The sequence below is a fragment of the Escherichia sp. WS1118 genome, assembly GCF_046487695.1.
In the GTDB taxonomy this organism is placed as follows: domain Bacteria; phylum Pseudomonadota; class Gammaproteobacteria; order Enterobacterales; family Enterobacteriaceae; genus Escherichia; species Escherichia coli.
Window position 1 is genome coordinate 115,344 of the sequence record NZ_JBJQIZ010000004.1, and the last position, 53,692, is coordinate 169,035.

At 50.2% G+C, this 53,692-nt stretch carries 70 protein-coding genes and 1 pseudogene (2 of these 71 only partly in view); 42 read left to right on the forward strand and 29 right to left on the reverse strand.

The window, feature by feature from the left end; translation table 11 throughout:
• The 4 genes in view from potD to potA are tightly spaced (each overlapping or abutting the next) and all read right to left on the reverse strand, a layout consistent with a single transcriptional unit that may run on beyond the window.
• Window positions 1–224 carry the beginning of a spermidine/putrescine ABC transporter substrate-binding protein PotD gene (gene potD, locus ACJHYO_RS08730; protein ID WP_000759310.1) on the reverse strand. It extends 823 nt beyond the left edge of the window, so 224 of the gene's 1,047 nt are visible here — the first part of the coding sequence; it begins with the start codon at window positions 222–224; the stop codon falls past the left edge of the window.
• Entirely contained in the window at window positions 221–1,015 is a 795-nt protein-coding gene (potC, locus tag ACJHYO_RS08735) for a spermidine/putrescine ABC transporter permease PotC (RefSeq protein ID WP_000580316.1), read from the reverse strand. Before potC ends, potD begins: the two co-directional genes overlap by 4 nt.
• The gene (potB, locus tag ACJHYO_RS08740) at window positions 1,012–1,869 is read right to left on the reverse strand and encodes a spermidine/putrescine ABC transporter permease PotB (protein ID WP_000799401.1); all 858 of its coding nucleotides are present in this window, start codon (window positions 1,867–1,869) and stop codon (window positions 1,012–1,014) included. The genes potC and potB overlap by 4 nt, the downstream gene beginning before the upstream one ends.
• On the reverse strand, window positions 1,853–2,989 hold the full coding sequence (gene potA / locus ACJHYO_RS08745) for a spermidine/putrescine ABC transporter ATP-binding protein PotA (RefSeq protein ID WP_024705339.1): 1,137 nt from the start codon (window positions 2,987–2,989) through the stop codon (window positions 1,853–1,855). The genes potB and potA overlap by 17 nt, the downstream gene beginning before the upstream one ends.
• Before the next feature lie 249 nt (window positions 2,990–3,238).
• On the opposite strand from potA, the gene pepT reads away from it, so the two are divergent.
• Window positions 3,239–4,465 (forward strand): peptidase T, encoded by a 1,227-nt coding sequence (gene pepT / locus ACJHYO_RS08750; protein ID WP_000359446.1) that lies wholly within the window; start codon window positions 3,239–3,241, stop codon window positions 4,463–4,465.
• Window positions 4,466–4,513: 48 nt separating this feature from the next.
• On the opposite strand, the gene roxA is transcribed toward pepT, so the two are convergent.
• The 8 genes from roxA to rluE form a co-directional block, all read right to left on the reverse strand.
• A complete protein-coding gene (gene roxA / locus ACJHYO_RS08755) occupies window positions 4,514–5,635 on the reverse strand; it encodes a [50S ribosomal protein L16]-arginine 3-hydroxylase (RefSeq protein WP_001295435.1) in 1,122 nt (373 codons plus the stop codon).
• A gap of 75 nt (window positions 5,636–5,710) precedes the next feature.
• Complete coding sequence (gene phoQ / locus ACJHYO_RS08760) at window positions 5,711–7,171, reverse strand: two-component system sensor histidine kinase PhoQ (protein WP_000734671.1); 1,461 nt, start codon at window positions 7,169–7,171, stop codon at window positions 5,711–5,713.
• Window positions 7,171–7,842, reverse strand: coding sequence for a two-component system response regulator PhoP (phoP, locus tag ACJHYO_RS08765; protein WP_001265481.1), 672 nt, complete (start codon window positions 7,840–7,842; stop codon window positions 7,171–7,173). The genes phoQ and phoP overlap by 1 nt, the downstream gene beginning before the upstream one ends.
• Before the next feature lie 168 nt (window positions 7,843–8,010).
• Window positions 8,011–9,381: an adenylosuccinate lyase gene (purB, locus tag ACJHYO_RS08770; protein WP_000423742.1), complete on the reverse strand. Its 1,371-nt coding sequence runs from the start codon at window positions 9,379–9,381 to the stop codon at window positions 8,011–8,013.
• Window positions 9,382–9,384: 3 nt separating this feature from the next.
• Entirely contained in the window at window positions 9,385–10,026 is a 642-nt protein-coding gene (hflD, locus tag ACJHYO_RS08775) for a high frequency lysogenization protein HflD (protein ID WP_001295971.1), read from the reverse strand.
• A 35-nt stretch (window positions 10,027–10,061) separates the two neighbouring features.
• On the reverse strand, window positions 10,062–11,168 hold the full coding sequence (gene mnmA, locus ACJHYO_RS08780; RefSeq protein ID WP_410232441.1) for a tRNA 2-thiouridine(34) synthase MnmA: 1,107 nt from the start codon (window positions 11,166–11,168) through the stop codon (window positions 10,062–10,064).
• A 53-nt stretch (window positions 11,169–11,221) separates the two neighbouring features.
• Window positions 11,222–11,683 carry a phosphatase NudJ gene (gene nudJ, locus ACJHYO_RS08785; protein WP_085455314.1) on the reverse strand — a complete coding sequence of 154 codons (462 nt, stop codon included), beginning with the start codon at window positions 11,681–11,683 and terminating at the stop codon, window positions 11,222–11,224.
• 9 nt (window positions 11,684–11,692) lie between these two features.
• Window positions 11,693–12,346 carry a 23S rRNA pseudouridine(2457) synthase RluE gene (rluE, locus tag ACJHYO_RS08790; protein ID WP_001248695.1) on the reverse strand — a complete coding sequence of 218 codons (654 nt, stop codon included), beginning with the start codon at window positions 12,344–12,346 and terminating at the stop codon, window positions 11,693–11,695.
• Window positions 12,347–12,517: 171 nt separating this feature from the next.
• On the opposite strand from rluE, the gene icd reads away from it, so the two are divergent.
• Window positions 12,518–13,768, forward strand: coding sequence for an NADP-dependent isocitrate dehydrogenase (icd, locus tag ACJHYO_RS08795; RefSeq protein ID WP_000444487.1), 1,251 nt, complete (start codon window positions 12,518–12,520; stop codon window positions 13,766–13,768).
• Window positions 13,769–13,881: 113 nt separating this feature from the next.
• Here icd and ACJHYO_RS08800 read toward each other — a convergent pair whose 3' ends face one another.
• From ACJHYO_RS08800 to ACJHYO_RS08865, 14 genes are all read right to left on the reverse strand, one after another.
• Window positions 13,882–15,024, reverse strand: a complete 1,143-nt coding sequence (locus tag ACJHYO_RS08800; RefSeq protein ID WP_000741335.1) for a site-specific integrase — start codon at window positions 15,022–15,024, stop codon at window positions 13,882–13,884.
• The gene (locus ACJHYO_RS08805) at window positions 15,014–15,250 is read right to left on the reverse strand and encodes an excisionase (protein WP_000088653.1); all 237 of its coding nucleotides are present in this window, start codon (window positions 15,248–15,250) and stop codon (window positions 15,014–15,016) included. The genes ACJHYO_RS08800 and ACJHYO_RS08805 overlap by 11 nt, the downstream gene beginning before the upstream one ends.
• A gap of 139 nt (window positions 15,251–15,389) precedes the next feature.
• Entirely contained in the window at window positions 15,390–15,629 is a 240-nt protein-coding gene (locus ACJHYO_RS08810) for a DUF4222 domain-containing protein (RefSeq protein WP_000488406.1), read from the reverse strand.
• A gap of 47 nt (window positions 15,630–15,676) precedes the next feature.
• Window positions 15,677–15,895 carry a TraR/DksA family transcriptional regulator gene (locus ACJHYO_RS08815; protein ID WP_000763364.1) on the reverse strand — a complete coding sequence of 73 codons (219 nt, stop codon included), beginning with the start codon at window positions 15,893–15,895 and terminating at the stop codon, window positions 15,677–15,679.
• 98 nt (window positions 15,896–15,993) lie between these two features.
• Entirely contained in the window at window positions 15,994–16,209 is a 216-nt protein-coding gene (locus ACJHYO_RS08820) for a hypothetical protein (protein WP_000188880.1), read from the reverse strand.
• 76 nt (window positions 16,210–16,285) lie between these two features.
• Entirely contained in the window at window positions 16,286–16,483 is a 198-nt protein-coding gene (locus tag ACJHYO_RS08825; RefSeq protein ID WP_085455316.1) for a DUF1382 family protein, read from the reverse strand.
• Window positions 16,456–16,638 carry a DUF1317 domain-containing protein gene (locus tag ACJHYO_RS08830; protein WP_000149539.1) on the reverse strand — a complete coding sequence of 61 codons (183 nt, stop codon included), beginning with the start codon at window positions 16,636–16,638 and terminating at the stop codon, window positions 16,456–16,458. The genes ACJHYO_RS08825 and ACJHYO_RS08830 overlap by 28 nt, the downstream gene beginning before the upstream one ends.
• The gene (locus ACJHYO_RS08835; protein ID WP_000186848.1) at window positions 16,635–17,315 is read right to left on the reverse strand and encodes a lambda exonuclease family protein; all 681 of its coding nucleotides are present in this window, start codon (window positions 17,313–17,315) and stop codon (window positions 16,635–16,637) included. Before ACJHYO_RS08835 ends, ACJHYO_RS08830 begins: the two co-directional genes overlap by 4 nt.
• On the reverse strand, window positions 17,312–18,097 hold the full coding sequence (gene bet / locus ACJHYO_RS08840) for a phage recombination protein Bet (protein WP_332261243.1): 786 nt from the start codon (window positions 18,095–18,097) through the stop codon (window positions 17,312–17,314). Before bet ends, ACJHYO_RS08835 begins: the two co-directional genes overlap by 4 nt.
• A 5-nt stretch (window positions 18,098–18,102) precedes the next feature.
• Entirely contained in the window at window positions 18,103–18,399 is a 297-nt protein-coding gene (locus ACJHYO_RS08845) for a host-nuclease inhibitor Gam family protein (RefSeq protein ID WP_000995439.1), read from the reverse strand.
• Between the two features lie 76 nt (window positions 18,400–18,475).
• Window positions 18,476–18,682 (reverse strand): phage encoded cell division inhibitor protein, encoded by a 207-nt coding sequence (locus tag ACJHYO_RS08850; RefSeq protein WP_000233576.1) that lies wholly within the window; start codon window positions 18,680–18,682, stop codon window positions 18,476–18,478.
• Window positions 18,683–19,163: 481 nt separating this feature from the next.
• Window positions 19,164–19,676, reverse strand: a complete 513-nt coding sequence (locus ACJHYO_RS08855; protein ID WP_016244337.1) for a DUF4411 family protein — start codon at window positions 19,674–19,676, stop codon at window positions 19,164–19,166.
• Window positions 19,673–20,812: an ImmA/IrrE family metallo-endopeptidase gene (locus ACJHYO_RS08860; protein ID WP_000741702.1), complete on the reverse strand. Its 1,140-nt coding sequence runs from the start codon at window positions 20,810–20,812 to the stop codon at window positions 19,673–19,675. Before ACJHYO_RS08860 ends, ACJHYO_RS08855 begins: the two co-directional genes overlap by 4 nt.
• A 129-nt stretch (window positions 20,813–20,941) precedes the next feature.
• Complete coding sequence (locus ACJHYO_RS08865) at window positions 20,942–21,634, reverse strand: XRE family transcriptional regulator (RefSeq protein ID WP_000712396.1); 693 nt, start codon at window positions 21,632–21,634, stop codon at window positions 20,942–20,944.
• A 110-nt stretch (window positions 21,635–21,744) separates the two neighbouring features.
• On the opposite strand from ACJHYO_RS08865, the gene ACJHYO_RS08870 reads away from it, so the two are divergent.
• From ACJHYO_RS08870 to ACJHYO_RS08905, 8 genes are all read left to right on the forward strand, one after another.
• Window positions 21,745–21,972, forward strand: coding sequence for a helix-turn-helix domain-containing protein (locus ACJHYO_RS08870; RefSeq protein WP_000184665.1), 228 nt, complete (start codon window positions 21,745–21,747; stop codon window positions 21,970–21,972).
• A 30-nt stretch (window positions 21,973–22,002) separates the two neighbouring features.
• A complete protein-coding gene (locus tag ACJHYO_RS08875; RefSeq protein ID WP_001182881.1) occupies window positions 22,003–22,542 on the forward strand; it encodes a toxin YdaT domain-containing protein in 540 nt (179 codons plus the stop codon).
• Window positions 22,543–22,628: 86 nt separating this feature from the next.
• Window positions 22,629–23,558 carry a replication protein gene (locus tag ACJHYO_RS08880; protein WP_139815372.1) on the forward strand — a complete coding sequence of 310 codons (930 nt, stop codon included), beginning with the start codon at window positions 22,629–22,631 and terminating at the stop codon, window positions 23,556–23,558.
• Window positions 23,555–24,256: a replication protein P gene (locus ACJHYO_RS08885; RefSeq protein ID WP_410232443.1), complete on the forward strand. Its 702-nt coding sequence runs from the start codon at window positions 23,555–23,557 to the stop codon at window positions 24,254–24,256. Before ACJHYO_RS08880 ends, ACJHYO_RS08885 begins: the two co-directional genes overlap by 4 nt.
• On the forward strand, window positions 24,253–24,555 hold the full coding sequence (locus tag ACJHYO_RS08890; protein WP_085455319.1) for a protein ren: 303 nt from the start codon (window positions 24,253–24,255) through the stop codon (window positions 24,553–24,555). Before ACJHYO_RS08885 ends, ACJHYO_RS08890 begins: the two co-directional genes overlap by 4 nt.
• A gap of 67 nt (window positions 24,556–24,622) precedes the next feature.
• Entirely contained in the window at window positions 24,623–24,955 is a 333-nt protein-coding gene (gene emrE / locus ACJHYO_RS08895) for a multidrug efflux SMR transporter EmrE (RefSeq protein WP_001070442.1), read from the forward strand.
• Window positions 24,956–25,003: 48 nt separating this feature from the next.
• Window positions 25,004–25,153 (forward strand): hypothetical protein, encoded by a 150-nt coding sequence (locus ACJHYO_RS08900; RefSeq protein ID WP_001348591.1) that lies wholly within the window; start codon window positions 25,004–25,006, stop codon window positions 25,151–25,153.
• 57 nt (window positions 25,154–25,210) lie between these two features.
• The gene (locus ACJHYO_RS08905; protein ID WP_021524011.1) at window positions 25,211–26,737 is read left to right on the forward strand and encodes a recombinase family protein; all 1,527 of its coding nucleotides are present in this window, start codon (window positions 25,211–25,213) and stop codon (window positions 26,735–26,737) included.
• Between the two features lie 349 nt (window positions 26,738–27,086).
• On the opposite strand, the gene ACJHYO_RS08910 is transcribed toward ACJHYO_RS08905, so the two are convergent.
• Window positions 27,087–28,130 carry an alpha/beta hydrolase gene (locus ACJHYO_RS08910; protein ID WP_001535299.1) on the reverse strand — a complete coding sequence of 348 codons (1,044 nt, stop codon included), beginning with the start codon at window positions 28,128–28,130 and terminating at the stop codon, window positions 27,087–27,089.
• Between the two features lie 349 nt (window positions 28,131–28,479).
• Here ACJHYO_RS08910 and ACJHYO_RS08915 point away from each other — a divergent pair, with 349 nt between their 5' ends.
• The 7 genes from ACJHYO_RS08915 to quuD all read left to right on the forward strand — a co-directional run bounded on the left by ACJHYO_RS08915 (window position 28,480) and on the right by quuD (window position 30,451).
• On the forward strand, window positions 28,480–28,581 hold the full coding sequence (locus ACJHYO_RS08915; RefSeq protein ID WP_072190466.1) for a hypothetical protein: 102 nt from the start codon (window positions 28,480–28,482) through the stop codon (window positions 28,579–28,581).
• Window positions 28,578–29,033 (forward strand): DNA base-flipping protein YbcN, encoded by a 456-nt coding sequence (gene ybcN / locus ACJHYO_RS08920; protein WP_001053006.1) that lies wholly within the window; start codon window positions 28,578–28,580, stop codon window positions 29,031–29,033. The genes ACJHYO_RS08915 and ybcN overlap by 4 nt, the downstream gene beginning before the upstream one ends.
• A complete protein-coding gene (locus ACJHYO_RS08925; RefSeq protein WP_000224907.1) occupies window positions 29,033–29,203 on the forward strand; it encodes a NinE family protein in 171 nt (56 codons plus the stop codon). Before ybcN ends, ACJHYO_RS08925 begins: the two co-directional genes overlap by 1 nt.
• Window positions 29,196–29,486, forward strand: a complete 291-nt coding sequence (locus ACJHYO_RS08930; RefSeq protein WP_000774475.1) for a DUF1364 domain-containing protein — start codon at window positions 29,196–29,198, stop codon at window positions 29,484–29,486. Before ACJHYO_RS08925 ends, ACJHYO_RS08930 begins: the two co-directional genes overlap by 8 nt.
• A complete protein-coding gene (rusA, locus tag ACJHYO_RS08935) occupies window positions 29,483–29,845 on the forward strand; it encodes a crossover junction endodeoxyribonuclease RusA (protein WP_001099697.1) in 363 nt (120 codons plus the stop codon). Before ACJHYO_RS08930 ends, rusA begins: the two co-directional genes overlap by 4 nt.
• The gene (locus ACJHYO_RS08940; protein ID WP_000971095.1) at window positions 29,842–29,982 is read left to right on the forward strand and encodes a YlcG family protein; all 141 of its coding nucleotides are present in this window, start codon (window positions 29,842–29,844) and stop codon (window positions 29,980–29,982) included. The genes rusA and ACJHYO_RS08940 overlap by 4 nt, the downstream gene beginning before the upstream one ends.
• 85 nt (window positions 29,983–30,067) lie before the next feature.
• A complete protein-coding gene (quuD, locus tag ACJHYO_RS08945; RefSeq protein WP_001204794.1) occupies window positions 30,068–30,451 on the forward strand; it encodes an antitermination protein QuuD in 384 nt (127 codons plus the stop codon).
• Window positions 30,452–30,639: 188 nt separating this feature from the next.
• On the opposite strand, the gene ompC is transcribed toward quuD, so the two are convergent.
• On the reverse strand, window positions 30,640–31,722 hold the full coding sequence (gene ompC / locus ACJHYO_RS08950) for a porin OmpC (protein ID WP_000737271.1): 1,083 nt from the start codon (window positions 31,720–31,722) through the stop codon (window positions 30,640–30,642).
• Between the two features lie 589 nt (window positions 31,723–32,311).
• Between ompC and essD the strand changes: the two genes are divergently transcribed.
• The 4 genes from essD to ACJHYO_RS08970 are packed head-to-tail and all read left to right on the forward strand — an operon-like array spanning window position 32,312 to window position 33,877.
• Complete coding sequence (gene essD, locus ACJHYO_RS08955) at window positions 32,312–32,527, forward strand: phage lysis protein EssD (protein WP_000839596.1); 216 nt, start codon at window positions 32,312–32,314, stop codon at window positions 32,525–32,527.
• On the forward strand, window positions 32,527–33,024 hold the full coding sequence (gene rrrD / locus ACJHYO_RS08960; protein ID WP_000075094.1) for a lysozyme RrrD: 498 nt from the start codon (window positions 32,527–32,529) through the stop codon (window positions 33,022–33,024). The genes essD and rrrD overlap by 1 nt, the downstream gene beginning before the upstream one ends.
• The gene (locus ACJHYO_RS08965; protein WP_001441931.1) at window positions 33,021–33,464 is read left to right on the forward strand and encodes a lysis protein; all 444 of its coding nucleotides are present in this window, start codon (window positions 33,021–33,023) and stop codon (window positions 33,462–33,464) included. The genes rrrD and ACJHYO_RS08965 overlap by 4 nt, the downstream gene beginning before the upstream one ends.
• Window positions 33,465–33,502: 38 nt before the next feature.
• Window positions 33,503–33,877, forward strand: a complete 375-nt coding sequence (locus tag ACJHYO_RS08970) for a DUF6979 family protein (protein WP_000084844.1) — start codon at window positions 33,503–33,505, stop codon at window positions 33,875–33,877.
• 98 nt (window positions 33,878–33,975) lie between these two features.
• On the opposite strand, the gene ACJHYO_RS08975 is transcribed toward ACJHYO_RS08970, so the two are convergent.
• Window positions 33,976–34,158: a hypothetical protein gene (locus ACJHYO_RS08975; RefSeq protein WP_001205136.1), complete on the reverse strand. Its 183-nt coding sequence runs from the start codon at window positions 34,156–34,158 to the stop codon at window positions 33,976–33,978.
• Window positions 34,159–34,467: 309 nt separating this feature from the next.
• On the opposite strand from ACJHYO_RS08975, the gene ACJHYO_RS08980 reads away from it, so the two are divergent.
• From ACJHYO_RS08980 to ACJHYO_RS09080, 21 genes and pseudogenes are all read left to right on the forward strand, one after another.
• On the forward strand, window positions 34,468–35,016 hold the full coding sequence (locus ACJHYO_RS08980; RefSeq protein ID WP_000867568.1) for a terminase small subunit: 549 nt from the start codon (window positions 34,468–34,470) through the stop codon (window positions 35,014–35,016).
• A complete protein-coding gene (locus ACJHYO_RS08985; RefSeq protein WP_022296416.1) occupies window positions 34,988–36,916 on the forward strand; it encodes a phage terminase large subunit family protein in 1,929 nt (642 codons plus the stop codon). Before ACJHYO_RS08980 ends, ACJHYO_RS08985 begins: the two co-directional genes overlap by 29 nt.
• On the forward strand, window positions 36,900–37,106 hold the full coding sequence (locus tag ACJHYO_RS08990) for a phage head-tail joining protein (protein ID WP_000258997.1): 207 nt from the start codon (window positions 36,900–36,902) through the stop codon (window positions 37,104–37,106). Before ACJHYO_RS08985 ends, ACJHYO_RS08990 begins: the two co-directional genes overlap by 17 nt.
• Complete coding sequence (locus ACJHYO_RS08995; protein WP_001441934.1) at window positions 37,103–38,695, forward strand: phage portal protein; 1,593 nt, start codon at window positions 37,103–37,105, stop codon at window positions 38,693–38,695. The genes ACJHYO_RS08990 and ACJHYO_RS08995 overlap by 4 nt, the downstream gene beginning before the upstream one ends.
• On the forward strand, window positions 38,685–40,190 hold the full coding sequence (locus ACJHYO_RS09000; RefSeq protein WP_001253893.1) for a S49 family peptidase: 1,506 nt from the start codon (window positions 38,685–38,687) through the stop codon (window positions 40,188–40,190). The genes ACJHYO_RS08995 and ACJHYO_RS09000 overlap by 11 nt, the downstream gene beginning before the upstream one ends.
• 36 nt (window positions 40,191–40,226) lie before the next feature.
• Entirely contained in the window at window positions 40,227–40,574 is a 348-nt protein-coding gene (locus tag ACJHYO_RS09005) for a head decoration protein (RefSeq protein WP_000256813.1), read from the forward strand.
• A gap of 57 nt (window positions 40,575–40,631) precedes the next feature.
• The gene (locus ACJHYO_RS09010) at window positions 40,632–41,660 is read left to right on the forward strand and encodes a major capsid protein (RefSeq protein WP_000522651.1); all 1,029 of its coding nucleotides are present in this window, start codon (window positions 40,632–40,634) and stop codon (window positions 41,658–41,660) included.
• Between the two features lie 51 nt (window positions 41,661–41,711).
• Window positions 41,712–42,086 (forward strand): DNA-packaging protein FI, encoded by a 375-nt coding sequence (gene gpFI / locus ACJHYO_RS09015; RefSeq protein WP_000201530.1) that lies wholly within the window; start codon window positions 41,712–41,714, stop codon window positions 42,084–42,086.
• Entirely contained in the window at window positions 42,079–42,432 is a 354-nt protein-coding gene (locus ACJHYO_RS09020) for a head-tail joining protein (RefSeq protein WP_001204540.1), read from the forward strand. Before gpFI ends, ACJHYO_RS09020 begins: the two co-directional genes overlap by 8 nt.
• Before the next feature lie 11 nt (window positions 42,433–42,443).
• A complete protein-coding gene (locus ACJHYO_RS09025; protein ID WP_410232446.1) occupies window positions 42,444–43,022 on the forward strand; it encodes a phage tail protein in 579 nt (192 codons plus the stop codon).
• Window positions 43,019–43,414, forward strand: coding sequence for a phage minor tail U family protein (locus ACJHYO_RS09030; RefSeq protein ID WP_000683149.1), 396 nt, complete (start codon window positions 43,019–43,021; stop codon window positions 43,412–43,414). The genes ACJHYO_RS09025 and ACJHYO_RS09030 overlap by 4 nt, the downstream gene beginning before the upstream one ends.
• Before the next feature lie 7 nt (window positions 43,415–43,421).
• Complete coding sequence (locus ACJHYO_RS09035) at window positions 43,422–44,162, forward strand: phage tail protein (RefSeq protein ID WP_062865217.1); 741 nt, start codon at window positions 43,422–43,424, stop codon at window positions 44,160–44,162.
• Window positions 44,163–44,177: 15 nt separating this feature from the next.
• On the forward strand, window positions 44,178–44,600 hold the full coding sequence (gene gpG / locus ACJHYO_RS09040) for a phage tail assembly chaperone G (protein WP_000479163.1): 423 nt from the start codon (window positions 44,178–44,180) through the stop codon (window positions 44,598–44,600).
• Window positions 44,582–45,016: a phage tail assembly protein T gene (locus ACJHYO_RS09045; protein ID WP_000459457.1), complete on the forward strand. Its 435-nt coding sequence runs from the start codon at window positions 44,582–44,584 to the stop codon at window positions 45,014–45,016. The genes gpG and ACJHYO_RS09045 overlap by 19 nt, the downstream gene beginning before the upstream one ends.
• Entirely contained in the window at window positions 45,009–47,570 is a 2,562-nt protein-coding gene (locus tag ACJHYO_RS09050) for a phage tail tape measure protein (protein WP_022296419.1), read from the forward strand. Before ACJHYO_RS09045 ends, ACJHYO_RS09050 begins: the two co-directional genes overlap by 8 nt.
• Entirely contained in the window at window positions 47,567–47,896 is a 330-nt protein-coding gene (locus ACJHYO_RS09055; protein ID WP_022296420.1) for a phage tail protein, read from the forward strand. Before ACJHYO_RS09050 ends, ACJHYO_RS09055 begins: the two co-directional genes overlap by 4 nt.
• Complete coding sequence (locus ACJHYO_RS09060) at window positions 47,896–48,594, forward strand: phage minor tail protein L (protein WP_001152612.1); 699 nt, start codon at window positions 47,896–47,898, stop codon at window positions 48,592–48,594. The genes ACJHYO_RS09055 and ACJHYO_RS09060 overlap by 1 nt, the downstream gene beginning before the upstream one ends.
• Window positions 48,595–48,598: 4 nt before the next feature.
• Window positions 48,599–49,342, forward strand: coding sequence for a C40 family peptidase (locus tag ACJHYO_RS09065; protein ID WP_033556180.1), 744 nt, complete (start codon window positions 48,599–48,601; stop codon window positions 49,340–49,342).
• A complete protein-coding gene (locus ACJHYO_RS09070) occupies window positions 49,339–49,911 on the forward strand; it encodes a tail assembly protein (RefSeq protein WP_022296422.1) in 573 nt (190 codons plus the stop codon). The genes ACJHYO_RS09065 and ACJHYO_RS09070 overlap by 4 nt, the downstream gene beginning before the upstream one ends.
• 60 nt (window positions 49,912–49,971) lie before the next feature.
• Complete coding sequence (locus ACJHYO_RS09075) at window positions 49,972–53,454, forward strand: host specificity protein J (protein ID WP_022296423.1); 3,483 nt, start codon at window positions 49,972–49,974, stop codon at window positions 53,452–53,454.
• A 58-nt stretch (window positions 53,455–53,512) separates the two neighbouring features.
• Window positions 53,513–53,692, forward strand: a pseudogene (locus ACJHYO_RS09080) (prophage tail fiber N-terminal domain-containing protein); its annotated part runs 184 nt beyond the window's last position; the annotation flags it as partial.

Consider the following 53,692-nt stretch of genomic DNA (forward strand, 5'->3'; position numbering starts at 1 on the left):
CCGTCTTTGTACGTTTTCAGCTTCGCGTACATGGTTTCGTTCGACTCGTAAGTCGAATAGATAACCTTAATACCGGTTTCTTTGGTGAACTGTTCAAGCAGTCCTGGCGGCACGTACTCGGTCCAGTTGTAGAAATACAGCGTGTTGTTGTCATCGGCGTGAGCGGCGCTCATGCCCAGTGCCAGAGCACCCGCCGCGAGCAGGTGGCGTGACCATTTTTTCATTTAACGTCCCCTGTGTTACCTTTCGTTTTATCACGAGCAATAAGCTGGCTGGCAATTACCATCACCAGCGACAGCACCAGTAATATGGTTGCCAGCGCGTTAACTTCCGGCGATACGCCGACTTTGACCATCGAGTAAATTTTTAACGGCAGAATTTCATAACTCGGCCCGGTGACGAACGAAGAAACCACCACATCGTCCATCGACAGGGTAAAGCTTAACACCCAGCCCGCCGCCACCGCTGGCATTGCCAGTGGCAGAATGATTTTTCGCAGAATGGTAAATTCGCTGGCACCGAGATCTTTCGCCGCTTCCAGCATTCGCACGTCAAAACCTTTCAGGCGCGAATACACTGTCACCACCACAAATGGCAGGCAGAAGGTGATATGCGAGAACAGCAGCGACCAGAAGCCAAGCTGAATACCCAGCAGCATAAACAGCACCAGCAGCGAAATCGCCATTACGATATCTGGTGACATCATCACCACAAACAGCATTCCGCTAACGAACGGTTTACCGCGAAAGCGATAACGGTACAGCGCAACTGCCGTCAGTGAACCGATAAGCGTAGCAAACGTCGCCGAAAACACCGCCATCGTCAGTGAATGCTGAGCTGCCTGCAACAGACTGTCGTTGTTCATCAGCAGGCTATACCATTTGGTGGTAAAACCCTGCCAGTTGATGCCAAAGCGCGAGCTGTTGAAAGAGTTCACAATCAAAATAATGATTGGGATATACAGGTACGCGTAGATAGCGGTCATAAAACCGCCGCGAAGCAGTCGACCGATCATTCGAGTTCCACCTTTTTGTTCAGCAGACGAGAAGCGCGCCAGTAAACCAGCAACATCAGGCCCATTACGATAGTCAGCGTAATGCTGGTGGCAGCACCAAACGGCCAGTCACGAATATTGAGGAACTGGACCTTGATGACGTTACCAATCAGTAGGTTTTTCGCACCGCCCATCAGGTCAGACACATAGAACAGGCCCATCGCTGGCAGCATCACCAGCAGACATCCGGCAATAATCCCCGGCATCGTCAGTGGGATAATGATGCGGATAAAGGTCTGCAACTTGCTGGCACCGAGATCGCGCGCCGCCTCCAGCAACGGCTTATCCAGTTTTTCGATACTGGAGTACAGCGGCATCACCATAAACGGCAGCAGAATGTAAACCAGACCGATTATCACCGCACTGGGCGTGAACATGATGCGAATTGGTGTATCGATAACGCCCAGCCAGAGCAAAAACTCGTTGAGATAGCCTTTGGTGCTGAGGAAAATTTTCAGCCCGTAGATACGAATCAATGAGTTGGTCCAGAACGGAACAATCAGCAGAAACAGCAGTAGCGGACGCACCTTGTGTGGCAGCTTCGCCAGAAACCAGGCAAAAGGATAGCCCAGCACCAGGCAGGCGAGGGTGGCGATCAGCGCCATATTCAGCGAGTGCAATAGCACTTCAAAATAGAGCGGATCGAGCAGACGCGTGTAGTTATCCAGCGTAAAGACCATTTTGACGAAACTGGCGTCGTCGCGGGTCAAAAAGCTGGTGCCAATGATCATCAGGTTGGGCAGAAAGACAAACAACACAAGCCAACCGACAATAGTGACAATCACTACATTCTGGAACTTACTTGTGTTCTTCATCAGCCAGTACGACCTCCCAGCTTTCTACCCAATTAATGGCCATTTTTTGGTCGAGAGAGTGGTCAAAGTCAGGGTCGTCTTCATTGAAGAATTCGCTGACCATCACCATCTTGCCATTTTCCAGCTCAACAACCGACTCCAGCGTCATGCCTTTGTAGTTACGCTCGCGAACGTAACCAATCAGCCCTTCAGCGTGGTTGTCGTCGTTAATCTCTTCAACACGTAAGTCTTCCGGGCGCAGCAGAACATGCAGTTTTTGCCCCGGTTCAACGCCGAAGTTAACGTAGATATTACACTCGCGGCCTTCAACGTTGGCGCGTACGCGCTGCTCGTCGAGACGTTCGATGACCGTGGCATTAAACATATTGATTTCACCGATAAACCCTGCAACAAACAGGTTTTTCGGCTCTTCGTAGATTTCACGCGGCGTGCCGTCTTGCTCAATGCGACCATCGCGCATCACCACGATCCTGTCCGACATGGTAAGTGCTTCTTCCTGGTCGTGAGTTACGAACACGAATGTAATGCCAAGCTTACGCTGTAACGCTTTCAGCTCGTTCTGCATTTGCTTGCGCAGTTTGTAATCCAGCGCTGAGAGCGACTCATCCAGCAACAACAGACGAGGCTTGTTAACCACCGCGCGAGCAATGGCGACGCGTTGCTGTTGACCACCAGAGAGCTGATGCGGTTTGCGTTGAGCGAAGGTTTCCAGCTGCACCATCCGCAGGGCTTCCATCACGCGGGGCGTAATTTCAGCAGCGGGGGTTTTTTGCATGCGCAACCCAAAGGCCACATTTTCGAACACGGTCATGTGGGGGAAAAGTGCGTAGCTTTGGAAAACAGTGTTCACATAGCGGTTTTCCGCCGGAACGTGGGTGATGTCCTCGTTATCCAGCATGATGCGTCCGGAATCAACAGTTTCCAGACCTGCAATCAGGCGAAGAACGGTTGTTTTACCGCAGCCAGAAGGGCCAAGCAGCGTGAGGAACTCGCCATTGTTGATAGTCAGATCCAGCTGGGGAATGACCTCTTTACCATCAAAGCATTTGCGAATTCCCGCCAATTGCACCAGCGGTGAAAGCGAATTCGGTTGTTTATTCAATTTTTTACTCTGTCCCATGTAAACGCAACGGATGGCTTACCGATGCGGGGTTTGTGGTTAACCACCTTGGTGACTCTTAATGAGGGCGGTAATTCTACGGCAAACCGCTTGAATCGCCAATCTTTGTTGTGAATTACTGGCTTAGCTTTATATTCATTAAGGTAATGCTGATAAATATTCCCGCTTGCAGGGCTAAAAGTGACCTGACGCAATATTTGTCTTTTCTTGCTTCTTAATAATGTTGTCACAAAAAGTGAGGGTGACTACATGGATAAACTACTTGAGCGATTTTTGAACTACGTGTCTCTGGATACCCAATCAAAGGCAGGGGTGAGACAGGTTCCCAGCACGGAAGGCCAATGGAAGTTATTGCATCTGCTGAAAGAGCAGCTCGAAGAGATGGGGCTTATCAATGTGACCTTAAGTGAGAAGGGCACTTTGATGGCGACGTTACCGGCTAACGTCCCTGGCGATATCCCGGCGATTGGCTTTATTTCTCATGTGGATACCTCACCGGATTGCAGCGGCAAAAATGTGAATCCGCAAATTGTTGAAAACTATCGCGGTGGCGATATTGCGCTGGGTATCGGCGATGAAGTTTTATCACCGGTTATGTTCCCGGTGCTGCATCAGCTACTGGGTCAGACGCTGATTACCACCGATGGTAAAACCTTGTTAGGTGCCGATGACAAAGCAGGTATTGCAGAAATCATGACCGCGCTGGCGGTATTGCAACAAAAAAACATTCCGCATGGTGATATTCGCGTCGCCTTTACCCCGGATGAAGAAGTGGGCAAAGGGGCGAAGCATTTTGATGTTGACGCCTTCGATGCCCGCTGGGCTTACACCGTTGATGGTGGTGGCGTCGGCGAACTGGAGTTTGAAAACTTCAACGCCGCGTCGGTCAATATCAAAATTGTCGGTAACAATGTTCACCCGGGCACGGCGAAAGGAGTGATGGTAAATGCGCTGTCGCTGGCGGCACGTATTCATGCGGAAGTCCCGGCGGATGAAAGCCCGGAAATGACAGAAGGCTATGAAGGTTTCTATCACCTGGCGAGCATGAAAGGCACCGTTGAACGGGCCGATATGCACTACATCATCCGTGATTTCGACCGTAAACAGTTTGAAGCGCGTAAACGTAAAATGATGGAGATCGCCAAAAAAGTGGGCAAAGGGTTACATCCTGATTGCTACATTGAACTGGTGATTGAAGACAGTTACTACAATATGCGCGAGAAAGTGGTTGAGCATCCGCATATTCTCGATATCGCCCAGCAGGCGATGCGTGACTGCGATATTGAACCGGAACTGAAACCGATCCGCGGCGGTACCGACGGCGCGCAGTTGTCGTTTATGGGATTACCGTGCCCGAACCTGTTCACTGGCGGTTACAACTATCATGGTAAGCATGAGTTTGTGACTCTGGAAGGTATGGAAAAAGCGGTGCAGGTGATCGTCCGTATTGCCGAGTTGACGGCGCAACGGAAGTAAGCGAAAAGGGATGCGGCATGTGATGCCGCATCCGGCTTAAATCCAAACTTACCCTTCGAAGAACCAGTATCCGCTATTGACCAGCGCCGCGAGCATCGCGAGGAATGACGGATCTTCCAGCGCATCGCCAAAATTCTCCGCGGTCAGCGCAATGTTGCTGGCGAGCGCATCCAGTGCCGGACGGTGCGGGGAATCGATCTTCTCACCATTGGCATACACGTCGTCGCCAATGCGCAATACGCGCAGACCCCCCAGGCGCACCAGCACATCACCTTGTTTCAGCGCATCGTAGATTTCATCCGGCTGATAAGGCGGCTCTGGCGGCGCGATATCCAGTTCATGACGTGACTGGGATATAAACTCGCCAAACCATTGTTTAAAGTGTTCCGGCTGGTTGATCAATTCGAGCATCATCTCACGCAGTTTATCCATTTCTTGCGGCAGAACGTCCGCAGGATGAGCGCGAGGTGGAACATCAGGATCGCTGTAGTAGTTGCCGCCCAGTTCACGTTGCAGCACATAATCGGCAAATCCGCTAATCAGTTCCCGCGTATTTGGCGCGCGAAAACCCACGGAATAGTTCATCGCATTTTCCAGCGCGTAGCCTTCATGCGGGAATCCTGGCGGAATATAAAGAATATCGCCAGGCTCCAGCTCTTCATCGATGATGGCTTCGAACGGATCGACCTGTAACAGGTCCGGGTGCGGGCAGTGCTGTTTCATTTGCAGCTTTTCGCCCACTCGCCAGCGACGACGACCGGTACCCTGAATGATAAACACGTCGTACTGATCGAGATGCGGGCCGACGCCGCCGCCCGGTACAGAAAAAGAGATCATCAGATCATCAATACGCCAGTCCGGTAGTTCACGGAACGGTCGCATTAGCGCGGCGGTCGGCTCATGCCAGTGGTTCACTGCTTGCACTAACAATGACCAGTTAGTTTCACCGAGATGATCGTAGCTTTCGAATGGACCGTGGCTGACCTGCCATTTGCCATCCTGATGACTGACCAGTCGACTGTCGACTTCGCTTTCCATCGCCAGACCCGCCAACTCGTCTGGAGAGATTGGGTCAATAAAATTATTAAAGCCGCGTTTTAACACCACCGGGCGTTTCTGCCAGTGACGTTCAAGAAAATCGGGCCAGTTAAGAGTGAGTTGGTATTCCATGTTAAGCATCCACAGGCTGGTATCTGCAACCGATTATAACGGATGCTTAACGTAATGCGTGAAGTATGGACATATTTATTCATCTTTCGGCGCAGAATGCTGGCGACCAAAAATCACCTCCATCCGCGCACCGCCCAGCATGCTCTCTCCGGCGACGATTTTACCCTCATATTGCTCGGTGATTTCGCGGGCTACCGCCAGCCCCACACCTTGCCCAGGGCGTAAAGTATCAACCCGTTGACCACGGTCGAAAATGACCTCTCGCTTGCTTAATGGAATACCGGGGCCATCATCCTCGACCACAATATAGAGATGCTCGTCGGTTTGCCTTGCAGAAATTTCGACAAACTCGAGGCAATATTTACAGGCGTTATCCAGCACGTTGCCCATCACTTCGACAAAATCATTCTGCTCACCAACAAAGCTGATTTCTGGCGAGATATCGAGAGAGATATTGACCCCTTTGCGTTGATACACTTTGTTCAGCGCCGAGGTGAGATTGTCCAACAGTGGCGCGACCGGATGCAGCTCGCGGCTAAGCAATGTCCCGCCGCGCATACTGGCACGATGCAGGTAGTAGCCAATTTGCTGTGAAATGCGGCTGATTTGCTCCAGCATTACCGGTTCAGCATCACTGACGCTCATCTTCTCACTACGCAGAGAACGCAGCGTACTTTGCAGCACCGCCAGTGGCGTTTTCAGACTATGGGTCAGGTCGGTGAGCGTCGTACGATATTTGTCGTAACGTTCGCGTTCACTTTTTAACAGTCGGTTCAGGTTTCGTACCAGACTGGTCAGTTCTCGCGTTGTGGCTGGATTGAGCAATTCGCGGTTATGTTCTTCCAGTTCGCGGACTTCTTTTGCCAGGGCTTCGATGGGGCGTAAACTCCACCAGGCGGCGACCCACAGCAGCGGGATCACTAACAGCAGATTGGCTGAGAGCACATAGATAAACCAGCTCCAGACCATATAGGAACTTTTTAGCTCCACCGGAATGGTATCCACCACCACAATGGTTAACTTCGGCATCCGCGATGTTGCCGGGTAGACGTTTACCGCCACCGAGTGGGTCATCTCCGCGTCGTCATCATCTTCCCGCACTTCCTGCAACTGTTGCTGTATCGAATGATCTCCACTCAGCAAGAGGCTGGTATCGTTAACATCCGCTTCAATTTCATGAAAACCATTCGATTTCAGCCAGTCAGGCTGGATCATCTTCATCAGCCAGGGCACGTCACGTTGCGCCCATAAAAGCTGCCCGTTCTCATCATAAATTAGTGTCATCGTGGGGCTTTGCTTGTCGATATTTTCGGGTAACTCGACATGCAACTTATTGTTTTCCCACTTCGCAAGGGTATAGAACAGATTGCTCTCGCCACGTAACAGCCGAAACGTGGTTTTATCGAAACTGACGCTATAACCGATCAGCGCAACCATTCCGTAGGCAAGCGAAAGCACCAATACTACTGCTGCCGTTGCTAACAGAAAACGTACCCGCAGCGAGAGCGGGAAAAAAAGATGCAGTAATTTTTTCATCAGCGCAATTCGAACAGATAGCCCTGGCCGCGAACGGTGGTAATCACTTCTTGCGGATATTGTGCCTGTATTTTTTTGCGCAGACGTCCCATCAGTACATCTATGGTATGACTTTCCCGCAGCTCCGCATCCGGGTAGAGTTGTAGCATTAACGAATCTTTGCTGACCACTTTGCCATTATTGCGTATCAACGTTTCCATAATGGTGTATTCGAACGCGGTCAGTTTGATCACTTCGTCATTAATAGATAATTCACGGCGGGAGAGATCAACCTGAAACGGTGGTAGCGAAATGACCTGTGAAGCCAGACCGCTATTACGCCGCATTAATGCCTGCATTCGCGCCATCACCTCTTCAATATGAAACGGTTTAGTCACGTAATCATCAGCACCGGCACTTAATACTTCGACTTTGTCCTGCCAGCTCTCACGGGCGGTTAATACCAGAATCGGCAGTGAAACATCATTGCTACGCCAGCGGCGAATCAGTGACAGACCATCCTCGTCAGGCAATCCGAGATCGACAATCGCAATATCCGGTAAATGTTCATTGAGATAATAATCGGCTTCTTTGGCATCTTCTGCGTCATCGACCTGATGACCAGCATCCTGAATCTGAACTTTAAGATGGTGACGTAACAACGCATTGTCTTCAACAACCAGTACGCGCATTTTTATTTCTCCCTGTCTTAATTATTAAAATAGTGTAACGCGATTATGTGGTTATGGGGGTAAACATTAAATAAACCAGCGGGAAGGGGAGGTAAAGTGAAAAAACAAAAAGTGGATAATCTTAATAAGCAGGCCGGACAGCATCGCCATCCGGCACTGATTTGAGGCTTATTTCAGCTCATCAACCATGGTGATGGCGCGACCAATATAGTTTGCCGGCGTCATCGCTTTCAGGCGGGCTTTCTCTTCTTCTGGCAACGCCAGACCGTCGATAAACTGCTTCATGCCTTCGGCGTCAACGCGCTTACCGCGAGTCAGCTCTTTCAGCTTCTCGTACGGTTTTTCGATGCCATAGCGACGCATAACTGTCTGGATTGGTTCAGCCAGCACTTCCCAGTTGTGATCCAGTTCATCCAGTAGATGGTCACGGTTCACTTCCAGTTTACTCACGCCTTTCAGGGTGGATTGATACGCAATCAGCGCATAACCGATACCCACGCCGAGGTTACGCAGCACGGTGGAGTCGGTCAGGTCACGCTGCCAGCGGGAAACTGGCAGTTTGCTTGCCAGGTGCTGCAATACCGCGTTGGAAAGCCCCAGGTTTCCTTCGGAGTTTTCGAAGTCGATCGGGTTAACTTTATGCGGCATGGTGGAAGAACCAATCTCACCAGCAATGGTTTTCTGTTTGAAGTGGTTAAGGGCGATATAACCCCAGACGTCACGGTCAAAGTCGATCAGAATGGTGTTGAAGCGCGCAACGCAATCAAACAGTTCGGCAATGTAGTCGTGCGGTTCGATCTGGGTGGTGTACGGGTTCCACTGAATACCCAGCGAGGTGACGAACTCTTCGCTGAACTGATGCCAGTCAACTTCCGGGTAAGCGGCGATGTGGGCGTTATAGTTACCGACCGCACCATTGATTTTACCGAGGATCTCCACCTGATTAAGCTGGCGGTACTGGCGCTCCATACGGTAGGCGACGTTAGCCATCTCTTTACCGATGGTTGACGGCGTGGCTGGCTGACCGTGGGTACGGGACAGCAGCGGGATATCGCGATACTGAACGGCGAGATCTTTAATGCCATCAATCAGTTGACGCCAGTACGGCAGGATCACTTCATCACGCGCGGTTTTCAGCATCAACGCGTGGGAGAGGTTATTGATATCTTCCGAAGTACAGGCAAAGTGGATGAATTCAGAAACCGCATGCAGTTCCGGGATCTCCGCCACTTTTTCTTTCAGGAAATACTCAACCGCTTTAACGTCGTGGTTAGTGGTACGCTCGATGGTTTTGATGCGTGCTGCATCTTCTTCGCTGAAACTGGCGACAATTGCATCAAGGTAACCGATTGCGTCGGCAGCAAAAGCAGGAACTTCCTTGATCGCTGCGTGCGCGGCCAGTTTTTGCAGCCAACGTACTTCAACTTGTACACGGAATTTCAGCAAACCGTATTCGCTGAAAATCCCGCGCAGCGCGCTGACTTTATCGCCGTAGCGTCCATCGACAGGGGAAACGGCGGTCAGTGAGGATAATTCCATAGATCACAACTCCGGGGTTAAATGAGCAAGAATTTGTTTTGCCTGAGTGGTCAGGCGATTACGAGAAAACATCAGTTGCAGACGACCGCCGCCGACCTGGTGCCAGAGCACGGCGGCGCGAATGCCTGCCAGCAGGGTTGCGCGAACTTTCGCCTGCACCTGTGGGCTTTGCAGTACAGCAGGGGAACCAGTGACCTGAATGCGCGGGCCAAGCGGGCTGATAACATCAACATAGATGGCAGCCATCGCGCTCATCAGCGTTTCGGACTGTAAATCGAAGTGTTCGAGCTGGCGTTGCAGGCCGTTGATCCGGTTGCCCAGAGTGTCGAGCGCACCTTTCGCTGAGGAGAGTTTGCGCTCAAGCACCATCAGACTGAGTGTGTAGCGGGTTAATTCGGCGTTTAAGCCCTGGCGACTGCTGGCATTGAGTACGCCGAGCAAGGTTTCCAGCCCGACGCGCAGGTTGGCTTCGCTACCGCCAAAAACCGCCAGCGTTGAGCTGGGGTTCATATCGATAATACTGTTGAGTGAGACGTGTAGCGCATCGCCATCACAATGCCCCTGGTGAGCGAGTTGTTGCACCAGGCGTGCCGACTGACAAATACCGGCAAGGGCGAGGGTGATGTCATAGTAATTCTTTGCCACGTTCACTGCTTCCTTGTTTTAAGTAAAGATAATAATCAGACCGGCAGCGGCAGACGCTGCTCAATAATACCGCCACCGAGGCACACTTCACCGTTATAGAAAACGGCAGACTGGCCCGGCGTCACGGCGGCAACCGGCTCATCGAAAATCACTTCAATGCGATCAGCGTCCAGCGCCTTGACGGTGCACGGGATGTCGGTCTGGCGATAGCGGGTTTTTACTGTGCAATGCATAGTACCGGTGAACGGCTCGCGATCGACCCAGTGCAGCTGCTGGGCAATCAGACCGACAGACATCAGACGCGGGTGTTCATGGCCTTGCGCAACAATCAGAATGTTGTTTTCGACGTCTTTATCGACCACATACCACGGTTCTTCGGTGCCGTCTTTGGTGCCACCGATACCCAGACCTTTACGCTGACCGAGGGTGTGATACATCAGCCCCTGGTGCTCACCAATTTCATCGCCATCGACGGTAATGATTTTGCCCGGTTGCGCCGGGAGATAACGGCCCAGGAACTCGCGGAATTTACGCTCGCCGATAAAGCAGATACCGGTAGAGTCTTTTTTCTTCGCGGTGACCAGACCGAGATCTTCAGCAATCTTACGCACCTGCGGTTTTTCCAGTTCGCCGACCGGGAACAGGCTTTGCGCAATTTGCTCATGGCTGAGCGTATAAAGGAAGTAGCTCTGGTCTTTATTGCTGTCCAGGCCACGCAGCAGGCGGCTCTTGCCATCGACATCTGCCCGACGTACGTAATGACCGGTAGCGATATAATCGGCACCTAAATCTTCGGCGGCAAATTCGAGGAAAGCTTTAAATTTGATCTCTTTGTTGCACAGAATATCCGGATTTGGCGTGCGACCGGCTTTATATTCGGCAAGGAACAGTTCGAAGACGTTGTCCCAGTACTCGGCAGCAAAGTTAACGGTGTGCAGTTTAATGCCGAGCTTGTCGCAGACAGCCTGGGCATCAGCCAGATCCGCTGCCGCTGTGCAATATTCCTCACCGTCGTCTTCTTCCCAGTTCTTCATAAACAGGCCTTCGACCTGATATCCCTGTTGTTGCAACAGCCAGGCAGAAACGGAGGAATCGACACCGCCGGACATGCCGACGATTACTTTTTTTGCGGTTTCAGACATTGGATCACTCACGACATTGAACTTCAAGGCGGCGTATTCTATCACGCAGCCTTTTAGATGACACCCTTTGTAAAAGGCCAGTTAAAATCGCCAATCATCTCCAGCGGATAGCGTTGCCCGCTTTGATAACAACGAATACTTTCCGCCACCAGCGGCGAACGAAGATTTGACGCCTGTAAAATTTCTTCGGCGCTGACCCAACGGCAGCAGTCGATATCGCTGTCATGAGGCTGGGTTGGACATATTTGCTCAAGCTCAATGACAAACAGGAAGCGCAAAAACGGCGTTTTATCTGGCGCAATCCACTGATGCATACGAATAAAGTGTTGCGGCTGCGCGCTGATGCCGGTTTCTTCCCACAGCTCACGGGCGGCGGCTTCCACTAAGGTTTCATCGGCTTCCAGATGCCCGGCAGGTTGGTTCCATAACGCTTTACCATTAATCGTCTCTTCAACGACTAAAAGTTTGCCTTCTGCGTGCACCACGCAGGCAACGGTAACGTGCGGTTTAAACATTTTGCATCCTTAATCTGTCGCGTCTCGCCATTCGCCATTGGCAAGATTATCCAAAGAGTAATCCCCCATCGCATAGCGAATCAGTCGCAGCGTGGGGAAACCAACATGGGCGGTCATGCGGCGCACCTGGCGATTACGTCCCTCATATAAGGTGATCTTCAGCCAGCTGGTGGGAATACTTTTGCGCTCACGAATTGGTGGATTCCGCGGCCATAACCACGCGGGTTCTTCAACCAGCTCCGCGCCTGCGGGCAGGGTAGGGCCATCATTTAAGGTTACGCCATTGCGCAAGGCTTCAAGTGCGTCTTGTGTGGGAATACCTTCCACCTGCACATAATAGATTTTTCCGGTGCGTTTACCCGGCTGGGTTAAACGCGCCTGCAACGCGCCGTTATTGGTCAGCACCAGTAACCCTTCGCTGTCGCGGTCGAGACGACCTGCCGCATACACCCCCTGAACCGGGATGAATTCTTTTAATGTTTTGCGTCCGGCTTCATCGGTGAACTGCGGAAGAACATCGTAGGGTTTATTGAACAGGATCACACGCGTGGGCTGGTTTTCAGGTTTACGCCTGGTAGAACGTTGCGAGCTGAATCGCTTAACCTGGTGATTTCTAAAAGAAGTTTTTTGCATGGTATTTTCAGAGATTATGAATTGCCGCATTATAGCCTAATAACGCGCATCTTTCATGACGGCAAACAATAGGGTAGTATTGACAAGCCAATTACAAATCATTAACAAAAAATTGCTCTAAAGCATCCGTATCGCAGGACGCAAACGCATATGCAACGTGGTGGTAGACGAGCAAACCAGTAGCGCTCGAAGGAGAGGTGAATGGAAAGTAAAGTAGTTGTTCCGGCACAAGGCAAGAAGATCACCCTGCAAAACGGCAAACTCAACGTTCCTGAAAATCCGATTATCCCTTACATTGAAGGTGATGGAATCGGTGTAGATGTAACCCCAGCCATGCTGAAAGTGGTCGACGCTGCAGTTGAGAAAGCCTATAAAGGCGAGCGTAAAATCTCCTGGATGGAAATTTACACCGGTGAAAAATCCACACAGGTTTATGGTCAGGACGTCTGGTTGCCTGCTGAAACCCTTGATCTGATTCGTGAATATCGCGTTGCCATTAAAGGCCCGCTGACCACTCCGGTTGGTGGCGGTATTCGCTCTCTGAACGTTGCCCTGCGCCAGGAACTGGATCTCTACATCTGCCTGCGTCCGGTACGTTACTATCAGGGCACTCCAAGCCCGGTTAAACACCCTGAACTGACCGATATGGTTATCTTCCGTGAAAACTCGGAAGACATTTATGCGGGTATCGAATGGAAAGCAGACTCTGCCGACGCTGAGAAAGTGATTAAATTCCTGCGTGAAGAGATGGGCGTGAAGAAAATTCGCTTCCCGGAACATTGCGGTATCGGTATTAAGCCGTGTTCGGAAGAAGGCACCAAACGTCTGGTTCGTGCAGCGATCGAATACGCAATTGCTAACGATCGTGACTCTGTGACCCTGGTGCACAAAGGCAACATCATGAAGTTCACCGAAGGCGCGTTTAAAGACTGGGGCTACCAACTGGCGCGTGAAGAATTTGGCGGTGAACTGATCGACGGCGGCCCGTGGCTGAAAGTTAAAAACCCGAATACCGGCAAAGAGATCGTCATTAAAGACGTGATTGCTGATGCATTCCTGCAACAGATCCTGCTGCGTCCGGCTGAATATGATGTTATCGCCTGTATGAACCTGAACGGTGACTACATTTCTGACGCCCTGGCAGCGCAGGTTGGTGGTATCGGTATCGCCCCTGGCGCAAACATCGGTGACGAATGCGCCCTGTTTGAAGCCACCCACGGTACTGCGCCGAAATATGCCGGACAGGACAAAGTAAACCCAGGCTCTATTATTCTCTCCGCTGAGATGATGCTGCGCCATATGGGTTGGACTGAAGCGGCTGACCTGATTGTTAAAGGTATGGAAGGCGCAATCAATGCGAAGACCGTAACCTATGACTTCGAACGTCTGATGGAAGGCGCTAAACTGCTGAAATGTTCAGAGTTTGGTGATGCGATCATCAAGAATATGTAATCACTACATGTGTTAAATATTGAAACGGGCGTATAACACGCCCGTTGTTTTATGATGATGTAAAATCCTCCCCAAAACTTTCCCCAAAACCCTTCCCCAAAACTGGCTATTTTCTATGCTGTTTTGATATCTACGATAATCCAGTCTTTACCACGATCATCATTGTATCGGTCGGTCATTTTTCTGGATTTATGGCCTAACAACTTTTGCGTATCCAGACCCTGTTCCCGATATAACCGTTCTGACAGAGATCGCTGCTCATGAAATGTGGGCGCAGTTCCTTGCTCCCATTTTATGCCACATTTTTCCCTGGCCTTTTTAAAAGCCGTTGTCAGAGTATTCGCAGAAACCTGGTCTCCTCTGTTTGCTTGAGAGGTTGTGTGACGGTAATGGACCAGATATTTACTAACAACAGCATCCCTGCACTGAGATATAACTTCACGAAGGGTAATATTCAGAGCATCGCATTTCAGGTTAAGCGGAATAGCAAGTTTTGAACCGGTTTTTTCCTGAGTAATGTGCAACATGTCGTCCCAGATATCAGAGAATTTCAAATTGCAGATATCGCCTAAACGTTGTCCAGTGACAAGAGCAAGTAGCATCCCGCATTTTAAATAGGGCTGCCGTCTGCTTACGCTGTCAAATATTGCCTGCCATTCGGGCAGTGATAATCTTTGGCGGTTTACTCGATTTCGCGGTTGTTTTGTTGCCTGCGCTGGGTTAAATCCTGGCGGAACATGTCCTGCGTGTTGTGCTTCTTTGAAGACGTCGATTAACACCATTCTCACGACTTGCGCCATCCTGTTATGACCTTCAGCCTTTACAGCATCAATTATTTCGGCAATATCAAGTGCGGTAATATCCTTGAGGTGTTGCATTCCACAATGCTCACGGAAAAGACGAATGGGTTTGCCTTTTTGCCGATAGGAGTTGGGTCTTAGTTCATTATGTTGCAGCCTGTCCTCCTGGATAGAAATATATTTATCAAGCCATTCTGTCACCGTAATGTCTGAGCGCCTGCCTTTCATTCTTTCCAGACGCTCATTGACGCTTAATATTTGTCGGGTACGTTGTTCAGCAATAATGGTATTTGCTTCAGTAGCAACTTGTTTTGCTTCATTCTCATCAGTTCCTAAGCTATGAAAACGACCGGATAGTGGATGTTTGTATTGCCAATATACCTTTCCGGTTCGCTTATCTAATTTGCAATATAAATTGGGTATAGAGATTTTGTGAGATCGGGGTCTAGCAGCCATCAGCGATTATCCGTTGGAGTTTTGGGTTTGCGTTTATTGGGAGTTGCGGTTCTGCAAGCGTTCCTACAAAACGGGAATTTCGGTCAATCATCCAGTAGCGACCAACTTTTATAGCGGGTGGGGCCATCATTTTCCCTTGCGCGTATTTTTTCAGAACTCGCTCACTTGGTGCTAAGTCCCCAAATTCTTCTTTAGCCCAGTCCTGTAAAGTGATTAGTCGAGACATTTGTCCTCCTCTTAGCTGCTGAGGGAGTTTGTGACCGATATATCTGACATGATATTAAGCTCATGGCAGGTACATCTCTTGACTGGTCATAGAGATAAATTTAATGCTGAGAAATGCAGTATTGAATTTATCAATTTTTCTATTTCCTGCGTATGGCACGTAACTTCTTAATGTGTTCTGCCGTTTCGATCTCTTCTGCTATCCGATCTGCATCAGCTTTATTCACAGGTTCAAAGTCATGATTAAAGCGGAACATGCTGGCGATACATGTTCTGCCTTTTCGGATGTAGTGAACTTTGTTGTGGGTAGAACGCAGGATTTTGCAGGGAGTGCCGTGGTGGTCGACGTACCAGGTGTTAGGAAAAATGATTCTGAACATTTTTACACCTCAGTTGGACGATGTTGAAATTTGCTGCTTTGAGGCCATTACAGTCCCCATTGTTTGTTCTTAAGTTCGATCTCCTCCTGGCAACTTGCACAAGTCCGACAACCCTGAACGGCCAGGCGTCTTCGTTCATCTATCGGATCGCCACACTCACAACAATGAGTGGCAGATATAGCCTGGTGGTTCAGGCGGCGCATTTTTATTGCTGTGTTGCGCTGTAATTCTTCAATTTCTGATGCTGAATCAATGATGTCTGCCATCTTTCATTAATCCCTGAATTGTTGGTTAATACGCTTGAGGGTGAATGCGAATAATAAAAAAGGAGCCTGTAGCTCCATGATGATTTTGTTTTTCATGTTCACCGTTCCTTAAAGACGCCGTTTAACATGCCGATCGCCAGGCTTAAATGAGTCGGTGTGAATCCCATCAGCGTTACCGTTTCGCGGTGCTTCTTCAGTACGCTACGGCAAATGTCATCGACGTTTTTATCCGGAAACTGCTGTCTGGCTTTTTTGATTTCATAATTAGCCTGACGGGCAATACTGCGAAGGGCGTTTTCTTGCTGAGGTGTCATTGAACAAGTCCCATGTCGGCAAGCATAAGCACACAGAATATGAAGCCCGCTGCCAGAAAAATGCATTCAGTGGTTGTCATACCTGGTCTCTCTCATCTGCTTCTGCTTCTGCTTTCGCCACCATCATTTCCAGCTTTTGTGAAAGGGATGTGGCTAACGTATGAAATTCTTCGTCTGTTTCTACTGGTATTGGCACAAACCTGACTCCAATTTGAGCGAGGCTATGTGCCATCTCGATACTCGTTCTTAACTCAACGGGAGATGCTTTGTGCATACAGCCCCTCGTTTATTATTTATCTCCTCAGCCAGCCGCTGGGCTTTCAGTGGATTTTGGATAACAGAAAGGCCGGGAAATACCCAGCCTCGCTTTGTAACGGAGTAGACGAAAGTGATCGCGCCTACCCGGATATTATCGTGAGGATGCGTCATCGCCATTGCTCCCCAAATACAAAACCAATTTCAGCCAGTGCCTCGTCCATTTTTTCGATGAACTCCGGCACCATCTCGTCAAAACTCGCCATGTACTTTTCATCCCGCTCAACCACGACATAATGCAGTCCTTCACGCTTCATACGCGGGTCATAGTTGGCAAAGTACCAGGCATCTTTTCGCGTCACCCACATGCTGTACTGCACCTGGGCCATGTAAGCCGACTTTATGGCCTCGAAACCACCGAGCCGGAACTTCATGAAATCCCGGGAGGTAAACGGGCATTTCAGCTCAAGGCCATTGCCGTCACTGCATAAACCATCGGGAGAGCAGGCGGTGCGCATACTTTCGTCGCGATAGATGATCGGGGATTCAGTAACATTCACGCCGGAAGTGAATTCAAACAGGGTTCTGGCGTCGTTCTCGTACTGTTTTCCCCAGGCCAGCGCCTTAGCATTAACTTCCGGAGCCACACCGGTGCAAACCTCAGCCAGCAGGGTGTGGAAGTAGGACATTTTCATGTCAGGCCACTTCTTTCCTGATCGGGGCTTTGCTATCACGTTGTGAACTTCTGAAGCGGTGATGACGCCGAGCCGTAATTTGTGCCATGCATCATCCCCCTGTTCGACAGCTCTCACGTCGATCCCGGTACGCTGCAGGATAATGTCCGGTGTCATGCTGCCACCTTCTGCTCAGTGGCTTTCTGTTTCAGGAATCCAAGAGCTTTCACTGCTTCGGCCTGTGTCAGTTCCGACGATGCGCGAATGTCGCGGCGAAATATCTGGGAACAGAGCGGCAATAAGTCGTCATCCCATGTTTTGTCCAGGGCAATCAGCAGAGTGTTAATCTCCTGCATGGTTTCATCGTTAACCGGAGTGATGTCGCGTTCCGGCTGACGTTCTGCAGTGTATGCGGTATTTTCGACAATGCGCTCGGCTTCATCCTTGTCATAGATACCCGCAAATCCGAAGGCCAGACGGGCACACTGAATCATGGCTTTATGCCGTAACATCCGTTTGGGATGCGACTGCCACGGCCCCGTAATTTCTCTGCCTTCGCGGGTTTTGAATGGTTCGCGGCGGCATTCATCCATCCACTCGGTAATGCAGATCGGATGATTACGGTCCTTGCGGTAAATCCGGCATGTACAGGATTCATTGTCCTGCTCAAAGTCCATGCCATCAAACTGCTGGTTTTCATTGATGATGCGGGACCAGCCATCAACGCCCACCACCGGAACGATGCCATTCTGCTTATCAGGAAAGGCGTAAATTTCTTTCGTCCACGGATTAAGGCCGTACTGGTTGGCAACGATCAACAATGCGATGAACTGCGCATCGCTGGCATCACCTTTAAATGCCGTCTGGCGAAGAGTGGTGATCAGTTCCTGTGGGTCGACAGAATCCATGCCGACACGTTCAGCCAGCTTCCCTGCCAGCGTTGCGAGTGCTGTACTCATCCGTTTTATACCTCTGAATCAATATCAACCTGGTGGTGAGCAATGGTTTCAACCATGTACCGGATGTGTTCTGCCATGCGCTCCTGAAACTCAACATCGTCATCAAACGCACGGGTAATGGCTTTTTTGCTGGCCCCGTGGCGTTGCAAATGATCGATGCATAGCGATTCAAACAGGTGCTGGGGCAGGCCTTTTTCCATGTCGTCTGCCAGTTCTGCCTCTTTCTCTTCACGGGCGATCTGCTGGTAGTGACGCGCCCAGCTCTGAGCCTCAAGACGATCCTGAATGTAATAAGCGTTCATGGCTGAACTCCTGAAAATGGCTGTGAAAATATCGCCCGCGAAATGCCAGGCTGATTAGGAAAACAGGAAAGGGGGGTTAGTGATTCAGGCCGTTACCGCGTCCGTCGAGAAAAACTTCCACGAGCAAATCACGGGTATAAGTGCGCTCGATGCCGCGATGCAGATAAAGCCGTCCGCGTAAATTAGCTGATGCAGTCCAGGTACCATCTTTGTGTTTGACCAGCATTCCTGGCATGACCGCGCCGCGATTAACGGTCTGCGTTCCGTAATGTTGATGAACCATAAAAACTCCTGCCCGTAAGCTGGGCTGCTGAACATATAGAGACTTCTGCGCGTATTCAGGCGGTGGATGGCCGCCGGTTGTCATAACTAAGCCGCCTCGTTGAAGCGACTAAGGTATGAAATGTTGAGTTAATTTCAGCTGGTCACACCGACGTTCACGCGTCCGTTTCACCCCTCGCACTCCCCGAAGCCTGCTGAAATTCAAACTGCGGATCTAAGCGGTCATCGCAACGGTGAATCAGGTAGTTGCCGTATCGTTGTGTTGTTGCGACATGGTAATAATAGCTATTGCTATTGGTGGTATCAATACTTATTGCTATTGATTGATGTGTTTTGATATTAACTGTTTGATAGCAAAAAGAATTAATTTTGTGACTTGCATCGCATAGCGATAACTGAAGGGAGGTTGTGGTGGTTTTTCGAACGGTTTGTGTGATGAGGGGAGGGGACAAAAGAAAACCCGGCACGGTGGCCGGGACGTTTTATTTCAAAGAAAAATTATGACTAGCGTATCTTGGAAGAAATTCATATAGTGTTAATGTCTTAACGCCGTGAGAAGCAGCAGCATCCGGGATCATTATTCTTTTTTTAGGTTTGCCACCGGATGGTTTCTCATGGGTAATAATAGTATATCCATGTGTCATCGCATGGGCTATTAAAAAAGCATCTGCTTTTTCATGGCTTGCAAAATCAAACTTTGCCTTTTCGGTAACATCTAATTTAGTTGACCAATTTATTAACTTTGCATAATTTTCTATTGAACTATGCTCATCTTCGAAGAATGATGATGGTAACTCTTCTTTAATCCATTTACACAATGGATCATCTTTTGCACATAGTTCTTTTTTTACAGCATTAATGCTATAAATCAGACCATTCATGTGTAAAGCGAGAAGAAAATCCCAAAATATTTTGCAATAATTGAAGTTATATGCAAAGTTTTTTGCCTCTATGAAGACATTACTATCAATTAAGAATTTTCCATTATGAATCATAGAGATTCTCGTTTTTTATAAAATTCAACAACTGTATCTGCTTTTACATTTAGCAGTACGCCTGCTTCCCTTAATGGTAATTGTTGAGACATTGCTTTGGAAATTATTATATTCGTAAGTTTTGGACTGTTACGAACAGGTAATGTGTTAAAGAAAGAACCACCATTAGATTCTTTTTTGGGCTTATTGTAAGCTTGATCTTTAATTATCTCCAAAGTGTTTCTTTCTATCAAATCTAATTGTAACGCTTTGATTGCACAAGCGAAATCACTAACCTTAAATAACTTAGAAACCTCTTTTACTCGATAATAATTATTATCGCTGGATGCATTAAGCCAGAAAGATTTGAAGAGATTATCAGGCATTAAGATTTCAGCAGCAACTTTATTACAAAAAGATTCTATGTTTTTTTCTGTGTCCCACCCAGAGACTCCATCGACTCCAAGCCAAAGATGAGCCACCTCATGAAATAATGTAAATACCTGCGCAGATAACGCGTCCGAGCTATTTACAAAAATGATCGGAGCAACGCTATCAGATATACAGAAACCACGAAACTCTCGCGTGTCAAGTTTTCTTTTATTATTATTACCCACAACACCATTCTTGAAAACTAATACGCCAGTGTCTTCTATTAGTTTTGCCACTTTAGAAAAATAGCTCTCAAAAGTGACATTTTTTATCTCTTTTTGTATATCAAAATGTATTGTGTTTGCTATGTCTGTAGCAACAACCTTATAATTTAATTTTCTATTAAATTTAAATTTACCAATAAAATCGAGTGGATCATCATTACCATTTTCTCTTAAATAGTCTTTGTACCACTCAAGTTTATATTCTATATCATAGTAAACATCAAAAAAATCTTTTCCTAACTCACGGCTATTTATAGCTTGCCTTAAGTCAGGGATCTTGGGTTTGGCTGGAGTTGGTGGCGTTTCAAGAAATAAAAAACCGAAAGGGATTCCTCCAATTTTTGCCAGTTTTTCTGCTGCGGATTTACTTACCACTCCGTTAAGAAATTTATTAATCTTTTTGGGCATGACTTGGTCAGCAAGAGTTTCGATAGAAACTCCTTGAGAATTTGCTATCCAATCAATCATCTTCCTAGACAATTGAAATTCAACCGCTGCCATGTTATCACCTAGTTAAAAAAAACTATTATTCAACAATTATTGTTGTGCACCTGATAGCTAACGTCAAGCCTAATTTATTGCCTTACTACAGTAAGCTGAAAAGCGAAGTGCATAATTTTGTTCTGATTTCTACCCATGCTTTCTATATGTCTGCGGCATGCTCCCGATGACTTTCCCGAAGATGAACACGCGGTTCATCTCGTCTTTCTCGATCGGGTCCCACGGTGAGTAGCTCTTGTTATCAGAGATAACCAGCAGCTTATCCTTCATCATTTGCAGGCGCTTTACATGGGCGGTGTCGTCATACAGAAACGCATAGATACCATCACCGTCGAAAGATTTAACAGTGATATCAACGAACAGAAGATCACCTGGTTCGATCGTTCCTGACATGCTGTCACCGCGTACGTTAATGATGCGGATATTTTCTGCCTTCCTGCCATCGAACATGTGACGAGCATCGTCAAACGAGTACTCAACCGAGCGTAGAACTTCTACAAACTCACGGTTGATGACTCCCGGCCCGGCACTCACTTCTATATCAAGAACGTCAATCTTGAAGTATTTGGGATGGTTGGCAGTAGGCTTCCCTAATTGTTGACCGTCATTTCTCATCGGGCCTATGCCTGATGAGAGCCACTCTGTTCGAACACCCAATGCATTAGCTATTTCAACAATTTTTGTTGAGCCGCGCGCGTTGCCGCTTGTCAGTCTCCAGATTGTGGGTTGAGCTACGCCAGACGCCTTTGCAAGAGCGCCTTGAGACATTCCAGATTGTTCCATCGCTAGGTTTAAGCGATCAGCAAGAGTTTCTTTTTTCATAAGTTTTAATTTATACGCTTGCGTATTGATGGTCAAAACACGTTTTGCTATTGTTATGATTAATACGCATTGCTATTATTTATTCATTGCAATACCAATAGGAATTGATAATGACAAATCAAACCATTCAACTCGCAATCAGTATTACAGGTAGTCAAAAACGACTGGCAGATCTATGCGGTGTAGCCCAACCCACTGTTTGGCGTTGGCTACACGGTGGCGGAATTGATGCCCGCTATGTAATGAAAATTGTCTCAGCCACTGGTGGAAAGATTAAACCAGCAGATATTCGTCCCGACCTCGCACCATTGTTTAACGCGAGTAATTCTGCCGCCTAAACTGCGGCGTTAACTGATAAGGCAATGACTATGCAACCACTTACATACCAACAGACTAGCGGATTTAGCCCGACTGCGGTGATAAATCGTTCTCAAACAAAACAAGCTCCAGGCCACGAAAAAATCCGTGATGCCGTCCGCGCCTGGTCGGCTGCAGATAATCAGGATGTTGTTGCCGCACTCATTGTGAATGAGTATCGGGAGCAGGGCGGCGGCACCATCGATTTCCCTGATGATGTCAGCCGTGCACGCCAGAAGCTGTTCCGCTTCCTCGATAACAAATTCGATTCTGAAAAATACCGAAATAACGTGCGTGAACTGACCCCGGCAATTCTGGCGGTACTACCGCTGGAATATCGCGGCCACCTGGTTGAGCAGGATAGCTTCATGGCTCGGCTGGCTGAAATGGAAAAGGAGCTCAGTGAGGCAAAGCAGGCGGTCATTCTCAACGCACCACGCCACCAGAAACTGAAGGAGATGAGTGAAGGCATTGTGTCGATGTTTCGAGTGGACCCGGATCTGGCTGGTCCATTGATGGCGATGGTCACCACCATGCTGGGGGCAATATGACAGGTTCAAAAATGGCGAAAGCCGGTCTGCTGGAACAGAACCGACTTTCAGGTGCAAATCGTAACACACTCATTGCGGGAGGAATTATGGCAAACACTGCTGAGATATTCAATTTTCCAGTGCCGGATGCGGCACAAAAGGAGCCGCGCGTGGCACATCTCGATGATGGTTATACGCGCATTGCAAATGAGTTGCTGGAAGCTGTGATGCTGGCCGGATTAACACAGCACCAGCTTCTGGTCTTTCTGGCTGTCATGCGCAAAACATATGGCTTTAATAAAAAACTGGATTGGGTTAGCAACGAGCAACTTTCCGAATTAACCGGGATATTGCCGCACAAGTGTTCTGCTGCAAAAAGTGTTCTGGTAAAGCGTGGGATTTTTATTCAGAGCGGGCGGAATACCGGCATTAATAATGTGGTCAGTGAATGGTCAACATTACCCGAATCAGGTAAGAAAAATAAAGTTTACCTGAAAGAGGTAAATTTACCTGAATCAGGTAAAAAAAGTTTACCCAAATCAGGTAAAGGCGTTTACCCGAATCAGGTAAACACAAAAGACAAACTAACAAAAGACAATATAAAACCTTTTTCGTCCGAGAATTCTGGCGAATCCTCTGACCAACCAGAAAACGATCTTCCTGTGGTGAAACCGGATGCTGCAATTCAGAGCGGCAGCAAGTGGGGGACAGCAGAAGACCTGACCGCCGCAGAGTGGATGTTTGACATGGTGAAGACCATCGCGCCATCAGCCAGAAAACCGAATTTTGCAGGGTGGGCTAACGATATCCGCCTGATGCGTGAACGTGACGGACGTAACCACCGCGACATGTGCGTGCTGTTCCGCTGGGCATGCCAGGACAACTTCTGGTCCGGTAACGTGCTGAGCCCGGCCAAACTCCGCGACAAGTGGACCCAGCTCGAAATCAACCGTAACAAGCAACAGGCAGTCGTGACAGCCAGCAAACCAAAACTCGACTTGACAAACACAGACTGGATTTACGGGGTGGATCTATGAAAAACATCGCCGCACAGATGGTTAACTTTGACCGTGAGCAGATGCGTCGGATCGCCAACAACATGCCGGAACAGTACGACGAAAAGCCGCAGGTACAGCAGGTAGCGCAGATCATCAACGGTGTGTTCAGCCAGTTACTGGCAACTTTCCCAGCGAGCCTGGCTAACCGTGACCAGAACGAACTGAACGAAATCCGCCGCCAGTGGGTTCTGGCTTTCCGGGAAAACGGGATCACCACAATGGAACAGGTTAACGCAGGAATGCGCGTAGCCCGTCGGCAGAATCGACCATTTCTTCCATCACCCGGGCAGTTTGTTGCATGGTGCCGGGAAGAAGCATCCGTTATCGCCGGACTGCCAAACGTCAGCGAGCTGGTTGATATGGGTTACGAGTATTGCCGGAAGCGAGGCCTGTATCCGGATGCAGAGTCTTATCCGTGGAAATCAAACGCGCACTACTGGCTGGTTACCAATCTGTACCAGAACATGCGGGCCAATGCGTTGACTGACGCGGAATTACGGCGCAAGGCTGCCGATGAATTGTCCTGTATGACCGCACGAATTAACCGTGGTGAGGCGATACCTGAACCAGTAAAACAACTTCCTGTCATGGGCGGTAGACCTCTAAATCGTGCACAGACTCTGGCGAAGATCGCAGAAATCAAAGCTAAGTTTGGGCTGAAAGGAGCAAGGGTATGACGGGCAAAGAGGCAATTATTCATTACCTGGGGACGCATAATAGCTTCTGTGCGCCGGACGTTGCCGCGCTAACAGGCGCAACAGTAACCAGCATAAATCAGGCTGCGGCTAAAATGGCGCGGGCAGGAATCCTGGTCGTTGATGGTAAGGTCTGGCGAACGGTGTATTATCGGTTCGCTACCAGAGAAGAATGGGAAGGAAAGGTGAGCACGAATTTGATTTTTAAGGAGTGTCGCCAGAGTGCCGCGATGAAACGGGTATTGAGGGTATATAAAAGAACATCAATGGGTACACAATGATGAAACAGGTGAGTTGAGTTCAAACTGTAGTACAATTCTCTCCAGTTTGAACAGGAAAAAATATGCTATGAATCCTTATATTTATCTTGGTGGTGCAATACTTGCAGAGGTCATTGGTACAACCTTAATGAAGTTTTCAGAAGGTTTTACACGGTTATGGCCATCTGTTGGTACAATTATTTGTTATTGTGCATCATTCTGGTTATTAGCTCAGACGCTGGCTTATATTCCTACAGGGATTGCTTATGCTATCTGGTCAGGAGTCGGTATTGTCCTGATTAGCTTACTATCATGGGGATTTTTCGGCCAACGGTTGGACCTGCCAGCCATTATAGGCATGATGTTGATTTGTGCCGGTGTGTTGGTTATTAATTTATTGTCACGAAGCACACCACATTAAAAATAATTTGTTTTTAAACAACTAAAATATGGAGGCTCGTATATTTATATGGGCCTCGTTTTATGCTTTTTGTTAATGTCTTTAGTTTTTATTCATTCTTTTGTGCTTTCAAGGTTATGGTGTAAGAAAATTGCAATACGATTATTGTTGTATATTCAAGATAATGTGACCTTAATTGTCTTTTTAAATAAAAATTAAACAAAAATCATATCTCACCACTAAGGTTTATAAAAGCATACTTTAGCAGGTGTCACCATGAAAAAAGCCATAGCATATATGCGATTTTCATCACCAGGTCAGATGTCTGGTGATTCATTAAACCGCCAGAGAAGGCTTATTACTGAATGGCTAAAGGTAAATAGTGATTATTACCTTGATACCGTAACGTATGAAGATTTGGGGTTAAGCGCATTCAATGGAAAGCATGCACAATCAGGAGCTTTTTCGGAATTTTTAGATGCTATAGAACATGGTTACATATTGCCAGGGACTACATTGTTAGTTGAAAGTCTGGACAGACTTTCAAGAGAAAAAGTCGGTGAAGCGATTGAGCGTCTGAAATTGATTTTGAATCACGGTATTGATGTTATAACTCTTTGCGATAATACAGTCTATAATATAGACTCATTGAATGAGCCATATTCATTAATAAAAGCCATACTTATAGCACAAAGGGCAAATGAAGAAAGCGAGATAAAGTCAAGTCGGGTTAAATTATCATGGAAGAAAAAACGGCAGGATGCACTGGAATCAGGCACGATTATGACGGCGTCTTGTCCGAGATGGCTCTCATTGGATGACAAAAGAACAGCTTTTATTCCAGACCCCGACAGGGTGAAAACGATTGAGCTAATTTTTAAACTCAGGATGGAAAGGCGATCATTGAATGCAATAGCTAAGTATTTAAATGATCATGCTGTAAAAAATTTTTCAGGAAAAGAAAGTGCATGGGGGCCTTCTGTAATTGAAAAATTATTAGCGAATAAAGCTCTGATAGGTATATGCGTACCTTCATATCGTGCAAGAGGGAAAGGGATAAGTGAAATCGCTGGCTATTATCCCAGAGTCATATCAGATGATTTGTTTTACGCTGTACAGGAAATTCGGTTGGCACCTTTTGGTATTAGCAATAGTAGCAAGAATCCTATGCTAATAAATCTACTTCGAACAGTTATGAAGTGTGAGGCTTGTGGTAATACCATGATTGTTCATGCGGTATCTGGACGTTTGCATGGCTATTATGTTTGTCCGATGAGAAGATTACATCGATGTGACAGGCCATCAATAAAAAGAGATTTGGTTGATTATAATATCATTAATGAATTGCTTTTTAATTGTAGCAAAATTCAACCAGTTGAAAACAAGAAAGATGCTAATGAAACTTTAGAGTTAAAAATTATTGAGCTTCAGATGAAAATTAATAATTTAATCGTTGCATTGTCTGTCGCGCCTGAAGTTACCGCTATAGCAGAGAAAATAAGACTATTAGATAAGGAATTACGAAGGGCTTCGGTATCATTAAAAACTTTGAAGAGTAAAGGGGTGAGTTCACTTGGTGATTTTCATGCTATTGATTTAACCAGTAAAAATGGGCGAGAGCTATGTCGTACACTTGCCTATAAAATATTCGAAAAAATTATAATTAATACAGATAATAAAACCTGTGATATCTATTTTATGAATGGCATTGTTTTTAAACACTATCCTTTAATGAAAGTAATATCCGCCCAGCAGGCGATAAGTACTCTTAAATATATGGTTGATGGTGAGATTTATTTTTGAGTAATAATCACTTTTTCAACCGTGCTATGGTATGAAAGTAAAGTAACTAATATGATATTAACTATCTTGAACGAAGCGCCCTGAGCTATAGTTTTACTATAGGCACTGCCACTGGATGTTGGCATTCTTGCTCTAGTAGCTCAACAATACCCAATCACAAAACAATTCACTGATAACAAACTTTGTGCACGTGCTTGGTTATGGCGAACAGGTGATGTTAACCTCTTGCCTGAATGCCACTCCACTTCATTAAGTATCTGAGCACCGAGAGGCTGGTCACGCCCCCATTAAAAATAATTTCTTTTGAATCGAGTGAAATAGGTTAGCCCGCATAAGTGCGGGCTGCTTTTTACAGGTCAGCGTTTGTTTTTTGTTGTTGGGTAGCGGTTTTTATGGGGGTTCCCAGGTTTTTAGTAAACCACTCAACAACTCTGTTTATAATAATTGGCTGATACCATGTATTATCGCCATGCTCAGCCCCTTCTACCAGAACGTACTCAGCGTTATCGCCGTTCTTCTTCAACATCCTGAATAGTTTGGCGCTTTGCTCAGGTGAAACCAGAGTGTCTTTGCTACCATGCATAATAAGAAATGGGGGTTTTACTCCTTTCATATGTCCGATTGGACTGGCGTTTAGCGCTTTTTCTTTTGACGCTGTTATGGGGGCTCCCGCAAAACTTCTGAATGCAGGGCCATTGATCATTAAGGCTTCGGTTACGGCAGGAGATCGATGAACCTCCTGCACTGATTCAGGGAACCCCTCGCCAATATTCAACAAGTCAGAAATCCCATAAAGTGTGGCAACTGCCTGAACATCTGCTGATTGCTGAAGAAAGTCACCTTTATTAAAGGTTTTGTCACCATTTGTAGTTCCCATCATCTGGGCAAGCCATCCACCGGCAGAGTCACCCAGAACTCCGATTCTTTGAGGATCAATCCCATAATCGCTGGCATGTTCTCTCAAGTAACGTATTGCAGCTTTCCCATCCTCAACTGGTGCTGGAAATGTATCAGGAATTGTTCTGTATTCTACAGCGGCCACAACAAAACCAGCTTCAGCCAGAGCCATTCTCATTTCAATAAATTTGTCATGTTCAGAAGACATGAATCCGCCGCCGGGATAATAAATAATGGCTGGTTTTAAATCATTTGTTCGCGGGACAAGAACTGACATGTGAAGCTGTCTGACAGAACGAGTTCCTTTTATCTGGGAATAAACAACATCACCAATGAGATCGACCTGGTTTCTGGTGGGTGAAACACTAATGATATCTGCACCCGGGGTGTAACCAGGAAGATTAGTCTGGACAGGTGTTGCACAACTCCCGACCGACATGGCCATTGACATACCATACAATAGTGTTGCAGATGATAATATCTTGTTAATTTTCATGTTTTACATGCCTTGACTTATCGGATGAAATTCTCTTACTGAATTTAACGGCAGTTTAATAGCAGTACAACTCGTGGTAGCTAGGGAAATATCCCAGTCGTGGTTAAGGTTGTACTTGACGGCTATTATTTCAACAATGCTTAAAGTGAGAGCTTAAGGTTATGCGTATGTTTTACAGTCCGAGTAGATTCTGACCAATAGCTTCTTTGTATAATTCTGTCAGAAATAAATCTTGGCTTGCATGAAGTTTGAGACCTTATCTTGTTTGATTATGAATAATCAATTCGCCATAATTGTATCACCGGAGCCTGAACAACTCCTGTGACTTCTGCGCTAAACGGGGACGTTTATGCGCACATACAATCCAACCTATCTTCTCCATTCACAGATGCAGAAATGCACCTGCGATTTTTTGCATCCAGCGTTTGGCCTCTGCGGAGGTGAATCGTGAACCTCCCACAAGATGGCATCAAATTGCATCGCGGCAACTTCACCGCTTTCGGCCAGCAGATCCAGCCTTATCTGGAGGACGGAAAATGCTTTCGCATGGTGCTTAAACCGTGGCGTGAGAAACGCAGTCTTTCCCAGAATGCACTCAGCCATATGTGGTACAGCGAAATCAGTGAATACCTCATCAGCAGGGGGAAATCGTTCGCTACCGCAGCATGGGTAAAAGATGCTCTCAAACACACATACCTCGGTTATGAAACCAAGGACCTGGTTGATGTCGTAACCGGCGAAATCACTACTATCCAGTCGTTACGCCATACCTCCGATCTTGATACCGGAGAGATGTATGTTTTCCTGTGTAAGGTTGAAGCCTGGGCGATGAATATTGGCTGCCACCTGACTATTCCGCAGCGCTGCGAGTTCCAGCTGCTGCGCGACAAGCAGGAGGCGTAATGGCTACACCGCTTATTCGTGTCATGAACGGACACATCTACAAAGTACCAAATCGTCGTAAGCGTAAACCTGAGCTGAAGCCATCCGAAATACCAACACTGCTCGGGTATACCGCCAGCCTGGTTGATAAAAAATGGTTGCGACTGGCAGCAAGGAGGAATCATGGCTGATTTGAGAAAAGCAGCGCGTGGTCGGGAATGCCAGGTAAGAATCCCTGGCGTATGTAATGGCAATCCTGAAACGTCAGTACTGGCACATATCCGGCTGGCTGGATTGTGCTGTACCGGTATCAAACCGCCAGACCTGATTGCCACCATTGCATGTTCTGCCTGCCACGACGAAATCGACCGTCGCACGCATTTTGTTGACGCTGGATATGCAAAAGAATGCGCGCTGGAAGGTATGGCGAGAACACAGGTTATCTGGTTGAAAGAGGGGGTTATTGAGGCGTGAATACCTACAGCATCACATTACCCTGGCCGCCGAGCAATAATCGCTATTACCGCCATAATCGCGGACGCACGCATATCAGCGCAGAGGGGCAGGCATACCGCGATAATGTCGCCCGAATCATTAAAAACGCAATGCTGGATATCGGCCTGGCTATTCCTGTGAAAATCAGCATTGAGTGCCACATGCCGGATCGCCGTCGCCGTGACCTTGATAATCTGCAAAAGGCCGCTTTTGACGCACTCACCAAAGCAGGTTTCTGGCTGGATGATGCTCAGGTCGTTGATTACCGCGTTGTGAAGATGCCCGTTACCAAAGGTGGGAAGCTGGAGCTGACTATCACTGAACTGGGAGATGAATGATGTTTGAGTCTTATATGGCAGAGCGTCTTCGCCGCCGCTGGGTGCGCCTGCGCTTATATCGTTTTCCTGGTTCTGTTTTGACCGATTACCGAATACTGAAGAATTACGCCAAAACCCTGACAGGAGCAGGAGTATGAAGTCAGAGATAACAATCAACTAATACTGTTTTGTTGATTTTTGCTTGTAATTGGCGTTCTGGTCTGATTTTTGTGGAGTAAGTTGATGCGTGATATTCAGATGGTTCTTGAGCGTTGGGGAGCGTGGGCGGCTAATAATCATGAAGATGTGACCTGGTCGTCCGTTGCCGCCGGTTTTAAGGGATTAATTCCTTCAAAAGTAAAATCTCGCCCGCAATGTTGTGACGATGACGCGATGATCATTTGCGGGTGCATGGCCCGTCTGAAAAAGAACAACAGCGATTTACACGATTTATTAGTAGATTATTATGTATGTGGTATGACATTCATGTCACTGGCAAGTAAGCATTGCTGCTCGGATGGTTATATCGGGAAAAGGTTACAGAAGGCTGAGGGCATAATTGAAGGGATGTTAATGGCATTAGATATCCGGTTAGATATGGATATCGTTGCTAATAATTCTAATTGATATGCAATTGTTTACTAAAAGTTATTAAAAATGGGGCGTGGAAACGCCCCCAAAATAAAGGGTAATATATAACAGAAGGTTTATATAGTAAGAAGCAAGGTAGTGCTTCTAAAGGAAGTGGCTTGAGGGCTCCACTTATATGTTGCGGAGGCAAAGCCTCCCGCAACATATCTTTTTCGTAAGTCAGATTAGAACTGATAAACCAGACCTACAGCGACGATGTCGTCGGTATCAATACCAGCTGTTTTGGTAAACTTACTATCGTCAATTAAGTTGATTTTGTAATCAACAAAAGTGGACATGTTTTTATTAAAGTAGTAAGTAGCACCGACATCGACATACTTGACTAAGTCTCGGTCACCATGAACACCAAGGTCTTTACCTTTTGACTGAAGGTAAGCAACAGATGGTCGCAGACCGAAGTCAAACTGATATTGTGCTACTGCTTCAAAGTTTTGTGCTTTGTTTGCAATATGGTTATTACCAAAAACGGTCATATTCTGAGTTTCAGAATATGTGGTAGCCAGATAGATATTGTTCGCATCATATTTCAGGCCTGCAGCCCATACTTCCGCATTTTTGCCGGAGGCATTGAATTTGCTCTTACCATAGGCGACCTGACCGTCAGTGCGATCTGATTTAGCATAGGTTGCACCCACGCCGAATCCTTCATACTCATAAGTAGTGGAGAAACCGAAACCATCACCATTGGCTTCAGTTACGTCAGTGCGGTCATTTTTACCCTGATACTGAGCAGCAAAGTTCAGGCCATCGACCAGACCAAAGAAGTCGTTGTTACGATAAGTTGCAACACCAGTAGTGCGACCAGTCATGAACACATCTGTTTGGGTCCAGGTATCACCACCGAATTCTGGCAGGACGTCAGTCCACGCACCGATGTCGTATGCTACACCGTAGTTACGGCCGTAATCGATTGAGCCGTAATCACCAAATTTCAGGCCTGCAAATGCAAGACGGGTTTTGTCTTTGGAAGAACCTTGAGATTCAGCACGGTTGCCTTTGAATTCATATTCCCACTGACCGAAACCAGTCAGTTGATCGTTGATTTGGGTTTCACCTTTGAAGCCAAGACGGGCATAAGTAGTATCACCATCATCTGCATCATTAGAGGAGAAGTAGTGCTTGGCATTAACTTTCCCGTATAGATCCAGCTTGTTACTGTCTTTATTATAAATTTCAGCTGCCTGAGCAGACATCGCCATCAGTACTGATGCAGCTACAGCAGAAATTGCCACTGTTAATTTTTTCATTGTACGCCCTTTTTTTTGAACTATTATTAAAAAATGATGTCACTGCGCGATAAATATTCATCTAATCAATGCGATTATTTCAAGATGTAAGTTTTAGTTTCTCATTTAATTTGTGAAGTAGATCTCTATTTTTATCTGAACCTTTTCTATCTAATCCTATTCATGGCTCTTGTTTGAACGAAAATAAATCTATTAGCTAATTTATATTAATGGCACTTATTTATAAGCGCTCTATAATTCTTTAGCTTAATTTAAACAAACTAAAAATAACATCGGAAATTATTCATTGGTTATTTGTTGAAGTTTTCTTATGTATTTGTGGTGGTGTTTTGAACACTCGGTGGCATTCTCACAAATATCATTTAGTAGTTTACGTACGTAAAAAATTGGTTATGCTGTTAAGAGTGGTTACTTCGTCACACAGCTTAAACCCGCCGTCGAGCGGGTTTTTCCATGTTTTGAGTCTCGATATTAGCTGATAACCCAATACCTGAGTTATTCACTGACTCCGAATCTGTTACGTTTCTGCCTTTATTGCGATACGTAGTATCCCCTTAATTTACACCCGCTTTGTCTGCGAGGTGGGGTTATGAAATCCATGGATAAGTTAACAACGGGTGTCGCCTATGGCACCTCAGCAGGTAGTGCCGGGTACTGGTTTTTACAGTTGCTCGATAAAGTCACGCCCTCACAGTGGGCGGCAATAGGTGTGCTGGGTAGTCTGGTATTTGGCTTGCTGACGTATCTGACAAACCTTTATTTCAAGATTAAAGAAGATAAGCGTAAGGCTGCGAGAGGTGAATAATGTCGCCATCATTACGCAAGGCTATTGCTGCTGCTATTGGTGGTGGGGCTGTTGCTATAGCGTCTGTGCTCATCACTGGTCCGAGTGGTGACGATGGCCTGGAAGGTGTCAGCTACATACCATACAAAGATATCGTTGGCGTATGGACTGTATGTCACGGACACACCGGAAAAGACATCATGCTCGGTAAAACGTATACCGAAGCAGAATGCAAAGCCCTCCTGAATAAAGACCTTGCCACTGTCGCCAGACAAATTAACCCGTACATCAAAGTCGATATACCGGAAACAACGCGCGGCGCTCTTTACTCGTTCGTTTACAACGTGGGCGCTGGCAATTTCAGAACATCGACGCTTCTTCGCAAAATAAACCAGGGCGATATCAAAGGCGCATGTGATCAGCTACGGCGCTGGACATACGCTGGCGGTAAGCAATGGAAAGGGCTGATGACTCGCCGTGAGATTGAGCGTGAAGTCTGTTTGTGGGGGCAACAATGAGCAGAGTAACCGCGATTATCTCCGCTCTGGTTATCTGCATCATCGTCTGCCTGTCATGGGCTGTTAATCATTACCGTGATAACGCCATCGCCTACAAAGAGCAGCGCGACAAAGCCGCATCTACTATCGCTGACATGCAGAAGCGTCAACGTGATGTAGCAGAACTCGACGCCAGATACACAAAGGAGCTTGCTGATGCTAACGCGACTATCGAAAGTCTACGTGCTGATGTTTTTGCTGGTCGTAAGTGGCTGCGCGTCAAAGCAGTCTGTCCGGACATGCATAAAACCACCGCCGCCTCCGGCGTGGATGATGGTGCCAGCCCCAGACTTACTGACACCGCTCAACGGGATTATTTCGTTCTCAGAGAGCGCATCGAAACCGTAACTAACCAATTGAATGGTCTGCAAGAGTATGTGAGATCACAGTGTTCATATTAGAAAAGTCTTATCATAAGATTTTTGTATATGGATGCATTATGTCTCAATACGCTCAAGCCGCTTTAAATGCTTATCAATTGGTTGCTCATAACTCAATGTCTCCTCGTGATGCATGGGAGGCTGCTGTCGCTGAGGTTACAGAAAGCGAATCGGCAAGAAAGAAGGGATGCCCAAGGGCAACGTTTCTCGCTCTGGCGGATAGCGGTTATCTGAAGAATGTAAAACAACATCATGGGGAGAAAAAGATCGGTAAGTTGTACCAAAGGGCAATTGAAGTTGCGAATCTGATTCTTGATTTACCCGGAATTAGCAAAGCTGAGCTAGTTGATAAAACTTGCTATAAAGACAGGCAAGGGTCTTATGACATTGCTCTAACTCTCGCTCAGCACGGATTACTCCAGCGTCCTCAATAAGATATTAAGTGATTTATGGCCTCGCTTTTAGCGGGGCTTTTTCATATCTGAATCTCACCATGCATATCATCACCTGACTGGAACGTCAGGAGAATTCGTTACCGGGATTCGATAAAGGTATTCAAGCCTGACACATTATGCGCTGTATCGTCGCCGTATTCCTGCATTAACCATGACCGTAGCCCGACGGGGAATTCCTTCTGCGCGAGTGTGCGGGAATAATCAAAAACGATGCACACCGGGTTTTTACCGCGTTTATTATTCGCGGGTTTGTCCCTCATGCTCGCCAGTCCTGTGCGGGGTGGAAGAAACAGGACGTGTATTCAGGTCTGTCAGATATTGAATTCATTGCGAATAAACCAGAACGCCTGCGGGTCCTTTCCGGCGATCCGACAGGTTACGGGGCGGCGACCTCGCGGTTTTTCACTATTTATGAAAATTTTTCAGGGAAAATCGTGTCGGTACTTCTCGAATATAACTTTTTGTTTTTTTTAATATTGCATCCGTAAAGGTCCGACATGAAAGTGTCCGAAAATGCCTTTTTCTGGCGTTTTCATGTCGGGCCTTGTATTTGATAATGGGTTGTTTTCATGAAGGTTAATAAAAAGAGGCTTGCCGAAATTTTCAACGTGGACCCGCGGACGATTGAACGCTGGCAGTCTCAGGGACTCCCTTGCGCCTCCAAAGGTAGTAAGGGCATTGAATCTGTATTTGATACTGCCATGGCAATTCAGTGGTATGCGCAGAGGGAAACTGATATCGAAAACGAAAAGCTCCGCAAAGAACTGGACGATTTGCGTGCGGCAGCGGAGTCAGATTTACAACCCGGCACCATTGACTATGAACGCTACCGGCTCACAAAAGCGCAGGCAGATGCGCAGGAACTGAAAAATGCCCGTGAAGACGGAGTAGTGCTGGAAACTGAACTGTTTACCTTCATTCTGCAACGTGTGGCACAGGAGATTTCGGGGATACTTGTGCGTGTGCCGTTGACATTACAGCGTAAATATCCGGACATTTCACCATCACACCTTGATGTGGTGAAAACTGAAATCGCGAAAGCCTCCAATGTTGCAGCTAAGGCCGGTGAAAACGTGGGCGGGTGGATCGATGATTTCAGACGCGCAGAAGGCAGCTAATGCAGCCGGTGCGATAGCTAAAGGGCTTTTATCTCTCATTATTCCTGTTCCACTGACGACAGTTCAGTGGGCCAATAAACATTATTACCTTCCTAAAGAGTCGTCTTATACCCCGGGGCGGTGGGAAACACTGCCGTATCAGGTTGGCATCATGAACTGTATGGGCAACGATCTGATTCGCACGGTTAACCTGATTAAATCTGCCCGTGTTGGTTATACAAAGATGTTGCTGGGAGTGGAGGCTTATTTTATTGAGCATAAATCACGCAACAGCCTTCTTTTTCAGCCCACGGACTCAGCTGCTGAAGATTTTATGAAATCTCATGTTGAGCCAACGATAAGGGATGTTCCTGCATTGCTGGAGCTGGCTCCATGGTTCGGAAGAAAACACCGCGATAATACGCTCACCCTGAAGCGTTTTTCCTCCGGTGTGGGGTTCTGGTGTCTGGGTGGTGCGGCAGCAAAAAACTACCGTGAAAAATCCGTGGATGTGGTCTGTTATGACGAGCTTTCCTCGTTCGAACCGGATGTTGAAAAAGAGGGTTCGCCAACCCTGCTGGGGGATAAACGTATTGAGGGCTCTGTATGGCCAAAATCCATTCGCGGCTCGACGCCTAAAATCAAAGGCTCCTGCCAGATCGAAAAAGCCGCTAACGAGTCGGCACACTTCATGCGTTTTTATGTGCCCTGTCCGCACTGTGGGGAGGAGCAGTATCTGAAATTTGGCGATGATGCCTCGCCTTTCGGTCTTAAGTGGGAGAAGAATAAGCCAGAAAGTGTTTTCTACCTTTGTGAGCATCATGGCTGTGTGATCCATCAGTCTGAGCTTGACCAGAGTAACGGGCGGTGGATCTGTGAAAACACGGGCATGTGGACCCGTGACGGCCTGATGTTTTTCAGCGCCCGGGGTGATGAAATTCCGCCGCCGCGCTCCATCACTTTCCATATCTGGACGGCGTACAGTCCGTTCACCACCTGGGTACAGATTGTCTATGACTGGCTGGATGCACTGAAAGATCCCAACGGCCTGAAAACCTTTGTGAACACCACGCTGGGCGAGACCTGGGAAGAGGCTGTGGGCGAAAAACTCGATCACCAGGTGCTGATGGATAAGGTTGTGCGTTACACGGCGGCGGTGCCTGCCCGGGTGGTTTATCTGACGGCGGGCATTGACTCGCAGCGAAACCGTTTTGAGATGTATGTCTGGGGATGGGCTCCGGGAGAGGAAGCCTTTCTGGTGGATAAAATCATCATTATGGGGCGTCCCGATGAGGAAGAGACGCTGTTACGTGTGGATGCGGCGATCAACAAAAAATACCGCCATGCAGACGGAACCGAAATGACTATTTCCCGTGTCTGCTGGGACATCGGGGGGATCGATGGCGAAATCGTTTATCAGAGGTCAAAAAAACACGGTGTTTTCCGGGTGCTGCCGGTAAAAGGCGCATCTGTCTATGGCAAGCCGGTGATCACCATGCCAAAAACCCGCAATCAGCGGGGCGTGTATCTGTGTGAAGTGGGGACGGACACCGCAAAAGAAATTCTCTATGCCCGTATGAAAGCCGATCCCACGCCTGTGGATGAAGCCACGTCGTATGCCATCCGTTTTCCTGATGATCCGGAGATTTTTTCGCAGACAGAGGCGCAGCAACTGGTCGCGGAAGAGCTTGTGGAGAAGTGGGAAAAAGGAAAGATGCGTCTGCTGTGGGATAACAAAAAGCGGCGTAACGAAGCGCTGGACTGCCTGGTGTATGCCTACGCGGCATTACGTGTGTCCGTGCAACGCTGGCAGCTTGATCTGGCTGTACTGGCAAAATCCCGGGAAGAAGAGACGACCCGGCCAACCCTTAAAGAACTGGCAGCGAAGCTGTCCGGAGGAGTGAATGGTTACAGTCGCTGAACTGCAGGCGCTGCGTCAGGCGCGCCTTGATTTATTAACCGGTAAACGGGTGGTGTCTGTCCAGAAAGATGGTCGCAGAATTGAATATACGGCGGCTTCTCTGGATGAGCTTAACCGGGCGATCAATGATGCGGAGTCGGTACTGGGGACAACCCGGTGTCGCCGTCGTCCGCTGGGAGTGAGGTTATGAAACGAACGCCTGTCCTGATTGATGTGAACGGCGTTCCGCTTCGTGAGAGTCTCAGCTACAACGGGGGCGGTGCAGGATTTGGCGGGCAAATGGCTGAGTGGTTGCCACCGGCGCAGAGTGCCGATGCGGCCCTGCTGCCCGCGTTGCGTCTGGGGAATGCCCGGGCAGATGATCTGGTGCGCAATAACGGAATAGCGGCTAATGCGGTGGCTCTGCATAAGGATCACATTGTCGGGCATATGTTTCTGATCAGCTACCGTCCGAACTGGCGCTGGCTGGGGATGCGGGAGACCGCAGCAAAAAGCTTTGTCGATGAGGTGGAGGCGGCCTGGTCGGAATACGCCGAAGGGATGTTTGGCGAGATCGACGTGGAAGGAAAACGCACGTTCACGGAATTTATCCGTGAAGGTGTGGGCGTTCATGCGTTTAACGGCGAAATCTTTGTGCAGCCGGTCTGGGATACGGAAACCACGCAGTTATTCCGTACGCGTTTTAAAGCCGTGAGTCCGAAACGGGTGGACACGCCTGGACACGGTATGGGGAACCCTTTTCTGCGGGCCGGTGTGGAGGTCGATCGATATGGCCGTGCCGTCGCGTACCATATCTGTGAGGATGATTTTCCGTTCTCTGGTAGTGGACGATGGGAACGGATCCCGCGTGAACTTCCCACCGGGCGTCCGGCCATGTTGCATATTTTCGAGCCGGTGGAGGACGGGCAGACCCGTGGGGCTAATCAGTTTTACAGCGTCATGGAACGGCTGAAGATGCTCGATTCCCTGCAGGCAACACAGCTTCAGTCGGCCATAGTGAAGGCGATGTATGCAGCGACGATTGAAAGTGAACTTGATACCGAAAAGGCCTTTGAATATATCGCCGGCGCGCCACAGGAGCAGAAGGATAATCCGCTTATTAATATTCTGGAGAAGTTTTCCAGCTGGTATGACACGAATAACGTGACACTGGGCGGTGTCAAAATTCCGCACCTTTTCCCTGGTGATGATCTGAAACTACAGACTGCGCAGGATTCAGACAATGGATTTTCTGCGCTTGAACAGGCGCTGCTGCGGTATATCGCCGCCGGTCTTGGCGTTTCCTACGAACAGTTGTCCCGTGATTACTCGAAGGTCAGTTACTCAAGTGCCCGCGCCTCCGCCAATGAGTCGTGGCGCTATTTTATGGGGCGGCGAAAATTTATTGCGGCCCGGCTGGCCACGCAGATGTTTTCCTGCTGGCTGGAAGAGGCACTTCTTCGGGGGATTATTCGTCCGCCACGGGCACGTTTTGATTTTTATCAGGCGCGATCAGCCTGGTCACGGGCAGAGTGGATTGGTGCCGGAAGAATGGCCATTGACGGGCTCAAGGAAGTCCAGGAATCAGTGATGCGCATTGAGGCCGGACTGAGCACGTATGAGAAAGAGCTGGCGCTGATGGGCGAGGATTATCAGGACATTTTCCGCCAGCAGGTCAGGGAATCTGCTGAGCGGCAAAAAGCCGGACTCTCACGTCCGGTGTGGATAGCGCAGGCGTATCAGCAGCAGATAGCGGAGAGTCGTAGGCCGGAAGAGGAGACAACACCACGTGAGACGTAATCTTTCACACATTATTGCCGCAGCATTCAATGAACCGCTGCTTCTGGAGCCCGCCTATGCGCGGGTTTTCTTTTGCGCGCTCGGGCGCGAGATGGGGGCAGCAAGTCTTTCGGTACCACAACAGCAGGTACAGTTTGATGCTCTCGGAATGCTGGCTGAAACGGACGAGTACATGGCCGGAGGTAAACGACCGGCCCGTGTTTACAGGGTGGTGAACGGTATTGCTGTACTGCCGGTGACCGGCACGCTGGTGCACCGGCTGGGTGGTATGCGGCCATTTTCCGGAATGACAGGCTATGACGGTATTGTCGCCTGTCTTCAGCAGGCAATGGCGGATAGCCAGGTGCGGGGCGTACTGCTGGACATTGACAGTCCGGGCGGGCAGGCCGCCGGCGCGTTTGACTGCGCTGACATGATTTACCGCCTCCGTCAGCAGAAGCCGGTCTGGGCACTGTGCAATGACACGGCCTGTTCTGCAGCCATGCTGCTGGCGTCGGCCTGCTCCCGACGGCTGGTTACCCAGACATCCCGTATCGGTTCCATTGGCGTGATGATGAGCCATGTCAGCTATGCCGGTCATCTGGCGCAGGCCGGTGTGGATATCACGCTGATTTACTCAGGGGCGCACAAGGTGGATGGCAATCAGTTTGAAGCGTTGCCGGCAGAGGTTCGCCAGGACATGCAGCAGCGGATTGATGCGGCGCGCCGGATGTTTGCCGAAAAAGTGGCGATGTTTACCGGTCTGTCTGTTGATGCAGTCACAGGAACAGAGGCCGCTGTTTTTGAAGGTCAGTCCGGCATTGAGGCCGGGCTGGCGGATGAATTAATCAATGCGTCGGATGCCATCAGTGTGATGGCCACGGCGCTGAACAGTAATGTCAGAGGAGGCACTATGCCGCAATTAACTGCAACGGAAGCCGCCGCGCAGGAGAACCAGCGAGTGATGGGGATCCTGACATGCCAGGAAGCGAAAGGACGTGAACAGCTTGCCACGATGCTGGCAGGACAACAGGGCATGAGCGTTGAACAGGCCCGGGCGATTCTGGCCGCGGCGGCACCGCAGCAGCCGGTGGCATCCACGCAGAGTGAAGCCGATCGCATTATGGCGTGTGAAGAAGCGAACGGTCGTGAACAACTGGCGGCAACGCTGGCGGCGATGCCGGAGATGACGGTGGAAAAAGCCCGCCCGATCCTGGCTGCTTCACCGCAGGCGGATGCCGGACCATCACTCCGTGATCAGATCATGGCACTGGATGAGGCAAAAGGGGCTGAGGTGCAGGCTGAACAGCTGGCTGCCTGCCCGGGAATGACTGTGGAGTGCGCCCGGGCTGTGCTGGCTGCGGGATCAGGTAAGGCAGAACCGGTCTCTGCATCCACAACCGCCATGTTTGAACATTTCATGGCGAACCATTCACCGGCAGCGGTACAGGGTGGCGTGCCACAGACGTCAGCAGACGGTGATGCGGACGTGAAAATGCTCATGGCCATGCCATGAAGCCAGTGCTGACCATCAATAGGAGGTTTTTACAATATGGTGACGAAAACCATCACTGAACAGCGTGCGGAAGTACGTATTTTTGCCGGTAATGATCCGGCTCATACCGCCACAGGCAGCAGCGGGATTTCTTCTGCAACACCGGCTCTGACGCCCCTGATGCTGGATGAAGCCACCGGGAAACTGGTGGTCTGGGACGGACAGAAAGCCGGTAGTGCGGTTGGCATACTGGTACTGCCGCTTGAAGGCACAGAGACGGCGCTGACGTATTACAAGTCGGGAACCTTTGCGACGGAGGCAATCCACTGGCCTGAAAGTGTGGATGAACACAAAAAGGCCAACGCCTTTGCTGGCAGTGCCCTGAGTCACGCGGCGCTGCCGTAACACGTTATCAGGCCACTGCGGTGGCCTGACTGATTTCTGAATGAAAGGAACTGATTTATGGGATTGTTTACGACCCGCCAGTTACTCGGTTATACCGAACAAAAAGTTAAATTTCGTGCGCTGTTTCTTGAACTGTTTTTCCGCCGTACGGTGAATTTCCATACCGAAGAGGTGATGCTGGACAAAATTACCGGAAAAACGCCGGTGGCGGCCTATGTCTCCCCGGTTGTTGAAGGAAAAGTGCTGCGTCATCGTGGTGGTGAAACCCGCGTGTTGCGTCCGGGCTACGTCAAGCCGAAACACGAATTTAATTACCAGCAGGCGGTTGAGCGCCTTCCTGGTGAAGATCCATCTCAACTGAATGATCCGGCTTACCGCCGTCTGCGTATCATTACCGATAACCTCAAACAGGAAGAGCACGCGATTGTCCAGGTGGAAGAAATGCAGGCGGTAAATGCTGTGTTGTATGGCAAATACACCATGGAAGGAGACCAGTTCGAGAAAATTGAGGTCGATTTTGGCAGGTCGACGAAGAATAACATCACTCAGGGTAGTGGTAAGGAGTGGTCAAAACAGGATCGTGACACGTTCGATCCTACACATGATATTGACCTCTACTGCGACCAGGCCAGCGGTCTTGTGAATATTGCCATTATGGACGGTACCGTCTGGCGTCTTCTGAATGGTTTTAAGCTGTTCCGCGAAAAACTGGATACCCGTCGCGGTTCAAATTCTCAACTCGAAACGGCAGTGAAAGATCTGGGCGCAGTGGTGTCCTTCAAGGGGTATTACGGCGATCTGGCCATTGTGGTGGCGAAAACGTCTTATATAGCAGAAGACGGTATCGAAAAACGTTATCTTCCAGATGGCATGCTGGTTCTGGGGAATACTGCTGCAGATGGGATCCGTTGTTACGGTGCCATTCAGGATGCTCAGGCGTTGTCCGAAGGTGTGGTGGCCTCTTCCCGTTATCCGAAACACTGGCTGACGGTAGGGGATCCCGCCCGTGAATTTACCATGACGCAGTCCGCGCCGCTGATGGTGTTGCCGGACCCGGATGAGTTTGTGGTGGTACAGGTGAAATAATCCGTGAGCGGGGGCGAAATGCCCCCGTGTCTTTTTTCACAGGGGGCTGATATGGCAACGAAAGAGCAAAATCTGAAACGGCTTGATGAACTGGCCCTGATTCTGGGGCGTGAGCCGGATATATCCGGGAGTGCCGCAGAGATAGCGCAGCGGGTGGCAGAATGGGAAGAGGAAATGCAGTCATCCGGCGATGATGTACAGGTTATGAATATGGATATCCGGGAGCGGGAAACCGCGGCTCATGATGTTCGTGAGGAAACATCCGGCGCGTTAACGCGCATCAGAGTTCTGACCTGCCTCCATCTCTGTGGCGTTGATGGTGAAACGGGGGAATCCGTTGAGCTTGCGGATGTTGGTCGGGTGATTCTGATTATGTCCTCAGATGCAAAAACACACGTTGATGGTGGAATGGCTGTTTATGCGTGATTTTCAGAATGCCTTTGATGCCGCCCTTGCCGGGGTGGACAGTACGATTGTTGAAGTGATGGGCATCAGTGCGCAGTTCACCTCCGGTGCACAGCGTGGCGGCGAGGTTCATGGCGTTTTTGACGATCCGGAGTCGCTGGGTTTTGCCAGTAGTGGGATCCGTATTGAAGGAAGTAACCCGTCATTATTTGTGCTTACGGATACGGTTTGTGCTGTACGGCGTGGTGACACGCTGACCATTAACGGCGAGATGTTCTGGGTGGACCGTGTTTCTCCGGATGACGGAGGGAGTTGTTATCTCTGGCTCAACCGGGGGCAACCACCTGCCGCCAGCCGTCGTCGCTGAAAGGGGGATGTATGGCCATACAGGGTCTTGAGCAGGCCGTTGAAAACCTCAGCCGTATCAGCAAAACGGCGGTGCCCGGTGCCTCCGCAATGGCCATTAACCGCGTTGCTTCATCCGCGATATCGCAGTCTGCGTCACAGGTTGCCCGTGAGACAAAGGTACGCCGGAAACTGGTAAAGGAAAGGGCCAGGCTGAAAAGGGCCACGGTCAAAAATCCGCAGGCCAGAATCAAGGTTAACCGGGGGGATTTGCCCGTAATCAGGCTGGGTAACGCGCGGGTTGTCCTGTCCCGACGCAGGCGTCGTAAAAAGGGGCAGCGTTCATCCCTGAAAGGTGGCGACAGCGTGCTTGTGGTGGGAAACCGTCGTATTCCCGGCGCGTTTATTCAGCAACTGAAAAATGGCCGGTGGCATGTCATGCAGCGTGTGGCCGGGAAAAACCGTTACCCCATTGATGTGGTGAAAATCCCGATGGCAGTGCCGCTGACCACGGCGTTTAAACAGAATATTGAGCGGATACGGCGTGAACGTCTTCCGAAAAAGCTGGGCTATGCGCTGCAGCATCAACTGAGGATGGTAATAAAGCGATGAAACATACAGAACTCCGTGCAGCCGTACTGGATGCACTGGAAAAACATGACACCGGGGCGACGCTTTTTGATGGTCGCCCCGCTGTTTTTGATGAGGAGGATTTTCCGGCAGTTGCCGTTTATCTCACCGGCGCTGAATACACGGGCGAAGAGCTGGACAGCGATACCTGGCAGGCGGAGCTGCATATTGAAGTTTTCCTGCCTGCTCAGGTGCCGGATTCAGAGCTGGATTCGTGGATGGAGTCCCGGATTTATCCGGTGATGAGCGATATCCCGGCACTGTCAGAGTTGATCACCAGTATGGTGGCCAGTGGCTATGACTACCGACGCGACGATGATGCGGGCCTGTGGAGTTCAGCCGATCTGACTTATGTCATTACCTATGAAATGTGAGGACGCTATGCCTGTACCAAATCCTACAATGCCGGTGAAAGGTGCCGGGACCACACTGTGGGTTTATAAGGGGAACGGTGACCCTTATGCGAACCCGCTATCAGACGTTGACTGGTCGCGTCTGGCAAAAGTTAAAGACCTGACACCCGGCGAACTGACCGCTGAGTCCTATGACGACAGCTATCTCGATGATGAAGATGCGGACTGGACTGCGACCGGGCAGGGGCAGAAATCTGCCGGAGATACCAGCTTCACGCTGGCGTGGATGCCCGGAGAGCAGGGGCAGCAGGCGCTGCTGGCGTGGTTTAATGAAGGTGATACCCGTGCCTATAAAATCCGCTTCCCGAACGGCACGGTCGATGTGTTCCGTGGCTGGGTCAGCAGTATCGGTAAGGCGGTGACGGCGAAGGAAGTGATCACCCGCACGGTGAAGGTCACCAATGTGGGACGCCCGTCGATGGCTGAAGATCGCAGCACAGTAACAGCGGCAACCGGCATGACGGTAACGCCAGCCAGTGCTTCCGTAGTGAAAGGGCAGAGCACCACGCTGACCGTGGCATTCCAGCCGGAAGGCGTAACCGACAAGAGCTTCCGTGCGGTGTCTGCGGATAAAACAAAAGCCACCGTGTCGGTCAGTGGTATGACCATCACCGTGAACGGCGTTGCTGCAGGCAAGGTCAACATTCCGGTTGTATCCGGTAATGGTGAGTTTGCTGCGGTTGCAGAAATCAACGTCACCGCCAGTTAATCCGGAGAGTCAGCGATGTTCCTGAAAACCGAATCATTTGAACATAACGGTGTGACCGTCACGCTTTCTGAACTGTCAGCCCTGCAGCGTATTGAGCATCTCGCCCTGATGAAACGACAGGCAGAACAGGCGGAGTCAGACAGCAACCGGAAGTTTACTGTGGAAGACGCCATCAGAACCGGCGCTTTTGTGGTGGCGATGTCCCTGTGGCATAACCATCCGCAGAAGACAAAGCTGCCTTCCATGAATGAAGCCGTTAAACAGATTGAGCAGGAAGTGCTTACCACCTGGCCCACGGAGGCAATTTCTCATGCTGAAAACGTGGTGTACCGGCTGTCCGGTATGTATGAGTTTGTGGTGAATGATGCTCCTGAACAGGCAGATGACGCCGGGCCTGCAGAGCCTGTTTCTGCGGGAAAGTGTTCGACGGTGAGCTGAGTTTTGCCCTGAAACTGGCGCGTGAGATGGGGCGACCCGACTGGCGTGCCATGCTTGCCGGGATGTCATCCACGGAGTATGCCGACTGGCACCGCTTTTACAGTACCCATTATTTTCATGATGTTCTGCTGGATATGCACTTTTCCGGGCTGACGTACACCGTGCTCAGCCTGTTTTTCAGCGATCCGGATATGCATCCGCTGGATTTCAGTCTGCTGAACCGGCGCGAGGCTGACGAAGAGCCTGAAGATGATGTGCTGATGCAGAAAGCGGCAGGGCTTGCCGGAGGTGTCCGCTTTGGCCCGGACGGGAATGAAGTTATCCCCGCTTCCCCGGATGTGGCGGACATGACGGAGGATGACGTAATGCTGATGACAGTATCAGAAGGGATCGCAGGAGGAGTCCGGTATGGCTGAATCGGTAGGCGATCTGGTCGTTGATTTAAGTCTGGATGCGGCCAGATTTGACGAGCAGATGGCCAGAGTCAGGCGTCATTTTTCCGGTACGGAAAGTGATGCGAAAAAAACAGCGGCAGTCGTTGAACAGTCGCTGAGCCGACAGGCGCTGGCTGCACAGAAAGCGGGGATTTCCGTCGGGCAGTATAAAGCCGCCATGCGTATGCTGCCTGCACAGTTCACCGACGTGGCCACGCAGCTTGCAGGCGGGCAAAGTCCGTGGCTGATCCTGCTGCAACAGGGGGGGCAGGTGAAGGACTCCTTCGGCGGGATGATCCCCATGTTCAGGGGGCTTGCCGGTGCGATCACCCTGCCGATGGTGGGGGCCACCTCGCTGGCGGTGGCGACCGGTGCGCTGGCGTATGCCTGGTATCAGGGCAACTCAACCCTGTCCGATTTCAACAAAACGCTGGTCCTTTCCGGCAATCAGGCGGGACTGACGGCAGATCGTATGCTGGTCCTGTCCAGAGCCGGGCAGGCGGCAGGGCTGACGTTTAACCAGACCAGCGAGTCACTCAGCGCACTGGTTAAGGCGGGGGTAAGCGGTGAGGCTCAGATTGCGTCCATCAGCCAGAGTGTGGCGCGTTTCTCCTCTGCATCCGGCGTGGAGGTGGACAAGGTCGCTGAAGCCTTCGGGAAGCTGACCACAGACCCGACGTCGGGGCTGACGGCGATGGCACGCCAGTTCCATAACGTGACGGCGGAGCAGATTGCGTATGTTGCTCAGTTGCAGCGTTCCGGCGATGAAGCCGGGGCATTGCAGGCGGCGAACGAGGCCGCAACGAAAGGGTTTGATGACCAGACCCGCCGCCTGAAAGAGAACATGGGCACGCTGGAGACCTGGGCAGACAGGACAGCGCGGGCATTCAAATCCATGTGGGATGCGGTGCTGGATATTGGTCGTCCTGATACCGCGCAGGAGATGCTGATTAAGGCAGAGGCTGCGTTTAAGAAAGCAGACGACATCTGGAATCTGCGCAAGGATGATTATTTTGTTAACGATGAAGCGCGGGCGCGTTACTGGGATGATCGTGAAAAGGCCCGTCTTGCGCTTGAAGCCGCCCGAAAGAAGGCTGAGCAGCAGAGTCAACAGGACAAAAATGCGCAGCAGCAGAGCGATACCGAAGCGTCACGGCTGAAATACACCGAAGAGGCGCAGAAGGCTTACGAACGCCTGCAGACGCCGCTGGAGAAATATACCGCCCGTCAGGAAGAACTGAATAAGGCACTGAAAGACGGGAAAATCCTGCAGGCAGATTACAACACGCTGATGGCGGCGGCGAAAAAGGACTATGAAGCGACACTGAAAAAGCCGAAGCAGTCCGGCGTGAAGGTGTCTGCGGGAGAGCGTCAGGAAGACAGTGCTCATGCCGCCCTGCTGACGCTTCAGGCAGAACTCCGGACGCTGGAGAAGCATGCCGGAGCGAATGAGAAAATCAGCCAGCAGCGCCGGGATTTGTGGAAGGCGGAGAGTCAGTTCGCGGTACTGGAGGAGGCGGCGCAACGTCGCCAGCTGTCTGCACAGGAGAAATCCCTGCTGGCGCATAAAGATGAGACGCTGGAGTACAAACGCCAGCTGGCTGCACTTGGCGACAAGGTCACCTATCAGGAGCACCTGAACGCGCTGGCACAGCAGGCGGATAAATTTGCACAGCAGCAACGGGCAAAACGGGCCGCCATTAATGCAAAAAACCGGGGGCTGACTGACCGGCAGGCAGCGCGTGAAGCCACGGAACAGCGCCTGAAGGAACAGTATGGCGATAATCCTCTGGCGATGAATAACGTCATGTCAGAGCAGAAAAAGACCTGGGCAGCTGAAGACCAGCTTCGCGGGAGCTGGATGGCAGGCCTCAGGTCAGGCTGGAGTGAGTGGGAAGAGAGCGCCACGGACAGTATGTCGCAGGTTAAAAGTGCTGCCACGCAGACCTTTGATGGTATTGCACAGAATATGGCGGCGATGCTGACCGGCAGTGAACAGAACTGGCGCAGCTTCACCCGTTCCGTGCTGTCCATGATGACAGAAATTCTGCTTAAGCAGGCAATGGTGGGGATTGTCGGGAGTATCGGCAGCGCCATTGGCGGGGCTGTTGGTGGCGGCGCATCCGCGTCAGGCGGTACAGCCATTCAGGCCGCTGCGGCGAAATTCCATTTTGCAACTGGAGGATTTACGGGAACCGGCGGCAAATATGAGCCAGCGGGGATTGTTCACCGTGGTGAATTTGTCTTCACGAAGGAGGCAACCAGCCGGATTGGCGTGGGGAATCTCTACCGGCTGATGCGCGGCTATGCCACCGGCGGTTATGTCGGTACACCGGGCAGCATGGCAGACAGCCGGTCGCAGGCGTCCGGGACGTTTGAGCAGAATAACCATGTGGTGATTAACAACAACGGCACGAACGGGCAGATTGGGCCACAGGCGCTGAAGGCTGTGTATGACATGGCCCGCAAGGGTGCCCGTGATGAAATTCAGGCACAGATGCGTGATGGTGGCTTGTTATCCGGAGGTGGACGATGAAAACCTTCCGCTGGAAAGTGAAACCCGGGATGGATGTGACATCGGCTCCTTCCGTCAGGGAGGTGCGCTTTGGTGATGGCTATTCCCAGCGAGCGCCTGCCGGGCTGAATGCCGACCTGAAAACGTACAGCGTGACGCTTTCTGTTCCCCGTTGGGAGGCCACGGCGCTTGAGTCGTTTCTGGCTGAGCACGGGGGCTGGAAATCCTTTCTGTGGACGCCGCCTTATGAGTGGCGGCAGATAAAGGTGACCTGCGCAAAATGGTCGTCGCGGGTCAGTATGCTGCGTGTTGAGTTCAGCGCAGAGTTTGAACAGGTGGTGAACTGATGCAGGATATCCGGCAGGAAACACTGAATGAATGCACCCGTGCGGAGCAGTCGGCCAGCGTGGTGCTCTGGGAAATCGATCTGACAGAGGTCGGTGGAGAACGTTATTTTTTCTGTAATGAGCAGAACGAAAAAGGTGAGCCGGTCACCTGGCAGGGGCGACAGTATCAGCCGTATCCCATTCAGGGGAGTGGTTTTGAACTGAATGGCAAAGGCACCAGTACGCGCCCCACGCTGACGGTTTCTAACCTGTACGGTATGGTCACCGGGATGGCGGAAGATCTGCAGAGTCTGGTCGGCGGAACGGTGGTCCGGCGTAAGGTTTACGCCCGTTTTCTGGATGCGGTGAACTTCGTCAACGGAAACAGTGACGCCGATCCGGAGCAGGAGGTGATCAGCCGCTGGCGCATTGAGCAGTGCAGCGAACTGAGCGCGGTGAGTGCCTCTTTTGTACTGTCCACGCCGACGGAAACGGACGGCGCTGTTTTTCCGGGACGTATCATGCTGGCCAACACCTGCACCTGGACCTATCGCGGCGATGAGTGCGGTTATCACGGTCCGGCGGTCGCGGATGAATATGACCAGCCAACGTCCGATATCACGAAGGATAAATGCAGCAAATGCCTGAGCGGTTGTAAGTTTCGCAATAACGTCGGCAACTTTGGCGGCTTCCTTTCCATTAACAAACTTTCGCAGTAATCCCATGACAGAGACAGAATCAGCGATTCTGGCGCACGCCCGGCGATGTGCGCCAGCGGAGTCGTGCGGCTTCGTGGTGAGAGCGCCGGAGGGGGAAAGATATTTTCCCTGCGTGAATATTTCCGGTGAGCCGGAGGATTATTTCCGGATGGCTCCGGAGGACTGGCTGCAGGCAGAGATGCAGGGTGAGATTGTGGCACTGGTCCACAGTCATCCCGGTGGTCTGCCCTGGCTGAGTGAGGCTGACCGGCGGCTGCAGGTGCAGAGTGATTTGCCGTGGTGGCTGGTCTGCCGGGGGGCGATTCACAAGTTCCGCTGTGTGCCGCATCTCACCGGGCGGCGCTTTGAGCACGGGGTGACGGACTGTTACACGCTGTTCCGGGATGCTTATCATCTGGCGGGGATTGAGATGCCGGATTTTCATCGCGGGGATGACTGGTGGCGTCACGGTCAGAATCTCTATCTGGATAATCTGGAGGCCACAGGGCTGTATCAGGTGCCGTTGTCAGCGGCACAGCCGGGCGATGTTCTGCTGTGCTGTTTTGGTTCATCGGTGCCGAATCACGCCGCAATTTACTGCGGCGACGGCGAGCTGCTGCACCATATTCCTGAACAACTGAGTAAACGAGAGAGGTATACCGACAAATGGCAGCGACGCACACACTCCCTCTGGCGTCACCGGGCATGGCGCGCATCTGCCTTTACGGGGATTTACAACGATTTGGCCGCCGCATCGACCTTCGTGTGAAAACGGGGGCTGAAGCCATTCGGGCGCTGGCCACACAGCTCCCGGCGTTTCGTCAGAAACTGAGCGACGGCTGGTATCAGGTACGGATTGCCGGGCGGGACGTCAGCACGTCCGGGTTAACGGCGCAGTTACATGAGACTCTGCCTGACGGCGCTGTGATTCATATTGTTCCCAGAGTCGCCGGAGCCAAGTCAGGGGGCGTATTCCAGATTGTCCTGGGAGCTGCCGCCATTGCCGGATCATTCTTTACCGCCGGAGCCACCCTTGCAGCATGGGGGGCAGCCATTGGGGCCGGTGGTATGACCGGCATCCTGTTTTCTCTCGGCGCCAGTATGGTGCTCGGTGGTGTGGCGCAGATGCTGGCACCGAAAGCCCGGACGCCCACTGCGACCAGTACGGATAACGGTAAGCAGAACACCTATTTCTCCTCACTGGATAACATGGTTGCCCAGGGTAATGTTCTGCCCGTTCTGTTCGGTGAAATGCGCGTGGGGTCACGTGTGGCATCTCAGGAGATCAGTACAGCTGATGAAGGTGATGGTGGTGAAATCGTGGTGATTGGTCGCTGATGGAACATGTTTTATGTGAAACCGCCTGCGGGCGGTTTTGTCGTTTATGGAGCATGAGGAATGGGTAAAGGCAGCAGTAAGGGGCATACCCCGCGCGAAGCGAAGGACAACCTGAAATCCACGCAGTTGCTGAGTGTGATCGATGTCATCAGCGAAGGGCCGATTGAAGGTCCGGTGGATGGGTTAAAAAGCGTGCTGCTGAACAGTACGCCGGTGCTGGACAGTGAGGGGAATACCAATATCTCCGGTGTCACGGTGGTGTTCCGGGCAGGTGAGCAGGAGCAGACACCGCCGGAGGGGTTTGAATCCTCCGGCTCCGAGACGGTGCTGGGTACGGAAGTGAAATATGACACGCCGATCACCCGGACCATCACGTCGGCAAACATCGACCGTCTGCGCTTTACCTTCGGTGTGCAGGCACTGGTGGAAACCACCTCAAAGGGTGACCGGAATCCGTCGGAAGTCCGCCTGCTGGTTCAGATACAGCGTAACGGTGGCTGGGTGACGGAAAAAGACATCACCATTAAGGGCAAAACCACCTCGCAGTACCTGGCCTCGGTGGTGGTGGATAACCTGCCGCCGCGCCCGTTTAATATCCGGATGCGCAGGATGACGCCGGACAGCACCACAGACCAGCTGCAGAACAAAACGCTCTGGTCGTCATACACCGAAATTATCGATGTGAAACAGTGCTACCCGAACACGGCACTGGTCGGCGTGCAGGTGGACTCGGAGCAGTTCGGCAGCCAGCAGGTGAGCCGTAATTATCATCTGCGCGGGCGCATTCTGCAGGTGCCGTCGAACTATAACCCGCAGACGCGGCAATACAGCGGTATCTGGGACGGAACGTTTAAGCCAGCATACAGCAACAACATGGCCTGGTGTCTGTGGGATATGCTGACCCACCCGCGCTACGGCATGGGGAAACGTCTTGGTGCGGCGGATGTGGACAAATGGGCGCTGTATGTCATCGGCCAGTACTGCGACCAGTCAGTGCCGGACGGCTTTGGCGGCACGGAGCCGCGCATCACCTGTAATGCGTACCTGACCACACAGCGCAAGGCGTGGGATGTGCTCAGTGATTTCTGCTCGGCGATGCGCTGTATGCCGGTATGGAACGGGCAGACGCTGACGTTCGTGCAGGACCGGCCATCGGATAAGGTGTGGACCTATAACCGCAGTAATGTGGTGATGCCGGAAGATGGCGCGCCGTTCCGCTACAGCTTCAGCGCCCTGAAGGACCGTCATAATGCCGTTGAGGTGAACTGGATTGACCCGGATAACGGCTGGGAGACGGCGACAGAGCTTGTGGAGGACACGCGGGCCATTGCCCGTTACGGTCGTAATGTCACGAAGATGGACGCCTTTGGCTGTACCAGCCGGGGGCAGGCACACCGAGCCGGGCTGTGGCTGATTAAAACGGAGCTGCTGGAAACGCAGACCGTGGACTTTAGCGTGGGTGCTGAAGGGCTTCGCCATGTACCGGGCGATGTCATTGAAATCTGCGATGATGACTATGCCGGTATCAGCACCGGCGGGCGCGTGCTGGCGGTGAACAGCCAGACCCGGACGCTGACGCTCGACCGTGAAATCACGCTGCCATCCTCCGGCACCACGCTGATAAGCCTGGTTGACGGGCAGGGTAATCCGGTGAGCGTGGAGGTTCAGTCCGTCACCGACGGCGTGAAGGTGAAAGTGAGCCGGGTTCCTGACGGCGTTGCCGAATACAGCGTGTGGGGGCTGAAGCTGCCGACGCTGCGCCAGCGCCTGTTCCGCTGTGTGAGTATCCGTGAGAATGACGACGGTACGTATGCCATCACCGCCGTGCAGCATGTACCGGCAAAAGAGGCCATCGTGGATAACGGGGCGCACTTTGACGGCGACCAGAGCGGAACGGTAAACGGTGTCACGCCGCCAGCAGTACAGCACCTGACCGCAGAAGTCACCGCAGACAGCGGGGAATACCAGGTGCTGGCGCGCTGGGACACGCCGAAGGTGGTGAAGGGCGTGAGCTTTATGCTTCGCCTGACCGTGGCAGCGGATGACGGCAGTGAGCGGCTGGTCAGCACGGCCCGGACGACGGAAACCACATACCGCTTCACGCAACTGGCGTTGGGAAACTACAGGCTGACAGTCCGGGCGGCAAATGCCTGGGGGCAGCAGGGCGATCCGGCATCGGTATCGTTCCGGATTGCCGCACCTGCAGTGCCGTCGCGGATTGAGCTGACGCCGGGCTATTTTCAGATAACCGCCACGCCGCATCTTGCGGTTTATGATCCGACGGTACAGTTTGAGTTCTGGTTCTCGGAAAAGCGGATTGCGGATATCAGGCAGGTTGAAACCACAGCCCGCTATCTTGGCACGGCGCTGTACTGGATAGCTGCCAGTATCAATATCAAGCCGGGCCATGATTATTATTTTTACATCCGCAGTGTGAACACCGTTGGCAAATCGGCATTTGTGGAGGCTGTTGGCCAGCCGAGTGATGATGCATCCGGCTATCTGGATTTTTTCAAAGGAGAGATAGGGAAAACCCATCTGGCTCAGGAGTTGTGGACGCAGATTGATAACGGTCAGCTTGCGCCTGACCTGGCGGAAATCAAAACGTCCATCACGGATGTCAGTAATGAAATCACGCAGACCGTCAATAAGAAACTGGAAGACCAGAGTGCAGCGATCCAGCAGATACAGAAGGTTCAGGTTGATACAAATAATAACCTGAACAGCATGTGGGCTGTGAAGCTGCAGCAGATGCAGGACGGACGCCTTTATATCGCGGGTATTGGTGCCGGTATTGAGAATACCCCTGACGGTATGCAGAGTCAGGTGCTGCTGGCGGCGGACAGGATTGCGATGATTAATCCTGCGAATGGCAATACAAAGCCGATGTTTGTTGGTCAGGGCGATCAGATATTTATGAATGAAGTGTTCCTGAAATATCTGACGGCTCCCACCATTACCAGCGGCGGTAATCCTCCGGCATTTTCCCTGACACCGGACGGGCGGCTGACGGCGAAAAATGCGGATATCAGCGGTAACGTGAACGCGAACTCCGGGACGCTCAACAATGTCACGATTAATCAGAACTGCCGGATTCTGGGAAAACTGTCAGCCAACCAGATTGAAGGCGATATTGTTAAAACGGTGGGAAAAGCCTTTCCGAGAAATAGCAGTTATGCCAGCGGTACAATAACGGTCACGGTGTACGATGATCAGGCTTTTGACCGTCAGATAGTAATCCCCCCCGTTCTGTTTCGCGGTGGTAAGCATGAAAACTTCAACAGCAACAACCAACAGTCATACTGGTATTCAACCTGTAAGCTGCAGGTGCTGAAGAACGGACAGGAAATCTTTCAGCAACCCGCGACGGATGTCAGCAGGGTATTTTCATCAGTCATTGATATGCCTGCCGGACACGGCCATGTCACCCTGACTTTCAATGTTTCTTCATATGGTGCAAATAACTGGACGCCAACGACCAGTATCAGCGACCTTCTTGTTGTCGTGATGAAGAAATCAACAGCCGGTATCAGTATCAGTTGAATTTTAAAACCCAAATTCGGGCACCAGAAATGGTGCCTTTTTTATTTGTGGAGTGAATATGGCAGTACAGATTTCAGGTGTGCTGAAAGACGGTGCAGGAAAACCGATACAGAACTGCACCATTCAGCTCAAAGCAAAACGTAACAGCACCACGGTTGTGGTAAACACGGTGGCCTCAGAAAATCCGGATGAAGCCGGGCGTTACAGTATGGATGTTGAGTATGGCCAGTACAGCGTT

What these genes read in the sequence shown, in the direction of transcription:
- potC (WP_000580316.1), bottom strand. Translation starts at nt 1,015, where the DNA reads ATGATCGGTCGACTGCTTCGCGGCGGTTTTATGACCGCTATCTACGCG.
- potB (WP_000799401.1), bottom strand. Translation starts at nt 1,869, where the DNA reads ATGAAGAACACAAGTAAGTTCCAGAATGTAGTGATTGTCACTATTGTC.
- potA (WP_024705339.1), bottom strand. Translation starts at nt 2,989, where the DNA reads ATGGGACAGAGTAAAAAATTGAATAAACAACCGAATTCGCTTTCACCG.
- pepT (WP_000359446.1), top strand. Translation starts at nt 3,239, where the DNA reads ATGGATAAACTACTTGAGCGATTTTTGAACTACGTGTCTCTGGATACC.
- roxA (WP_001295435.1), bottom strand. Translation starts at nt 5,635, where the DNA reads ATGGAATACCAACTCACTCTTAACTGGCCCGATTTTCTTGAACGTCAC.
- phoQ (WP_000734671.1), bottom strand. Translation starts at nt 7,171, where the DNA reads ATGAAAAAATTACTGCATCTTTTTTTCCCGCTCTCGCTGCGGGTACGT.
- phoP (WP_001265481.1), bottom strand. Translation starts at nt 7,842, where the DNA reads ATGCGCGTACTGGTTGTTGAAGACAATGCGTTGTTACGTCACCATCTT.
- purB (WP_000423742.1), bottom strand. Translation starts at nt 9,381, where the DNA reads ATGGAATTATCCTCACTGACCGCCGTTTCCCCTGTCGATGGACGCTAC.
- mnmA (WP_410232441.1), bottom strand. Translation starts at nt 11,168, where the DNA reads ATGTCTGAAACCGCAAAAAAAGTAATCGTCGGCATGTCCGGCGGTGTC.
- nudJ (WP_085455314.1), bottom strand. Translation starts at nt 11,683, where the DNA reads ATGTTTAAACCGCACGTTACCGTTGCCTGCGTGGTGCACGCAGAAGGC.
- rluE (WP_001248695.1), bottom strand. Translation starts at nt 12,346, where the DNA reads ATGCGGCAATTCATAATCTCTGAAAATACCATGCAAAAAACTTCTTTT.
- icd (WP_000444487.1), top strand. Translation starts at nt 12,518, where the DNA reads ATGGAAAGTAAAGTAGTTGTTCCGGCACAAGGCAAGAAGATCACCCTG.
- ACJHYO_RS08800 (WP_000741335.1), bottom strand. Translation starts at nt 15,024, where the DNA reads ATGGCTGCTAGACCCCGATCTCACAAAATCTCTATACCCAATTTATAT.
- ACJHYO_RS08805 (WP_000088653.1), bottom strand. Translation starts at nt 15,250, where the DNA reads ATGTCTCGACTAATCACTTTACAGGACTGGGCTAAAGAAGAATTTGGG.
- ACJHYO_RS08810 (WP_000488406.1), bottom strand. Translation starts at nt 15,629, where the DNA reads ATGTTCAGAATCATTTTTCCTAACACCTGGTACGTCGACCACCACGGC.
- ACJHYO_RS08815 (WP_000763364.1), bottom strand. Translation starts at nt 15,895, where the DNA reads ATGGCAGACATCATTGATTCAGCATCAGAAATTGAAGAATTACAGCGC.
- ACJHYO_RS08820 (WP_000188880.1), bottom strand. Translation starts at nt 16,209, where the DNA reads ATGACACCTCAGCAAGAAAACGCCCTTCGCAGTATTGCCCGTCAGGCT.
- ACJHYO_RS08825 (WP_085455316.1), bottom strand. Translation starts at nt 16,483, where the DNA reads ATGCACAAAGCATCTCCCGTTGAGTTAAGAACGAGTATCGAGATGGCA.
- ACJHYO_RS08830 (WP_000149539.1), bottom strand. Translation starts at nt 16,638, where the DNA reads ATGACGCATCCTCACGATAATATCCGGGTAGGCGCGATCACTTTCGTC.
- ACJHYO_RS08835 (WP_000186848.1), bottom strand. Translation starts at nt 17,315, where the DNA reads ATGACACCGGACATTATCCTGCAGCGTACCGGGATCGACGTGAGAGCT.
- bet (WP_332261243.1), bottom strand. Translation starts at nt 18,097, where the DNA reads ATGAGTACAGCACTCGCAACGCTGGCAGGGAAGCTGGCTGAACGTGTC.
- ACJHYO_RS08845 (WP_000995439.1), bottom strand. Translation starts at nt 18,399, where the DNA reads ATGAACGCTTATTACATTCAGGATCGTCTTGAGGCTCAGAGCTGGGCG.
- ACJHYO_RS08850 (WP_000233576.1), bottom strand. Translation starts at nt 18,682, where the DNA reads ATGGTTCATCAACATTACGGAACGCAGACCGTTAATCGCGGCGCGGTC.
- ACJHYO_RS08855 (WP_016244337.1), bottom strand. Translation starts at nt 19,676, where the DNA reads ATGATTCATAATGGAAAATTCTTAATTGATAGTAATGTCTTCATAGAG.
- ACJHYO_RS08860 (WP_000741702.1), bottom strand. Translation starts at nt 20,812, where the DNA reads ATGGCAGCGGTTGAATTTCAATTGTCTAGGAAGATGATTGATTGGATA.
- ACJHYO_RS08865 (WP_000712396.1), bottom strand. Translation starts at nt 21,634, where the DNA reads ATGAAAAAAGAAACTCTTGCTGATCGCTTAAACCTAGCGATGGAACAA.
- ACJHYO_RS08870 (WP_000184665.1), top strand. Translation starts at nt 21,745, where the DNA reads ATGACAAATCAAACCATTCAACTCGCAATCAGTATTACAGGTAGTCAA.
- ACJHYO_RS08875 (WP_001182881.1), top strand. Translation starts at nt 22,003, where the DNA reads ATGCAACCACTTACATACCAACAGACTAGCGGATTTAGCCCGACTGCG.
- ACJHYO_RS08880 (WP_139815372.1), top strand. Translation starts at nt 22,629, where the DNA reads ATGGCAAACACTGCTGAGATATTCAATTTTCCAGTGCCGGATGCGGCA.
- ACJHYO_RS08885 (WP_410232443.1), top strand. Translation starts at nt 23,555, where the DNA reads ATGAAAAACATCGCCGCACAGATGGTTAACTTTGACCGTGAGCAGATG.
- ACJHYO_RS08890 (WP_085455319.1), top strand. Translation starts at nt 24,253, where the DNA reads ATGACGGGCAAAGAGGCAATTATTCATTACCTGGGGACGCATAATAGC.
- emrE (WP_001070442.1), top strand. Translation starts at nt 24,623, where the DNA reads ATGAATCCTTATATTTATCTTGGTGGTGCAATACTTGCAGAGGTCATT.
- ACJHYO_RS08900 (WP_001348591.1), top strand. Translation starts at nt 25,004, where the DNA reads ATGGGCCTCGTTTTATGCTTTTTGTTAATGTCTTTAGTTTTTATTCAT.
- ACJHYO_RS08905 (WP_021524011.1), top strand. Translation starts at nt 25,211, where the DNA reads ATGAAAAAAGCCATAGCATATATGCGATTTTCATCACCAGGTCAGATG.
- ACJHYO_RS08910 (WP_001535299.1), bottom strand. Translation starts at nt 28,130, where the DNA reads ATGAAAATTAACAAGATATTATCATCTGCAACACTATTGTATGGTATG.
- ACJHYO_RS08915 (WP_072190466.1), top strand. Translation starts at nt 28,480, where the DNA reads ATGCGCACATACAATCCAACCTATCTTCTCCATTCACAGATGCAGAAA.
- ACJHYO_RS08925 (WP_000224907.1), top strand. Translation starts at nt 29,033, where the DNA reads ATGGCTACACCGCTTATTCGTGTCATGAACGGACACATCTACAAAGTA.
- ACJHYO_RS08930 (WP_000774475.1), top strand. Translation starts at nt 29,196, where the DNA reads ATGGCTGATTTGAGAAAAGCAGCGCGTGGTCGGGAATGCCAGGTAAGA.
- ACJHYO_RS08940 (WP_000971095.1), top strand. Translation starts at nt 29,842, where the DNA reads ATGATGTTTGAGTCTTATATGGCAGAGCGTCTTCGCCGCCGCTGGGTG.
- quuD (WP_001204794.1), top strand. Translation starts at nt 30,068, where the DNA reads ATGCGTGATATTCAGATGGTTCTTGAGCGTTGGGGAGCGTGGGCGGCT.
- ompC (WP_000737271.1), bottom strand. Translation starts at nt 31,722, where the DNA reads ATGAAAAAATTAACAGTGGCAATTTCTGCTGTAGCTGCATCAGTACTG.
- essD (WP_000839596.1), top strand. Translation starts at nt 32,312, where the DNA reads ATGAAATCCATGGATAAGTTAACAACGGGTGTCGCCTATGGCACCTCA.
- rrrD (WP_000075094.1), top strand. Translation starts at nt 32,527, where the DNA reads ATGTCGCCATCATTACGCAAGGCTATTGCTGCTGCTATTGGTGGTGGG.
- ACJHYO_RS08965 (WP_001441931.1), top strand. Translation starts at nt 33,021, where the DNA reads ATGAGCAGAGTAACCGCGATTATCTCCGCTCTGGTTATCTGCATCATC.
- ACJHYO_RS08970 (WP_000084844.1), top strand. Translation starts at nt 33,503, where the DNA reads ATGTCTCAATACGCTCAAGCCGCTTTAAATGCTTATCAATTGGTTGCT.
- ACJHYO_RS08975 (WP_001205136.1), bottom strand. Translation starts at nt 34,158, where the DNA reads ATGAGGGACAAACCCGCGAATAATAAACGCGGTAAAAACCCGGTGTGC.
- ACJHYO_RS08980 (WP_000867568.1), top strand. Translation starts at nt 34,468, where the DNA reads ATGAAGGTTAATAAAAAGAGGCTTGCCGAAATTTTCAACGTGGACCCG.
- ACJHYO_RS08985 (WP_022296416.1), top strand. Translation starts at nt 34,988, where the DNA reads ATGATTTCAGACGCGCAGAAGGCAGCTAATGCAGCCGGTGCGATAGCT.
- ACJHYO_RS08990 (WP_000258997.1), top strand. Translation starts at nt 36,900, where the DNA reads ATGGTTACAGTCGCTGAACTGCAGGCGCTGCGTCAGGCGCGCCTTGAT.
- ACJHYO_RS08995 (WP_001441934.1), top strand. Translation starts at nt 37,103, where the DNA reads ATGAAACGAACGCCTGTCCTGATTGATGTGAACGGCGTTCCGCTTCGT.
- ACJHYO_RS09005 (WP_000256813.1), top strand. Translation starts at nt 40,227, where the DNA reads ATGGTGACGAAAACCATCACTGAACAGCGTGCGGAAGTACGTATTTTT.
- ACJHYO_RS09010 (WP_000522651.1), top strand. Translation starts at nt 40,632, where the DNA reads ATGGGATTGTTTACGACCCGCCAGTTACTCGGTTATACCGAACAAAAA.
- gpFI (WP_000201530.1), top strand. Translation starts at nt 41,712, where the DNA reads ATGGCAACGAAAGAGCAAAATCTGAAACGGCTTGATGAACTGGCCCTG.
- ACJHYO_RS09020 (WP_001204540.1), top strand. Translation starts at nt 42,079, where the DNA reads ATGCGTGATTTTCAGAATGCCTTTGATGCCGCCCTTGCCGGGGTGGAC.
- ACJHYO_RS09025 (WP_410232446.1), top strand. Translation starts at nt 42,444, where the DNA reads ATGGCCATACAGGGTCTTGAGCAGGCCGTTGAAAACCTCAGCCGTATC.
- ACJHYO_RS09030 (WP_000683149.1), top strand. Translation starts at nt 43,019, where the DNA reads ATGAAACATACAGAACTCCGTGCAGCCGTACTGGATGCACTGGAAAAA.
- ACJHYO_RS09035 (WP_062865217.1), top strand. Translation starts at nt 43,422, where the DNA reads ATGCCTGTACCAAATCCTACAATGCCGGTGAAAGGTGCCGGGACCACA.
- gpG (WP_000479163.1), top strand. Translation starts at nt 44,178, where the DNA reads ATGTTCCTGAAAACCGAATCATTTGAACATAACGGTGTGACCGTCACG.
- ACJHYO_RS09050 (WP_022296419.1), top strand. Translation starts at nt 45,009, where the DNA reads ATGGCTGAATCGGTAGGCGATCTGGTCGTTGATTTAAGTCTGGATGCG.
- ACJHYO_RS09055 (WP_022296420.1), top strand. Translation starts at nt 47,567, where the DNA reads ATGAAAACCTTCCGCTGGAAAGTGAAACCCGGGATGGATGTGACATCG.
- ACJHYO_RS09060 (WP_001152612.1), top strand. Translation starts at nt 47,896, where the DNA reads ATGCAGGATATCCGGCAGGAAACACTGAATGAATGCACCCGTGCGGAG.
- ACJHYO_RS09065 (WP_033556180.1), top strand. Translation starts at nt 48,599, where the DNA reads ATGACAGAGACAGAATCAGCGATTCTGGCGCACGCCCGGCGATGTGCG.
- ACJHYO_RS09075 (WP_022296423.1), top strand. Translation starts at nt 49,972, where the DNA reads ATGGGTAAAGGCAGCAGTAAGGGGCATACCCCGCGCGAAGCGAAGGAC.